This is a genomic window from Stenotrophomonas sp. ZAC14D2_NAIMI4_7 (assembly GCF_003086675.1).
Taxonomy (GTDB): domain Bacteria; phylum Pseudomonadota; class Gammaproteobacteria; order Xanthomonadales; family Xanthomonadaceae; genus Stenotrophomonas.
On sequence record NZ_CP025995.1, the window covers coordinates 2,532,609 to 2,589,835 of the forward strand.

56 protein-coding genes (2 of these 56 cut by a window edge) are annotated in these 57,227 nt (G+C 66.0%); 14 read left to right on the forward strand and 42 right to left on the reverse strand.

Annotated elements, in window-relative coordinates; all coding sequences use genetic code 11:
* From C1922_RS11655 to C1922_RS11725, 14 genes are all read right to left on the reverse strand, one after another.
* Positions 1–269 carry the 5' end (the start) of an efflux RND transporter periplasmic adaptor subunit gene (locus tag C1922_RS11655; protein ID WP_108749902.1) on the reverse strand. The gene continues 895 nt to the left of window position 1, outside the view, so the window shows 269 of its 1,164 coding nt (coding positions 1–269); the start codon lies at positions 267–269; its stop codon lies beyond the left edge, outside the window.
* Positions 262–3,480 (reverse strand): efflux RND transporter permease subunit, encoded by a 3,219-nt coding sequence (locus C1922_RS11660; protein WP_108749903.1) that lies wholly within the window; start codon positions 3,478–3,480, stop codon positions 262–264. Before C1922_RS11660 ends, C1922_RS11655 begins: the two co-directional genes overlap by 8 nt.
* Before the next feature lie 598 nt (positions 3,481–4,078).
* Positions 4,079–5,458, reverse strand: a complete 1,380-nt coding sequence (locus C1922_RS11670; RefSeq protein WP_108749905.1) for an ATP-binding protein — start codon at positions 5,456–5,458, stop codon at positions 4,079–4,081.
* Entirely contained in the window at positions 5,436–6,119 is a 684-nt protein-coding gene (locus tag C1922_RS11675; RefSeq protein ID WP_108749906.1) for a response regulator transcription factor, read from the reverse strand. Before C1922_RS11675 ends, C1922_RS11670 begins: the two co-directional genes overlap by 23 nt.
* Before the next feature lie 95 nt (positions 6,120–6,214).
* On the reverse strand, positions 6,215–8,398 hold the full coding sequence (locus C1922_RS11680) for a PAS domain S-box protein (RefSeq protein WP_108749907.1): 2,184 nt from the start codon (positions 8,396–8,398) through the stop codon (positions 6,215–6,217).
* 206 nt (positions 8,399–8,604) lie between these two features.
* Positions 8,605–10,992, reverse strand: a complete 2,388-nt coding sequence (locus C1922_RS11685; RefSeq protein WP_108749908.1) for a Tex family protein — start codon at positions 10,990–10,992, stop codon at positions 8,605–8,607.
* 201 nt (positions 10,993–11,193) lie between these two features.
* A complete protein-coding gene (locus C1922_RS11690; protein WP_006374014.1) occupies positions 11,194–11,409 on the reverse strand; it encodes a hypothetical protein in 216 nt (71 codons plus the stop codon).
* Positions 11,410–12,205: 796 nt separating this feature from the next.
* Positions 12,206–12,661 (reverse strand): hypothetical protein, encoded by a 456-nt coding sequence (locus tag C1922_RS11695; RefSeq protein ID WP_108749909.1) that lies wholly within the window; start codon positions 12,659–12,661, stop codon positions 12,206–12,208.
* Positions 12,658–12,861: a PspC domain-containing protein gene (locus C1922_RS11700; protein ID WP_108749910.1), complete on the reverse strand. Its 204-nt coding sequence runs from the start codon at positions 12,859–12,861 to the stop codon at positions 12,658–12,660. The genes C1922_RS11695 and C1922_RS11700 overlap by 4 nt, the downstream gene beginning before the upstream one ends.
* A gap of 63 nt (positions 12,862–12,924) precedes the next feature.
* On the reverse strand, positions 12,925–13,293 hold the full coding sequence (locus tag C1922_RS11705; protein ID WP_108749911.1) for a YfeK family protein: 369 nt from the start codon (positions 13,291–13,293) through the stop codon (positions 12,925–12,927).
* Between the two features lie 33 nt (positions 13,294–13,326).
* Positions 13,327–13,842, reverse strand: coding sequence for an SMI1/KNR4 family protein (locus tag C1922_RS11710; protein WP_108749912.1), 516 nt, complete (start codon positions 13,840–13,842; stop codon positions 13,327–13,329).
* Positions 13,843–13,904: 62 nt separating this feature from the next.
* Positions 13,905–14,972 (reverse strand): class III poly(R)-hydroxyalkanoic acid synthase subunit PhaC, encoded by a 1,068-nt coding sequence (gene phaC / locus C1922_RS11715; RefSeq protein WP_108749913.1) that lies wholly within the window; start codon positions 14,970–14,972, stop codon positions 13,905–13,907.
* A complete protein-coding gene (gene phaE / locus C1922_RS11720) occupies positions 14,969–16,033 on the reverse strand; it encodes a class III poly(R)-hydroxyalkanoic acid synthase subunit PhaE (protein ID WP_108749914.1) in 1,065 nt (354 codons plus the stop codon). Before phaE ends, phaC begins: the two co-directional genes overlap by 4 nt.
* Before the next feature lie 22 nt (positions 16,034–16,055).
* Complete coding sequence (locus C1922_RS11725; protein ID WP_108749915.1) at positions 16,056–16,670, reverse strand: phosphatidylcholine/phosphatidylserine synthase; 615 nt, start codon at positions 16,668–16,670, stop codon at positions 16,056–16,058.
* 346 nt (positions 16,671–17,016) lie between these two features.
* On the opposite strand from C1922_RS11725, the gene C1922_RS11730 reads away from it, so the two are divergent.
* Entirely contained in the window at positions 17,017–17,667 is a 651-nt protein-coding gene (locus C1922_RS11730; protein WP_108749916.1) for a class I SAM-dependent methyltransferase, read from the forward strand.
* A 48-nt stretch (positions 17,668–17,715) separates the two neighbouring features.
* Here the strand turns inward: C1922_RS11730 and C1922_RS11735 are convergent, their stop codons facing one another.
* The 3 genes from C1922_RS11735 to C1922_RS11745 all read right to left on the reverse strand — a co-directional run bounded on the left by C1922_RS11735 (position 17,716) and on the right by C1922_RS11745 (position 19,727).
* Positions 17,716–18,204 carry an 8-oxo-dGTP diphosphatase gene (locus tag C1922_RS11735; protein WP_108749917.1) on the reverse strand — a complete coding sequence of 163 codons (489 nt, stop codon included), beginning with the start codon at positions 18,202–18,204 and terminating at the stop codon, positions 17,716–17,718.
* Between the two features lie 41 nt (positions 18,205–18,245).
* Complete coding sequence (locus C1922_RS11740; RefSeq protein WP_108749918.1) at positions 18,246–18,758, reverse strand: DUF1249 domain-containing protein; 513 nt, start codon at positions 18,756–18,758, stop codon at positions 18,246–18,248.
* A gap of 147 nt (positions 18,759–18,905) precedes the next feature.
* Positions 18,906–19,727: a pyruvate, water dikinase regulatory protein gene (locus tag C1922_RS11745; RefSeq protein ID WP_108749919.1), complete on the reverse strand. Its 822-nt coding sequence runs from the start codon at positions 19,725–19,727 to the stop codon at positions 18,906–18,908.
* A gap of 144 nt (positions 19,728–19,871) precedes the next feature.
* Between C1922_RS11745 and ppsA the strand changes: the two genes are divergently transcribed.
* Positions 19,872–22,250: a phosphoenolpyruvate synthase gene (gene ppsA, locus C1922_RS11750; RefSeq protein WP_108749920.1), complete on the forward strand. Its 2,379-nt coding sequence runs from the start codon at positions 19,872–19,874 to the stop codon at positions 22,248–22,250.
* Positions 22,251–22,385: 135 nt separating this feature from the next.
* Entirely contained in the window at positions 22,386–23,279 is an 894-nt protein-coding gene (locus C1922_RS11755; protein ID WP_108749921.1) for a mechanosensitive ion channel domain-containing protein, read from the forward strand.
* Between the two features lie 79 nt (positions 23,280–23,358).
* Here the strand turns inward: C1922_RS11755 and C1922_RS11760 are convergent, their stop codons facing one another.
* The 4 genes from C1922_RS11760 to tadA all read right to left on the reverse strand — a co-directional run bounded on the left by C1922_RS11760 (position 23,359) and on the right by tadA (position 26,848).
* Positions 23,359–24,474 carry an alkene reductase gene (locus C1922_RS11760; protein ID WP_108749922.1) on the reverse strand — a complete coding sequence of 372 codons (1,116 nt, stop codon included), beginning with the start codon at positions 24,472–24,474 and terminating at the stop codon, positions 23,359–23,361.
* Between the two features lie 222 nt (positions 24,475–24,696).
* Entirely contained in the window at positions 24,697–25,569 is an 873-nt protein-coding gene (locus tag C1922_RS11765) for an EcsC family protein (RefSeq protein ID WP_108749923.1), read from the reverse strand.
* Between the two features lie 103 nt (positions 25,570–25,672).
* Positions 25,673–26,245, reverse strand: coding sequence for an oligoribonuclease (orn, locus tag C1922_RS11770; protein ID WP_108749924.1), 573 nt, complete (start codon positions 26,243–26,245; stop codon positions 25,673–25,675).
* A 78-nt stretch (positions 26,246–26,323) separates the two neighbouring features.
* A complete protein-coding gene (gene tadA / locus C1922_RS11775) occupies positions 26,324–26,848 on the reverse strand; it encodes a tRNA adenosine(34) deaminase TadA (protein WP_108749925.1) in 525 nt (174 codons plus the stop codon).
* 129 nt (positions 26,849–26,977) lie between these two features.
* On the opposite strand from tadA, the gene C1922_RS11780 reads away from it, so the two are divergent.
* A complete protein-coding gene (locus C1922_RS11780; RefSeq protein ID WP_108749926.1) occupies positions 26,978–27,181 on the forward strand; it encodes a hypothetical protein in 204 nt (67 codons plus the stop codon).
* 46 nt (positions 27,182–27,227) lie between these two features.
* On the opposite strand, the gene C1922_RS11785 is transcribed toward C1922_RS11780, so the two are convergent.
* Entirely contained in the window at positions 27,228–27,737 is a 510-nt protein-coding gene (locus C1922_RS11785) for an N-acetyltransferase (RefSeq protein WP_108749927.1), read from the reverse strand.
* Positions 27,738–28,140: 403 nt separating this feature from the next.
* Between C1922_RS11785 and C1922_RS11790 the strand changes: the two genes are divergently transcribed.
* The gene (locus tag C1922_RS11790) at positions 28,141–28,794 is read left to right on the forward strand and encodes a hypothetical protein (RefSeq protein ID WP_108749928.1); all 654 of its coding nucleotides are present in this window, start codon (positions 28,141–28,143) and stop codon (positions 28,792–28,794) included.
* Positions 28,791–30,101 carry an XVIPCD domain-containing protein gene (locus C1922_RS11795; RefSeq protein ID WP_108749929.1) on the forward strand — a complete coding sequence of 437 codons (1,311 nt, stop codon included), beginning with the start codon at positions 28,791–28,793 and terminating at the stop codon, positions 30,099–30,101. Before C1922_RS11790 ends, C1922_RS11795 begins: the two co-directional genes overlap by 4 nt.
* Before the next feature lie 68 nt (positions 30,102–30,169).
* On the opposite strand, the gene C1922_RS11800 is transcribed toward C1922_RS11795, so the two are convergent.
* The 20 genes from C1922_RS11800 to C1922_RS11900 form a co-directional block, all read right to left on the reverse strand.
* Positions 30,170–31,021, reverse strand: coding sequence for a hypothetical protein (locus C1922_RS11800; RefSeq protein ID WP_234413302.1), 852 nt, complete (start codon positions 31,019–31,021; stop codon positions 30,170–30,172).
* 557 nt (positions 31,022–31,578) lie between these two features.
* Complete coding sequence (locus C1922_RS11805; protein ID WP_108749930.1) at positions 31,579–32,586, reverse strand: XVIPCD domain-containing protein; 1,008 nt, start codon at positions 32,584–32,586, stop codon at positions 31,579–31,581.
* A gap of 57 nt (positions 32,587–32,643) precedes the next feature.
* Positions 32,644–33,180 carry a hypothetical protein gene (locus C1922_RS11810; protein WP_108749931.1) on the reverse strand — a complete coding sequence of 179 codons (537 nt, stop codon included), beginning with the start codon at positions 33,178–33,180 and terminating at the stop codon, positions 32,644–32,646.
* A 336-nt stretch (positions 33,181–33,516) separates the two neighbouring features.
* Positions 33,517–34,053 (reverse strand): DUF4189 domain-containing protein, encoded by a 537-nt coding sequence (locus C1922_RS11815; protein ID WP_108749932.1) that lies wholly within the window; start codon positions 34,051–34,053, stop codon positions 33,517–33,519.
* A 4-nt stretch (positions 34,054–34,057) separates the two neighbouring features.
* Positions 34,058–34,573 (reverse strand): DUF4189 domain-containing protein, encoded by a 516-nt coding sequence (locus tag C1922_RS11820; RefSeq protein WP_159091958.1) that lies wholly within the window; start codon positions 34,571–34,573, stop codon positions 34,058–34,060.
* 79 nt (positions 34,574–34,652) lie between these two features.
* Complete coding sequence (locus tag C1922_RS11825; protein WP_325051572.1) at positions 34,653–35,189, reverse strand: DUF4189 domain-containing protein; 537 nt, start codon at positions 35,187–35,189, stop codon at positions 34,653–34,655.
* 36 nt (positions 35,190–35,225) lie between these two features.
* The gene (locus C1922_RS20755; RefSeq protein ID WP_108749934.1) at positions 35,226–35,672 is read right to left on the reverse strand and encodes a DUF4189 domain-containing protein; all 447 of its coding nucleotides are present in this window, start codon (positions 35,670–35,672) and stop codon (positions 35,226–35,228) included.
* 1,098 nt (positions 35,673–36,770) lie between these two features.
* Complete coding sequence (locus tag C1922_RS11840; protein ID WP_234413304.1) at positions 36,771–37,910, reverse strand: type IV secretion system protein; 1,140 nt, start codon at positions 37,908–37,910, stop codon at positions 36,771–36,773.
* Positions 37,911–37,974: 64 nt separating this feature from the next.
* Positions 37,975–38,799 carry a hypothetical protein gene (locus C1922_RS11845; RefSeq protein ID WP_234413305.1) on the reverse strand — a complete coding sequence of 275 codons (825 nt, stop codon included), beginning with the start codon at positions 38,797–38,799 and terminating at the stop codon, positions 37,975–37,977.
* Positions 38,796–41,243 carry a VirB4 family type IV secretion/conjugal transfer ATPase gene (locus C1922_RS11850; RefSeq protein ID WP_108749936.1) on the reverse strand — a complete coding sequence of 816 codons (2,448 nt, stop codon included), beginning with the start codon at positions 41,241–41,243 and terminating at the stop codon, positions 38,796–38,798. Before C1922_RS11850 ends, C1922_RS11845 begins: the two co-directional genes overlap by 4 nt.
* A gap of 77 nt (positions 41,244–41,320) precedes the next feature.
* Complete coding sequence (locus tag C1922_RS11855) at positions 41,321–41,629, reverse strand: VirB3 family type IV secretion system protein (RefSeq protein WP_108749937.1); 309 nt, start codon at positions 41,627–41,629, stop codon at positions 41,321–41,323.
* Entirely contained in the window at positions 41,622–42,023 is a 402-nt protein-coding gene (locus tag C1922_RS11860; RefSeq protein ID WP_108749938.1) for a TrbC/VirB2 family protein, read from the reverse strand. Before C1922_RS11860 ends, C1922_RS11855 begins: the two co-directional genes overlap by 8 nt.
* A gap of 73 nt (positions 42,024–42,096) precedes the next feature.
* On the reverse strand, positions 42,097–43,062 hold the full coding sequence (locus C1922_RS11865; RefSeq protein ID WP_108749939.1) for a lytic transglycosylase domain-containing protein: 966 nt from the start codon (positions 43,060–43,062) through the stop codon (positions 42,097–42,099).
* Between the two features lie 3 nt (positions 43,063–43,065).
* Positions 43,066–44,109, reverse strand: coding sequence for a P-type DNA transfer ATPase VirB11 (gene virB11, locus C1922_RS11870; protein WP_108749940.1), 1,044 nt, complete (start codon positions 44,107–44,109; stop codon positions 43,066–43,068).
* Between the two features lie 14 nt (positions 44,110–44,123).
* Entirely contained in the window at positions 44,124–45,401 is a 1,278-nt protein-coding gene (locus C1922_RS11875; RefSeq protein WP_108749941.1) for a TrbI/VirB10 family protein, read from the reverse strand.
* Positions 45,398–46,177, reverse strand: a complete 780-nt coding sequence (locus tag C1922_RS11880; RefSeq protein ID WP_108749942.1) for a TrbG/VirB9 family P-type conjugative transfer protein — start codon at positions 46,175–46,177, stop codon at positions 45,398–45,400. The genes C1922_RS11875 and C1922_RS11880 overlap by 4 nt, the downstream gene beginning before the upstream one ends.
* Entirely contained in the window at positions 46,174–47,259 is a 1,086-nt protein-coding gene (locus C1922_RS11885) for a type IV secretion system protein (RefSeq protein ID WP_108749943.1), read from the reverse strand. The genes C1922_RS11880 and C1922_RS11885 overlap by 4 nt, the downstream gene beginning before the upstream one ends.
* An 88-nt stretch (positions 47,260–47,347) precedes the next feature.
* Positions 47,348–47,794: a hypothetical protein gene (locus C1922_RS11890; protein ID WP_108749944.1), complete on the reverse strand. Its 447-nt coding sequence runs from the start codon at positions 47,792–47,794 to the stop codon at positions 47,348–47,350.
* A gap of 416 nt (positions 47,795–48,210) precedes the next feature.
* On the reverse strand, positions 48,211–49,890 hold the full coding sequence (locus tag C1922_RS11895; RefSeq protein ID WP_108749945.1) for a type IV secretory system conjugative DNA transfer family protein: 1,680 nt from the start codon (positions 49,888–49,890) through the stop codon (positions 48,211–48,213).
* 36 nt (positions 49,891–49,926) lie between these two features.
* Positions 49,927–50,184, reverse strand: a complete 258-nt coding sequence (locus C1922_RS11900) for a hypothetical protein (RefSeq protein WP_108749946.1) — start codon at positions 50,182–50,184, stop codon at positions 49,927–49,929.
* A 123-nt stretch (positions 50,185–50,307) separates the two neighbouring features.
* On the opposite strand from C1922_RS11900, the gene C1922_RS11905 reads away from it, so the two are divergent.
* From C1922_RS11905 to C1922_RS11940, 8 genes are all read left to right on the forward strand, one after another.
* On the forward strand, positions 50,308–50,736 hold the full coding sequence (locus tag C1922_RS11905) for an HD domain-containing protein (RefSeq protein WP_108751579.1): 429 nt from the start codon (positions 50,308–50,310) through the stop codon (positions 50,734–50,736).
* A 99-nt stretch (positions 50,737–50,835) separates the two neighbouring features.
* Positions 50,836–52,032: an MFS transporter gene (locus C1922_RS11910; RefSeq protein WP_108749947.1), complete on the forward strand. Its 1,197-nt coding sequence runs from the start codon at positions 50,836–50,838 to the stop codon at positions 52,030–52,032.
* A gap of 139 nt (positions 52,033–52,171) precedes the next feature.
* Positions 52,172–52,420, forward strand: a complete 249-nt coding sequence (locus C1922_RS11915) for a hypothetical protein (RefSeq protein WP_108749948.1) — start codon at positions 52,172–52,174, stop codon at positions 52,418–52,420.
* On the forward strand, positions 52,417–52,605 hold the full coding sequence (locus tag C1922_RS11920; RefSeq protein ID WP_108749949.1) for a hypothetical protein: 189 nt from the start codon (positions 52,417–52,419) through the stop codon (positions 52,603–52,605). Before C1922_RS11915 ends, C1922_RS11920 begins: the two co-directional genes overlap by 4 nt.
* Positions 52,606–52,623: 18 nt before the next feature.
* Positions 52,624–53,367, forward strand: a complete 744-nt coding sequence (locus C1922_RS11925) for an SOS response-associated peptidase family protein (RefSeq protein ID WP_108749950.1) — start codon at positions 52,624–52,626, stop codon at positions 53,365–53,367.
* A gap of 95 nt (positions 53,368–53,462) precedes the next feature.
* Positions 53,463–53,732: a hypothetical protein gene (locus tag C1922_RS11930; RefSeq protein WP_108749951.1), complete on the forward strand. Its 270-nt coding sequence runs from the start codon at positions 53,463–53,465 to the stop codon at positions 53,730–53,732.
* Positions 53,733–53,875: 143 nt separating this feature from the next.
* Positions 53,876–56,002, forward strand: coding sequence for a methyl-accepting chemotaxis protein (locus C1922_RS11935; protein ID WP_325051573.1), 2,127 nt, complete (start codon positions 53,876–53,878; stop codon positions 56,000–56,002).
* Between the two features lie 173 nt (positions 56,003–56,175).
* Positions 56,176–57,227, forward strand: the 5' portion of a protein-coding gene (locus C1922_RS11940; RefSeq protein ID WP_108749952.1) for an EAL domain-containing protein. It continues 700 nt past the right edge of the window; 1,052 of the gene's 1,752 nt are visible here — the first part of the coding sequence; the start codon lies at positions 56,176–56,178; its stop codon lies beyond the right edge, outside the window.

Sequence of the window (57,227 nt, forward strand, 5' to 3'; positions counted from 1 at the left end):
GATTTCAGATAGCCTCCCACGCGCGCATGGATCGGCGCCTCGGTCCAGGCCCCCAGGTGCGCCGGCAACGTCAGCGTGCCCGCTTCGCCCTGCGCACCGGCGGTGACCACCTGCACGGCAGGCACGGCCTGCTGCTCGGTCCATTCGCCCACCGCATGGGCCTGCTGCGCACGCAGCGCCAGGCCAGCGGCCACGACCGCCACGGCAATGGCAGCCCCCAGGATCAGACGGCGGCGCAGCGGCGCCTGCGGCAAAGAAGCATCAGACATGCAGGGGCTCTCCGGCGGGGGCGGTTTCGGACTTGCGGGAATGGGCCAGGGCGAACACCACCGGCACGAACAACAGGGTGGCGCAGGTCGCCAGCAGCAGGCCGCCGATCACGGCACGGCCCAGCGGCGCGTTCTGTTCGGTGGACAGTGCGGTCGGCAACATGCCCAGGATCATCGCCAGCGCGGTCATGCACACCGGGCGGAACCGGGTGAAGCCTGCTTCCAGCGCGGCCTTGGCGGCATCGCCATGCTCGGCCAGGCGCTCGCGGCAGAAGCTGACCACCAGAATGGAGTTGGCCGTGGCCACGCCCATGCACAGGATGGCCCCGGTCAGCGCGGGCACCGACAACGTGGTGTGGGTCAGGAACAGCATCCACACCACGCCGGCCAGGCCGGCGGGCAGCGCTGTGATGATCACGAACGGATCGGTCCAGGACTGGAAGTTGATGACGATCAGCAGGTAGATCAGCACGATCGCAGCCAGCAGGCCGTAGCCCAGGCCGGTGAAGGCCACATGCAGCGCATCGATCTGGCCATGCAGGCCGACCTGGGTACCCCGCGGGCGCTGGCCGGCCATGCCATCGATCACGCGCTGCACATCGGCCGCCACGGCACCCAGATCGCGGCCCTGCACATTGGCGTACAGGTCCAGCGTGGGCTGCACGTTGTAGTGGCTGACCACGGCCGAACTGGAACCGCGCTGGATCTGCGCCAGGCCGCCCAGCACCTGCGGCGTACCACTGCTGCCGGTCACCGGCAGTGCCTGCAGCGCCGCCAGACTGTCCATGCGGTACTGCGGAGTGGCAGCTACCACGCTGTAGGAGATGCCGTTCTTCGGGCTGAGCCAGAACGTGGGTGCCACCTGCCCGCTACCGGCCAGCGAGGCCACCATGCTGTTGGTCACATCGCGCTCGGTGATGCCCAGCCCGTTGGCACGCAGACGATCCACGTCCACCTGCAGGGTCGGATAGCCATCGGGCTGCTGCAGGCGCAGATCCACCAGCCCCGGCACATGCCGCAGGCGGCGCTGCAGTTCCTGCGCATAGGCGCGGTTGCCGGCGGCATCGGGTCCGGCAATGCGTACATCCAGCGGCGCGGGCGAACCGAAGTTCAGGATCTGGCTGCTGGTATCAGCCGGCAGGAAGGCGAAGCTGGTACCGGGGAAGGCCGACGGCAGCACTTCGCGCAGGCGCTTTTCATACACGGCGGCATCGCCATGGCCCGGCTTCAGCGAGACCTGGATGTCACCGTCCTGTGGCCCGATGGTGCCGCTGGCGCTGTAGGCCATGTTGATGCCGGTCATCGGCAGGCCCAGGTTGTCGACGATGGCGTCGATCTCGTGCGGCGGCACCACCTGCCGGATACGTGCCTCGATGCGGTCGAAGGCCGCTGCGGTTTCCTCGATGCGCGTGCCCAGCGGCAGCCGCACGTGCAGCGACAATGCACTGGCTTCGGTGGCCGGGAAGAAGTCCTGGCCCAAGGTCGGCAGCAGCGCGAAGGACACCAGCACGCAGGCCATGAAGCCGACCAGGAAGCGTCGGCGGTTGGCCAGAACCAGCCCCAGCAGCGCGTGGTAGCGGTCGCGCACCGCTGAGAACCCGGCCTCGAAGCGTTGCTGCCAGCGCACCAGCATCGCCGCCAGACGCGCGCGGCGATGCTGCGGGTGGTCGCCCTCATGGTGGTTGAGGAAGGCATCCTCGGGATGGTGACCCATGCCCCCTTCCAGCCGGTGCGGCTTCAGCAGGTAGAGCGCCATGGTGGGCACCAGCGTGCGCGACAGCACAAACGAACTGGCCATGGCGAAGATGACCGCCAGTGCCATCGGCCGGAACAGGTAGCCGGCGATACCGTCGAGCAGGAACATCGGCACGAACACGATGCAGATGCACAACAGAGAGACGAACGCCGGACCGACGATCTGCGCAGCGCCGTCCAGGATCGCCTCGCGCACACCCTTGCCCTGCTCCAGGTGCCAGTTGACGTTCTCGATGGTCACCGTCGCATCGTCCACCAGGATGCCCACGGCCAGCGCCAGGCCGCCCAGGGTCATCACGTTCAGGGTCTGACCGGCTGCCGAAAGTAGCGCGATGGCTGACAGCACCGCCAGCGGAATGGACGCCGCGATGATGACCGTCGAGCGCCAGCTGCCCAGGAACACCAGGATCATCACGCTGGTCAGCAGCGCGGCAATGATGCCCTCGCGGGCCACGCTGCCGATCGATTCGCGCACGAAGGTGGACGCATCGCCCAGCAGTGAAATCTTCAGGGACGGCGGCAGGGTCTCGCTGATCTGCGGCAGCATGTCGCGGATGCGGCTGACCAGGGTGAGCGTGGATGCATCGCCGTTCTTCAGGGCGGCCATCAACACCGAATGACCGCCGTTCACCCGCACGATGTTGGTCTGCGGCGGTGAGCCATCGCGCACGTGCGCCACCTGGCCGATGGTCACCACTGCACCGTTCACCGTGCGGATCGGCAGATCATTCAGCGCCTGGATGTCACTGGGGCTGTTGTTGAGCAGCACGGTGAACTCATTGCTGCCCAGCTTGGCCGTACCCACCGGGGTAATCTGGTTCTGCGCTGCCAGCGCGTTGCCCACGTCCTGCGCCGACAGCCCCTTGGCGGCCAGTGCCTGCGGGTCCAGGTCCAGGGTGATCTGCCGCTGCTTGCCGCCGTAGGGCGCGGGAATGGCCAAGCCGGCGATGGAAGTGAGCGGGGGGCGCACGCTGTTCTGCGCCAGGTCGCGGATCTGCGATTCACCCAGCGTTGGGCTGGAGAACGCCATCTGCAGCACCGGCACGGTGGAGGCGCTGTAGTTGAGGATCAGCGGCGGGGTCATGCCGGCCGGCATCTGCTTGACGATGGTCTGCGAGATGGCGGTGATCTGCGCGTTGGCCGTGCGGATATCCACGCCCGGCTGGAAGAACACCTTGACCACGCCCATGCCGGCCAGCGACTGCGATTCGATGTGCTCGATATCGTTGACGGTAGTGCTGAGCGCGCGCTCGTAGGGCGAAATCACGCGCCCGGCCATCGCATCGGGCGACAGGCCGGTGTACTGCCAGACCACGGCCACCACCGGAATGCCGATATCGGGGAACACATCGGTGGGCGTACGCAGCGCGCTGAGCGGGCCGACGATGCAGATGAAAATGGCCATCACCACGAAGGTGTAAGGCTTGTTGAGCGCGGTCCTGACCAAGCCGAGCATGCAGCTCTCCAGCAGTGCCACTGCCCACCGCGGGCAGCGCAGGCCGTGAAGTATCCGTGCTGGCGCCTAAAACAAGGCTGTGCCGCGCATGAAACATATTTCATGAAAGGGGTGTTCGGCAGGGCTGCGCCCTGCACCCGCTCCGAGCAACGTCAACGTCAACAGCGGCATTCCGTGGGGTGCCGGGGCGGTGTCGGATTGCGGGGACGCCGCAAGTACGTCCTTGTAGGCTTGGCAGCCGCATCCATGCGGCTGACGCCCCGCAATCCGACACCGCCCCGCCTCTGACAGATTCCGGCGATCTGGTAGATCCACGCCATGCGTGGATGAATCTCAATCGGAATCGAAGAATTCGAATTGAATTCGAAGAACATCCACGCATGGCGTGGATCTGCTGGCCACCGGACAGCTGTCGAAGGCGGGGTGGGTCCGGTTGCGGGGGCGTGAGCGCCATGGATGGCGCGACCGAGGCTACATGGACGTACTTGCGCCGTCCCCCGCAACCGGACCCACCCCGCCATCCCACGGATACCCAGCTTTTGACGTTGCCGTTGATTCGGCGGGTGCAGGGCTGCAAGCCCTGCATAAACACCCGCCCCTACAGCACCTGCGGCCGGCACAGCAGGCTGAAGCTGGCGCCGCCCAGTGGCGATTGCCCTACCCCCAGCCGGAAACCGTGCAGGCCGGCGATGGCCGCCACGATCGACAGCCCCAGGCCGAAGCCGCCGCCCTGGCTGGCCTCGCTGCGATGGAAACGCTGGAACACCAGCTCACGCTCGGCCTCGGCAATGCCCGGCCCGGAATCCTCCACCACAATGCACGTCGCCCCGGCTTCAGCACGTGCCGCCAACTGCACCCGCCCGCCTTCGGGCGCAAACCGGATCGCGTTGTCCAGCAGGTTGCCGATGGCTTCAAACAACAGCCCGCGATCACCCACCACGCTGGGCAGGCCCGGTGCCACTTCCAGCTGCAGCCATTGCCCCTTTTCCTCGGCCAACGGCGCGTAGAAGGCATGGATTTCCTGCAGCAGCGCCTCCGGCGCCAGCTCCACGAAACCGGAGCGCCGCTGGTAGTCCTCCAGTTCGGAAATGCGCAGCAGCGCGCGGAAGCGCGCCATCAACGTATCGGTTTCATCCAGCACCTGGTCCAGTGCCACGGCCTGCGCATCGCCCTCGCCCAGCTGCTGGCGCAGCCGGTACAACTGCGCGCGCATGCGGGTCAGTGGCGTGCGCAGGTCATGCGCAATGTTGTCACAGACCCCTTTCACCTCGGTCATCAACTGCTCGATCCGGTCCAGCATGGCGTTGACGATGGCCGCCAGCATGTCCAGCTCGTCACGGCGATCGGCCACCGGCAGGCGTTGCCGCAGATCACCGGCAACGATGCGCGCGGTGGCCTGCTCGATCGCCTGGATGCGCCGCAGCGGGCGCTGCCGCAGTAGATGCCAGCCCAGCAGGCCGGGCAGCAGGGTCAACGATACCCCCCACAGCAGCGCGTCGAGGATCAGGTGGTTCACTTCGTTCAAGGGCCCGCTGTAGCGCACCAGCACCAGCACGCGCCCATCGCGGGTGGGCATGGCCAAGCCGAAGCCGCGCTTGCCCACCGCCGTTGGATTAGACAAGGGCAATCCGCTGACCCGGTGCACCTGGCCATCCAGCGGCAGCTGCGCGGGCAGCGCCTTCAGCGGCCCGGCCAACGGCGTCCCCGTTGCACTGAACACCCCATAGGCATCGATGCCGTGCACGTCGTAACGGCGGTTCTCGCGCAGCGCCTCACACAGCGCATCGCCGGTGAAGTGTTCGAACAGATGCGCACGCTGCAGCAGCGCCGACTGCGCCAGATCATCCAGGTAATGCGACACCCGCCAGTACAGGACACCCAGCAGCACGCTGCACCACGCCACGAACAGCAGGCTGTACAGGCCCAGCAAGCGGCTGCTGGACGAGCGCCAGCCGTCAGACAGCTTCGCTGAGGACATAACCCGAACCCCGCACGGTGCGGATCATGGAAGGGCCGCCGGGCAGGTCGAGCTTGCGCCGCAGCCGGCCGATGTGGACGTCGATCAGGTTGGTGCCCGGATCGAAGTGGTAGCCCCACACTTCCTCGAACAGCATCATGCGGGTCAGTACCTGGCCGGCATTGCGCATCAGGTATTCCAGCAGCTTGAACTCGGTCGGCAACAGGCTCAGGGTGCGGCCACCGCGCTGTGCGGTGCGCGCCAGCAGGTCCAGCTGCAGGTCGCCCACGCGCAGCGCGGTTTCGTTGCCGGCCGGTTGCTGGCGGCGGCGCAGCAGCACCTCCACCCGCGCGGCCATTTCATCGGAGGCAAACGGCTTGGTCAGGTAATCGTCGCCACCGGCGCGCAGGCCGCGCACGCGCTCATCCACGTCCGACAGCGCACTGAGCATCAGCACCGGGGTGTTCACGCCGATGCGGCGCAGGGTGGTCACGATCGCCAGGCCATCCAGCCCCGGCAGCATGCGGTCCAGGGTGATGGCGTCGTACTCGCCGCTGGCCGCGCGCACCAGGCCTTCGCGCCCGTCGGCCACCCAGTCCACCTGCAGGCCATGGCTGCCCAGCTCCGCCACGATTTCCTGGGCAGTGATGGCATCGTCCTCGATGGTCAGTACGCGCGACATGGGGTCCCGGGGTGCTCAGACCCGCCCATGCTCGCCAAATCGGCCGGGGCGGGCAAATGAAACATCCTTCATGCGTGGCGTTGGTACGGGCCGGTTCAGCCGCCGTCGCCGTCTTCGGGCGGCAGGTCGGCGGTCAAGCCTTGCACCTGCACGTTGTTGCGTCCCAGCGCCTTGGCCCGGTAGCACTGCGCGTCGGCGGCGGCCACCGCCTGGTCCACGCCCATGCCCGGCGCCAGCGGCGCAATGCCGATGCTTGCGCCGATGCGCAGCACCGCCTTGTCCCAGGGAATGGCCAGCGCGGCCAGCGTGTTCAGCAGTTCGCCGGCAATGCGTGCAGCGCGACGCGGGCCGCAGCCGGACAGGATCACCGCGAATTCGTCGCCGCCCAGCCGGGCCACCACGTCCGAATCGCGCACGCCATGGCGCAGCACGCTGGCCACCGCCCACAGCACCGCATCGCCGGCCAGATGGCCCCAGGTATCGTTCACCGGCTTGAAGCGGTCCAGGTCGATGTACATCAGCGAGGCGGCCTGGCCGGTGCGCTCGACATGGGTGATCGCCTGCTGCAGGTGCACCTCGAAGCCACGGCGGTTGCTCAGTTCGGTCAGCGGGTCCATCTCGGCCAGGTGCCGGGCCTCGCGCTGGCGGGCGCGCTGCTGGGTGTCATCGCGCAGCACCCAGACCGCACCGCGCACGTGCCCTTCATCGTCGCGCAGCCAGGCGCGGGTCAGGTCCACCGGCACCGTCGCCGTGCCCAGCCGCAGCAGCAGGTCGGCATGCAGGTCCACTGCATTGCTGTCCGGGTCCAGCAGCACCGCCACGTCCAGCACCGAGTTCGGCGCGTATTCGGTGGTCAGCGCCAGCACGTCCTTCACGTTGTGCCCGGCCAGGGTCAACGCGCCATCACCGGACAGCATGCGCACCGCGGCAGCGTTGGCGTATTCGATGCGCCCCTGCAGGGTCACGCTCAGCACCAGGTCGGCCACCGCATCCAGGGTGATGCGGCTGCGCTGCTCGCTTTCGAACAGGCGCTGTTCGCTGCTGCGCTGGCCGGTGATGTCCTGGATCTGCGACACGAAATGCAGCGGCTCGCCTCGCTCGTTGCGCACCAGCGAAACGGAAAGACGCGCCCAGATCGTGTTGCCGTCGCGGTCCAGGTAGCGCTTTTCCAGGTGGTAGTGGTTGCGCTGGCCGCTCAGCAGGTCCTGCACCAGCTGCAGATCGGTCTGCAGGTCGGCCGGATGGGTCAGCCGCTGGAAGTCGACCTGCAGCAGTTCTTCGCGCGGGTAGCCCAGGATGCGGCACAGCGCATCGTTTACATCCAGCCAGCGCCCTTCCAGCGACACCAGGGCCATGCCCAGCGCCGCGGAGGTGAACGCACCGGCGAACTTGTCCGCCGCCAGCCGCGCTTCGGCGCGCGCCTGCAGGATCTCGGTGATGTCGATGGCCATCCCGACGTAGCCGATGCGCTCGCCGTCGGCGCCGTCCATGCGGCTGATCGACAGGCGCACCTGACGGCGCTGGCCGTCCTTGCGCAGGAAGGTCCACTGCCGCGAAAAGGTCTGGCCCTGCGCCTGCGCGGTCAACGCCTGGAACACCGACGGTGGGTGGCCATCGGCGTCGGCCAGCGGGGCCAGGTAGGCGCGCATTTCGTCCGGCTCGTGGAACGCGCCGGGATTGAGCTTGCCGACCACCTCACTGGCGGCATAGCCCAGCAGGCGTTCGGCGCCGGTGTTGAACAGGGTGATCAGCCCCTCGGTATCGGTGGCGATCACCGCCACTTCGTCGGACGCATCGACCACCGCCTGCAGCCGGTGGCGCATGTCGGCGGCGTCCTGGCGCGCCATCTGCAGTTCGGTCACGTCGGCATGCGCGCCGGCCATCCACAGCGGGCGCCCCTGCCCGTCCCATTCGTACACGCGGCCACGGTCATGGATCCAGATCCACTGGCCGTTCTTGTGGCGCATGCGCAGCAGGCAGCGGTAATGGTCGCTGTGGCCCTGGAAGTGCGCCTCCAGTGCCGCGTCGGAATGGGCCAGGTCGTCGGGGTGTACCAGCGCGATGAAGGTTTCCTGGCAGATCGGCTCCAGCTCGTCCAGGCGGTAACCGACGATCTCGGCCCAGCGCGCATTCACCCGCATCTGCCCGGTCTGCACGTTCCATTCCCAGGTGCCGGCGGCGGTGCCTTCGATGATCATCGCCAGACGGCGGCGTTCCTCGGACAGTTCCTGCAGGCGCCGCTCCAGCAGCGCGTTGGCGTCACGGCCGTGCCCGGTCATCGGCGCCCCCGCGCGGAACGGCGGGCGCACGCATTCCGCAGCCCGGCGCTGCAGCCTGCGGTCGCGTTGGCGGGTCGTGCTGGCGTCATGGCCCTCCCCGGCACCCTGCAGGGTGGCCCGCGGCCCCCCATGGGCGCCAGTGTGCGCACGCCGGGGAGGGCCGACAAGTCCCCCCGCCACGGTACTTGTGGCCGGGGGGCGAGGGCTCAGCTGCGCTTGGCCCGGGCAAAGGCCTCGGCCAGGGCATTGTTGGCCAGCGGGGCCGAGGTGGCGGGACGCGCCGCGCCCTGCCCCTGGCCGCGGTTGGGGCCACGGTTTGCACTGCCATCCCGCCGCGCCGGCCCGCCCTGGCCACGCTCATCACGCGCACCGGGGCGGCTGGTGGCCTGGCCCGGGGTATCGTCCAGGCGCCGGGTCAGGGCGATGCGCTTGCGCGCCACGTCCACCTCCAGCACCTTCACCTTCACGATGTCGCCGGCCTTGACCACCTCGCGCGGGTCCTTCACGAAGGTGTCCGACAGCGCCGAGATATGCACCAGGCCGTCCTGGTGCACGCCGATATCGACGAACGCGCCGAAGGCGGCCACGTTGCTGACCACGCCTTCCAGCACCATGCCCTCGCGCAGGTCCTTGATGTCTTCCACGCCCTCGGCAAAGCGCGCCGCCTTGAACTCGGGGCGCGGGTCGCGGCCCGGCTTTTCCAGCTCTTTCAGGATGTCGCGCACGGTCGGCACGCCGAAGGTGGCGTCGGTGAACTGTTCGGGCTTGAGTCCACGCAGGAAGCTGCCATCACCGATCAGCGCCTTGATCGGGCGCGCAGTGCTGGCCACGATGCGCTCGACCAGCGGGTAGGCTTCCGGGTGTACGGCCGAGGCATCCAGCGGCTGGTCGCCATCGGCGATGCGCAGGAAGCCGGCGCACTGTTCGAAGGTCTTTTCACCCAAACGCGCGACCTTCAGCAGGTCCTTGCGGCGCTTGAACGGGCCGTTGTCATCGCGGTGGCGCACGATGTTCTCGGCCACCGTGGACGACAGCCCCGACACCCGCGACAGCAGCGCCGCCGAGGCGGTGTTCACGTACACGCCCACTGCGTTCACGCAGTCCTCCACGCGGGCATCCAGCGCGCGCGCCAGGCGGTACTGGTCCACGTCGTGCTGGTACTGGCCCACACCAATCGCCTTGGGCTCGATCTTCACCAGTTCGGCCAGCGGATCCTGCAGGCGGCGGGCAATGGATACCGCGCCACGCAGCGACACGTCCAAGCCCGGGAACTCCTTGGCGGCCAATTCCGAGGCCGAATACACCGAGGCACCGGCTTCGCTGACCACCACCTTCTGCAGCTTCGGATTGCCGATGGCCTTGATCGCCTCACCGGCCAGCTTGTCGGTCTCGCGGCTGGCAGTGCCGTTGCCGATCGCGATCAGTTCCACATTGTGTCGGGTGCACAGCTGCTTGATCGTCTGCAGCGACTGATCCCACTGCCGGCGCGGCTCGTGCGGGTAGATGGTTTCGGTGGCCAGCAGCTTGCCGGTGGCATCGACCACGGCGATCTTGCAGCCGGTGCGGATGCCCGGGTCCAGCCCCAGCACCGTCTTCGGCCCGGCTGGGGCGGCCAGCAGCAGATCCTTCAGGTTGTCACCGAACACCGAGATCGCTTCGGCCTCGGCCTTTTCTCGGGCCTGGTTGAACAGGTCCAGCAACAGGTGGGTATGCAGCTTGGCGCGCCAGGTCAGGCGGCAGGCGTCCAGCAGCCAACGGTCGGCGGCGCGGCCCTGGTCGGCGATGCCGGCCTTGCGTGCCACCCGCCCTTCGGCGTACTGGTGGCCGGCCTCGGCATCGCTGCCCGGGTCCAGCTCCAGGAACAGGATTTCTTCGCGGCGGGCACGAAACAGTGCCAGCAGCCGGTGCGATGGAATCTTCGCCAGCGCTTCGGCATGTTCGAAATAGTCGCGGTACTTGGCGCCCTCGTTTTCCTTGCCCTCGGCCACGCGCGCGCGGATCACCCCGGTATCGCCCAGCCAGGTGCGCAGTTCGCCCACCAGCGCGGCATCTTCGCCCCAGCGCTCCATCAGGATCGCGCGTGCGCCTTCCAGCGCGGCCTTGGCGTCGGCCACGCCCTTGTCGCTGTCGATGAAGGTGGCGGCGAAGGCCTGCGGGTCTTGGGTGGGGTCGCCCAGCAAGCCATCGGCCAGCGGTTCCAGCCCGGCTTCGCGTGCAATCTGCGCGCGGGTACGGCGCTTGGGCTTGTACGGCAGGTACAGATCTTCCAGCCGACTCTTGGTGTCGGCGGCCAGGATGTCGTTGCGCAGCGCATCGCTTAGCTTGCCCTGCTCGTCGATACTGGCCAGCACGGCGGCACGGCGGTCTTCCAGCTCTCGCAGGTAGGTCAGGCGCACTTCCAGGTTGCGCAGCTGGGTATCGTCCAGGCCACCGGTCACTTCCTTGCGGTAGCGGGCGATGAAGGGGACGCTGGCACCCTCGTCGAGCAGGCCGACGGCGGCACGCACCTGGGCGGACTGGGCGCCGATTTCGACGGCGATGGTCTGGGCGATCTGCTGGGCGAGCGCGCTCTGGGCGTTCTTGGCGTCGTGCATTGCTTCCGGTCTGTGCCGCGTTACGGGAAAGACCCATTCTGGCCATGCCCGGCGCGGGCATACAAGCGTTGACAGCGGCGGGGTTCAGGCGGCAGCACCAGGCGGGGACGCCGGCATCCTGGCAGAGTGGCCGTGCTGGCCCGGCTGGGATGCCGGCGCGGGTGCGCGCACATGGGCGCACCCTGCCGCATGTTGCGGAGGTCAGCGGTAATGGCGGGCCGCACGCTGCATGACGATCTCGTCACGCATGCTTTCCAGTGCCATCAAGCGGACCTTGCCGACACCCTGCAGTTCCATGAACCGCTCTGTGTAGAACTCCGGCCCCAGCGCGGTGTCGGCGCGGGATTTGCTGAAGCCGTAGGGCACCACGCCCTTCTCGCCGTCCTTGCTACCACCGACATAAAGAACAATCGCCATGTGATGTCTTCCTCCAAATTGCTACTGCGTACTGCACACGATGAGCGGTACTTGCGAGCTCATCGGGGTAAAGCTTACCGCGACCAAGCTGACTGGAACGTCACGAAGGCTAATGACGATCGGTTGCATGCAGATGACGGCCCGATCACAGCAGAACGCTTACGGATCTTTAACCTCCGGCTAACAAAAGGGGGTTTCAGCCAACGGCGCAGCCCCTCGTGGGTGGCGGGTGGGTGAGTCGATCAAATGCAAACCCGTCGCGCTGGGCGGTCGGGCCGGGTTCGCGGGGGACGCCGTAAACCCGTCCATGGGGGCTTGGCCGCGGCATCCATGCCGCGGACACTCCCGCGAACCCGACCCGACCGCCCTCTGAGAGATGGCTGCTGCGTCCGCCACCCACGGAAAAGAAAAAGAAGGTCAAGAGCAGAGCAGCTTGGCCGGCCGCTCTTTGCTTCCTGTAGAGCCGAAGGCAGCGGCAGGAGCCGCTGCCAACGTCGCCCGCGGCGACGGCCCGAAGGGTGCCGGTCAGGACGACCGGCATAGCCATGCACGGCTGCGAGCAAGCGCAGCGCGCGACCCGCTTCTGCTTTTCTTTTTTCCTTTCCGTGGCTGGCCGCCGCAGGAATGTGTCCGTGGCCGGGCAGGTGGGTTGCGCAGGGGCGTGAGCCGCATGGATGCGGCGACCGAGCTTACATGGACGTACTTGCAGCGTCTCCTGCGCAACCCACCTGCCCGGCCAACCCCGTGAATCAGATGCAGCGCGCCAGCCACGAGGGGCTGCGCCGTTGGCTGGAACCTACGGCCACCAGCCGTGCCCGAACCGGGCGTAATGATCGGCCGCGCGCTCGAACGGATTGCGTGCACTCACCCCACCGCACAGCAGATACACCGGCAGGTACAACGGCCCCAGCACCAGGTACTGGTACACATGCGCCCGCTCGTGGTCATCCAACCGGATCAGCGGCTCCACGCCCCACCCCGCCTGGTGCGCATAGGTACGGCAGCACATGCCCAGATCGTGGCCGGTGTGCAGGATCACATTGCCCAAGGTGATCGCCCCACCCGGGCCCCACGGCCAGCGGTCAAACACCAGTGCGCAGTCGCGGCTGCTCCAGCGCGGCCTGGCGCCCCCCAGCAGTCCCGCCAACCCGGCCAGCAGCCCGATCAACGAATTGGGAAGCGTCCACACCGCGCCCAGCACCTGCACGGCGCGCAGCCACAGCGGCACCGGTCGGGACGCGGCCGCGTTCAATCGGCCTCGTTGGGAATCAGCAGCCACAGGATCAGGTAGACCAGGATGCCGGGGAACGCGGCCGACGCCAGCGACACCAGCACATAGACCACCCGCAGCAGCGTCGGGCTCCAGCCGAAACGGTGGGCGATGCCGCCCATTACGCCGGCGATCATGCGGTCGTTCAGTGAACGCGACAGCGTTTTCGGCGTGGTGTTCATGGCGGTTCTCCCAGGCTACGGAAAAGGCAGTCGAGCATGGCTCGACTCTACACCGCCCCTTGTCTACGGCGTGCGTTGGCGCAGGGCCTGCAGGCGGGCGCCGAACCAGGCCGCGGCAGTCTGTTCCGGTTGGCCCGGGCAGCGGATCCGGTACGGCTTGCCGCTCATGCTGCTCTGGCTGGCGGCGCGCTCGATGAACTGTTCGGGGGTATCGACCAGCTTCTTCTTCAGCAGGTAGTCGTACTTGCGCTGCAGGTGCGCGCGTGCGGCGGCGGCGTCATGCCAGCTGCCGTTGCGCTGGAACTGGCAGGCCGAGCCGTCCAGGCTGCCGATCAGCTGGGCGATCTCACGTTGGGCCTGGGGATCGGGGGCGGCATGGGCCAGGGGGGCGGCGAGCACTGCCGCGAGGATCAGAAGGGTTCGTCGGGACATCAGGGGTCTCTGGGCAGTTGAGCACGCTCGAATCTACCGCTGCATGACTTGAATATTCTCGCAGAACGAAAAGAAGTCCGGCGCGACAGGAATCGCGTCGTCCGCATGGATATGCCCCCCCGCAATTGTGAACTTCACACTACCTGTCCGCGTATCAAGCCAATAGTCGTTGTCTCCGCAGTCACCTGCAAAGGGGATGTGAGATTCAAAGAACGCCAGAGCTTCAGGATGGCGGTCTGCCCTCCATCCCATCACATCATCGATTGATACGAGCCGAGGATTGGGCGGCATACCCGGCACCTCGATGCAATGAAAGGCCTCCAGCTCAAGCCGATTTGGATCTTCTGCAGCAACTTCGTAGAACGTGTGCCGATAGAACACCGCGCCGCCGTCGAAGTAGCCACCATTGTGCTTCGAATAGAATTCGATGAAGTCATCTCTGCCGGGAAATCTGCCCTGCACCATCGCCGCAATCAGATCGACCGGCACCGGTGGCGACGAATCGTTGAACGCGACGTTGTTCCGGGCGAAAACTGCTGGCTGGACCATGAGCCTATCCATCAAACGGGTGTTTGAGCTTACCCACCTTCCGCAGTCGAGCGAGCTCGACTCTACCGGTCGCGCGCCTTCAGCCAGCCGTCGATCGTCGCCGGGACTTCGCGCTGGGCGCGGCCGGAGACGTAGATACCGATGTGGCCGCCGCGGAAACTGGACTCGGTGTAGTCCAGCGTGCCCAGGCGCCCGCGCATCGCGCGCGAGGCATCGGGCGGCACAAGGTGATCCTGCTCGGCGTAGATGTTCAGTACCGGCAAGGTCACTTGCGACAGATCCACAGCCTCTTCGCCGATGCGCACGGTGCCGTTCACCAGCCCGTTGCCCTGGTAGAACTGCTTGATGAAGTCGCGGAATGCCTCACCGGCCAAGTCAGGCGAATCGAAGATCCATTTCTCCATGCGCAGGAAATCTTCCAGCGCCGCCTTGTCATCCAGGATGTCGAGCAGGCCCACGTATTTCTGCACGTTCAAGCGGAACGGCTTGAGCATCAGGTAGCTGGCGTTCATCAGGTCGGCCGGGATGTTGCCCAGCGTATCCACCAACAGGTCCACGTCCACCTGCCGGGCCCAGTGCGACAGCATGTTGTCGGCGGTATGGAAATCGACCGGGGTGACCATGGTGATCAGGCTGGCCAGCTTGTGCTGGCGCAGCGCGGCGTAGCACAGGGCGAACACGCCGCCCTGGCAGATGCCCAGCATGTCCACCGGCTCGCCGCTGCGCGCGCGCAGCGCATCCACCGCACCGTCGATATAGCGCAGCAGGTAGTCTTCCAGCGTCTGGAAACGTTCGGAACGGTCCGGGTAGCCCCAGTCCAGCACGTACACGTCCTGGCCCAGTGCCAGCAGTTTCTGCACCAGCGAGCGGTCGGCCTGCAGGTCGACCATGTAGGGCCGGTTGACCAGCGCGTAGACGATCAACAGGGGCCGGCGCCGGGTGGGCGCGTGTTCGCCCACGAAGCGGTACAGCACCACCTTGCCATCGCGCCAGACTTCCTCGCGGGCGGTGGCGCCGTAGTCCACGTCCTCCACCTGCGGCAGCAGCTTCAACCCTTCCATCAGCTTGCGCTGCATGGCCAGGGTTTCCTGCATCAGATCGTCGGCGTTGAAGCCCAGCGGCCCTTTCATCGCCCACGTACCTTCGGCGCCGCGCGCGCGGTGGTCTTCTTGGCCGGTGCCTTCTTTGCGGGCGCCTTCTTTGCCGGCGCCGCCTTCTTCGCTGCCTTGCGCAGCGGCGGCTTCACCTTGGCCGCCGCCGGCTGTGCCACCGGGTCCACGGCTGCCGCTCCGGCCAGCACCGCCACCTGTGCCTGCAGGCGGCGCAGGCTGCGCTCCAGCTCGGCAATGCGCCGGTGCGCGGTATCCATCTCGCTTCGTGTCGGCAGGCCGATGCGTTCACTCATCTGTTCCACCTCGCGTTGCAGGCCTGCGCGCAGGCGCATCTGCGCGTTGCCCAGCGAGGCGTACACCTGCTGGAACGGCTCGGACAGGGCGACCTTGGCATAGGCCTCTTCGGCCACTTCGATCCACAGGTCGAACATCGCGCGCGCACTGGTCAACTGGCTGCCGGGCTGCTCGTGCTCGGCCAGGCGTTGCTCGAACAGGGTGAAGGCTTCTTCCAGCGCCTGCTTGATCTGCTCCACGTAGGCGCGCGAGTGCTGCTGGTATTCCTCCTGCGCGCGCAGCAGCGACTGCCAGCGCGCCTGGTGCTCGCGGCCGGGGCCGAAGGCCGGGCTCTGCAGCCAGGGGCCGGCCTGCAGCTGCCATTGCTGCAGCCAGGCGGCGAACTCGGGCACCGACGCTCCGGCCTGGGTGCTGCCGCGCGCGCCCTGCAGCATCCACTGCAGCATGCCCTCGCCCTGCCCGTTCACCGCCTCGCGCCAGGCCTGGGCCACATCGGCGCTGCTGGCGTCACGTCCGGCAAAACGCGCGGCCACTTCCTGCATGGTGCCGTACCAGCTGCCCGCCTGTTCGCGGAACCGGCGCAGCGCATCCTCTGGCGCGCCCTGCCCCTGTTCGGGCAACAGCTGCCCCCACCAGTCGAACAGGCGCTGCCAGCTGGCCGGGTCATCACCGGCCGTAGCGCCCGGCGCGCCGGCGTGGCGCAGGGCATCGCCCCAGGCGCCGAAGTACTGCCGGGCCAGGGCTTCGAAATCGCTGCTGCCGGCGTCGTGGGCCGAGCTGGTCATCGTGCGCCTCCGCGGGGCTGCATCAGGGCTTGGGAATGCGCAGGGTCTTGCTGATCATCAGCGAACCGGACAGCGCGAACAACAGCACCATCGGGTGCAGCTGCCACGGGCCGATCTGCCACTGCCCGAACCAGATGTCCCGGCCGATGGCATCGGTGCCGGCGGCGATGGCCAGCACGATCACCAGCGCCAGGCTGGTGGGAATGGGCGTGCCCTCGAAGTACTTCACCTTGCCCTCGTCACCGGCCAGGGCTTCGGCAGTCACGTTGTAGCGGGCCAGGCGGCTGACCCCGCAACAGACGAAATAGCTCAGCACCAGCCAGTCCCAGCCGCCCTGCATGCCGCAGGCATAGGCCAGCGCCGCCGGCGCCACGCCGAAGGAGATGACATCGGACAGCGAATCGAGTTCGCGGCCCAGGGTGGAACTGGATTTGCGCCAGCGTGCGATGCGGCCATCCAGCGCGTCGAAGATGAAGGCCAGCGGGATCAGGGCCATGCCAAACAGCAGGTAGCCACGCTCGCCGTCCTGCAGGAAGCGCATCGCGGCAAACACCGCGCCGGTGCCGCAGAACGCATTGGCCAGGGTGAACCAATCGGCCAGCTGGAATTCGCGCAGCATCGAGAAATGACGTTTCATGGAATCTCACGGGGCATCAAGGGCCACAGGGTACCGCGACCACCGGCGCGGACAACAGCGCGGCGATGACCGATCTTCACCCGGGCATCACGCCCACTCACCTGCGGTGAATTTTTCGCCACCCATCTTGACAGCCTAGGGGGGTGGCGCCTGCCACGGCTTATCCACAAAGTTGCCCACGCGTAATCCACACCCCCTGTGGACAACCCGGTCGCAGGGGCTGCGACGCTGGCTATTTTCTCATCACCACGCTGCGGGGTTTTCCTACTTCCCAACCCGGGCGCACAGCGCTATGGTCAACGGCGGACCCGCCGCCGCCACGTCCGAGTTCCCCCCTTGACGGACGATGTTGATGCTGGATGCACGTACGCTGGCCGCGCAGTTGCGGCAGCCCCATGGCGAGGCCGCGCTGGCGGTGGGCGAATCGATGAACCGCAGCAACGCGGCACTGAACCAGGCCGCCATCGCCCTGCTGGCCGTTGCCGATCACGAGCAGGTGCTGGAAATCGGTCCCGGCAACGCGGCCTTCGTGCCGCTGCTGCTGCAGGCCCAAGGCAGCCGCTATCTGGGCATTGAACTGTCCACGGCCATGGTCGAGGCCGGCAACCAGCACCTTGCATCGGCGGGGCTGGCCGACCGCGCCGGGCTGCGCACGGGCGATGCCCACGCCCTGCCGGTCGCCGATGCCAGCATCGATGCCGCATTGGCGGTCAACACGCTGTACTTCTGGCCGGACCTGGCCCCGGTACTGACCGAGCTGGCCCGCGTGCTGCGCCGGGGTGGCCGCGTGTGCCTGGCCTTCGGCGATGCCGCCTTCATGCGCACCCTGCCCTTCACCGATGATTTCCACCTGCACGAACTGGACGCGGTGGAGCTGGCCCTGCGCGTGGCCGGGTTCAGTGTGTGCGGCTGGCGCGCGCACCGCGAGACGGCGGCCGGCAATGATGGGCAGACGCGGGACAAGTATTTCCACCTGCTGCTGGCCCAGCGTCGCTGAGCCACCCCGCCGGGCATGGCCCGGCGAGCGCTGCGGCGCCCGACCGCCTCACAGCCGGCTGAACGACCAGCTCTGCATGCGCCCGTCGCGGTACGGCATCACCCCGTGGAACGTCCGCGGGTCGGCATCGAACACCAGCGGCAGGAAGTTGCGGTCGCCCTCCCACATCGGCAGCGTGTCCAGCTTGTCCACGTCCACCCACTCCAGGGTGCCTTCGTGGTTGCCGCCGTGCGGGGTGCCCTCGAAGCTGTCGATCACGAACACGAAGCCGAACCAGTCCTCGCCGTGCTTGCCGAAACCCGGCCAGCTGATGGTGCCGCGCAGGCGCATGGCGGTGCAGTCGATGCCCGCCTCCTCCACGATCTCACGCCGCATGCCGGCGGCCACGTCCTCGCTGGGCTCGACCTTGCCGCCCAAGCCGTTGTACTTGCCCAGATGATGGTCACCGGGCCGGGTATTGCGGTGGATCATCAGCACCTGGCGGCGATCGGGCGACAGCACATAGCCCAGGGTGGCGACGATCGGGGTATACGGCATGGGGCGGATCCGGCGGCGGGTCAGCCCACGATTATGGCCGATCAGCGCACCAGCGACAGGCGTCGCTCGGCCGAAACCGCTGCCGGGCCGTCCGGGTCGCGGCGCAGGGTGGCCACACCATGGCCGCGCTCGGCCAGGTATTCCAGCCACTTGCCCAGGAAGGTGTTCATGCGCATGCGGTGGTTGATCAGCTCGGCCGGCGGCGGGTACAGGCCCATGGTGTCCTGCCAGCGGCGGCCCACGTAGCAGTGGGTAGTCTCGGCCTGGCGGGCATCCCGGTACAGGCGCACATAGGCAGAGGGGTCCGGCTCGCCGGTCACCGGGTCGGCCAAGTCGTAGGTCAGGCGCAGCTCCACCGTGTAGCGGTGGCATTCGATCACGTCCAGGCGCACGTCCAGGCCGTCGCCCACCGAGGAAACATAGCTGCCAGCGGTCAGTTCGGCCGGCGCGAACAGACGCACCAGGTGCCGGTAATTCTCGGCATACAGGCCCATCAGCCAGCTCAGCCGGCTGAGGCGGGGAATGCGTTCGGTTCGGGGCGAGGCGTGGGCCATGGGTCGATCCTACACGTTGGCCATACAACGTGGGGGCTGACACGCGCAGGCCAACCCCTGGCAGCGCCGGGCCATGCCCGGCGAGCGCGAACCGCGGCGATCAACCACCGCCGGGCATGGCCCGGCGCTACCGGGCACCTCCGTCGGTCAATACAGCTCGCGCTGCAGCCCCAGCGTGGCCAGCACCTTGCTGGAAATCTCCTCGATCGAGGTATGGGTGGTGCTCAGGGTCGGGATCCGCTCCATCTGGAACATCACCTCGGCCGCGGCCACCTCGCGCTTGCAGGTGTCCAGGTTGGCGTAGCGTGAGTTCGGCCGGCGCTCCTGGCGGATCTGCTGCAGGCGGTCCGGGTCGATGGTCAGGCCGAACAGCTTGCGCCGGTAATTGCGCAGCCGCGGCGGCAGGCGGTCGCTCTCCAGGTCCTCGTCGGTAAGCGGGTAATTGGCCGCGCGCACCCCGTAATGCAGGGCCAGGTAGATGCAGGTGGGGGTCTTGCCGGCCCGCGACACCGCCACCAGGATCACGTCGGCATCGTCGTAGTTCACCGCGATCCCGTCATCGTGGGTCAGGGCGAAGTTCATCGCATTGATGCGGCGGTGGTAGGTGTCGAAGTCGACCATGCCGTGGGCCTGGCCGACCCGGGCCAGGCGCGGGCTGGCCAGTTCCCGCTCCAGCGGCTCGATGAACGGGGCGAACACATCCAGCATCAGTGCCCCGCTTTCGGCCAGGATCAGGCTCAGGCTCTGGTCCACGCAGCTGTTCACCACGATCGGCCGAACCTGGTAGCGCTCCCCCGCCGCGTGGATCCGGGCACAGGCTTCACGCGCTTTTTCGGGGTCATCGACGAAAGACATTCGGTCGGTAATGAAGCTGAACCCGGTGAACTGAGTGAGCAGGCTATGCCCAATGGTTTCAGCGGTGATACCGGTTCCATCGGAAACGTAGAACACCGGTCGGATGGTCGACATGCGCGCTTTTACCCCCTACGAAGCTTAAAAGGGCCGCCAGCACAAGCTTGTGCCGACGGTGGTCTGCCCGGCATCATATCGACTTCTTCCTACGGACGCGGCCACTCAGCCCGCCTCGGGCGATGGCCAAACGGAGCATCGCGCTTGAACGAGAACATCCTGTGGTTGCACGAACTGCGTCTGGCCGATCTGGCCCGCGTAGGCGGCAAGAATTCCTCGCTGGGCGAGATGATCGGCAACCTGGCCGGTCTGGGCGTCTCCGTTCCCGGAGGCTATGCGACCACGTCTGAAGCCTTCAAGGACTTCATCGCACACAACGACCTGTCCAAGCGCATCTTCGACAAGCTGGCCACGCTGGACGTCGAAGACGTGACCGCGCTGACCGCCGCCGGCAAGGAGATCCGCAGCTGGGTGATCGATGCGCCGCTGCAGCCGCAGCTGGACCAGGACATCCGCAGTGCCTACGCCAAGCTGAGCGCCGACAACGGCGGCGGCGATGTGGCCGTGGCCGTGCGCTCCTCGGCCACCGCCGAAGATCTGCCCGATGCGTCCTTCGCCGGCCAGCAGGAAACCTTCCTCAACGTCACCGGTGCCGACGATGTCGTGCACAAGGTCAAGGAAGTGTTTGCCTCGCTGTACAACGACCGCGCCATCGCCTACCGCGTGCACCACGGCTTCAAGCACGAAGACGTGTTCCTGTCCGCCGGCGTGCAGCTGATGGTGCGTTCGGGCGTCGGTTCCTCCGGTGTGCTGTTCACCCTGGACACCGAATCGGGCTTCCGTGACGTGGTCTTCGTCACTTCCTCGTTCGGCCTGGGCGAAATGGTCGTGCAGGGCGCGGTCAACCCCGACGAGTTCTACGTCTACAAGCCCACCCTGCAGGCCGGCAAGCCGGCGATCCTGCGCCGCTCGCTGGGCAGCAAGGCGATCCGCATGGTGTATTCGGACGTGCCCGGTGAGCGCGTCAAGATCGAAGACACCCCGGCCGAGCTGCGCAGCACCTTCTCCATCAGCGACGAGGACGTGCAGGAACTGTCCAAGCAGGCGCTGGTGATCGAAAAGCATTACGGCCGCCCGATGGACATCGAGTGGGCCAAGGACGGTGTCAGCGGCAAGCTGTTCATCGTGCAGGCACGCCCGGAAACGGTGAAGTCGCGCAGCCACGCCACCCAGATCGAGCGCTTCGCGCTGACCGAAAAGGGTGGCAACGTGCTGGCCGAAGGTCGCGCCGTCGGTGCCAAGATCGGCTCCGGCGTGGCCCGCGTGGTCAAGACCCTGGACGACATGAACCGCGTGCAGCCCGGCGACGTGCTGATTGCTGACATGACCGACCCGGATTGGGAACCGGTGATGAAGCGCGCCTCGGCCATCGTCACCAACCGTGGCGGCCGCACCTGCCACGCGGCCATCATCGCGCGCGAACTGGGCGTGCCGGCCGTGGTTGGTTCGGGCAACGCGACCAAGGTCATCGAAGATGGCCAGCCGGTCACCGTCAGCTGCGCTGAAGGCGATACCGGCTTCATCTACGAAGGCCAGCTGAAGTTCGAGCGCACCACCACCGACCTGGGCAACATGCCGGCGGCGCCGCTGAAGATCATGATGAACGTGGCCAACCCGGAACGTGCCTTCGACTTCGGCCAGCTGCCGAACGCCGGCATCGGCCTGGCCCGCCTGGAAATGATCATTGCCAGCCACATCGGCATCCATCCGAATGCGCTGCTGGAATACGACCGCCAGGATGCGGCCACCAAGAAGAAGATCGACGAGAAGATCGCCGGCTACGGTGATCCGGTCAGCTTCTACGTGAACCGCCTGGCCGAAGGCATCGCCACCCTCACCGCCTCGGTCGCACCGAACCCGGTGATCGTGCGCCTGTCGGACTTCAAGTCCAACGAGTACGCCAACCTGGTCGGCGGCAGCAACTACGAGCCGCACGAAGAGAACCCGATGATCGGCTTCCGCGGCGCCAGCCGTTATGTCGATCCGAGCTTTGCCGCCGCCTTCGCGCTGGAATGCCAGGCCGTGCTGCGCGTGCGCAACGAAATGGGCCTGGACAACCTGTGGGTCATGATTCCGTTCGTGCGCACCCTGGAAGAAGGCCGCAAGGTGGTCGAGGTGCTGGCCCAGAACGGTCTGAAGCAGGGCGAGAACGGCCTGAAGATCATCATGATGTGCGAAGTGCCGTCCAACGCACTGCTGGCCGATGAGTTCCTGGAAATCTTCGACGGCTTCTCGATCGGTTCCAACGACCTGACCCAGCTCACTCTGGGCCTGGACCGCGATTCGTCCATCGTCGCGCACCTGTTCGACGAGCGGAACCCGGCGGTGAAGAAGCTGCTGTCGATGGCCATCAAGTCGGCGCGTGCCAAGGGCAAGTACGTCGGCATCTGCGGCCAGGGCCCGTCCGACCATCCGGATCTGGCCGAATGGCTGATGCAGGAAGGCATCGAGTCGGTGTCGCTGAACCCGGACACCGTGGTCGACACCTGGCTGCGCCTGGCCAAGCTGAAGGCCAACGGCTGATGCCGTAGTGGGATGGGCTGACGTCGTGTTCATCGGCGCCGGCCCATACTGGCACCACACGCAAACCCCGCTACTGCGGGGTTTGTTGTTTCTGGCGTGCGCGCACGCCGTTGCCGTCCCTGCCAAGGAGCCCCCATGACTGCCACTGCCCCACCCGCCCCCGCCACTGCTTCCTGGTTCCACTCGCTGGACTGGGAGCGCCTGCTGGAAACGTATGGGGTTCCGCTGCTGGCCGCCATCGTGGTGCTGTTGATCGGCATGTGGCTGGCTCGCCGCCTGTCCAACGCGCTGCCGCGCGCCACCGCGCGCATGGGCGTGGACCCGATGCTGGGCAGCTTCCTGCGCAACGTGGTCTATGCCGCCTCGCTGGTGATCGTGGTGATCCTGGCCATCGGCACATTGGGGGTTCAGATCACCCCGCTGCTGGCCGTGCTCGGCACCGCCGGCCTGGCCGTCGGCCTGGCACTGAAGGACTCGCTGTCCAACATCGCCTCCGGGGTGATGCTGGTGACCCTGCGCCCGTTCCGCGTGGGTGACGTGGTCACCGTGGCCGGGCAGACCGGTACCGTGCGCGAAGTGCGCATCTTCCAGACCGTCATCACCGGCGCCGACAACCAGCACACCACCATTCCCAACACGCTGATCACCGCCGCGCCGATCATCAACCTGACCGCCGAACCCACCCGCCGCGTGGAGCTGGTGGTGGGCATCGGCTACGAGGACAACATCCAGCAGGCCCGCGACACCGCATTGGCGCTGATGAAGGCCGACCCGCGCGTGCTGGCCACGCCCGAACCGGACGTTGTGGTGTACGAACTGGGCGCGCATGCGATCAACCTGGGCATCCGCTGTTACGTGAAGTCGGCCGACCACTTCGGCACCAAGGTCACGCTGCTGGAGCAGATCAAGCTGGGCTACGACAAGGCCGGCATCAATATTCCCTATCCGCAGCAGGACATGCACCTGTACCTGCACGGCAAGGACGGCGGCGTGCTGGAAGCCGACGCACTGGTGCGCGACAAGCCCTGATTTCCAGGTTCCCGCCGGGCATGGCCCGGCGCTACCGATGCCGGTAGGTGCCGACCGTTGGTCGGCACCTCTGTCAGCATCAGGCCTCGACGGCCTCTTCCAGCACCGGGTAATCGGTGTAGCCCGCCGCTCCGCCACCGAAGTAGGTCGCGCGGTCCGGTGCATTCAACGCCGCGCCGGTACGCAGGCGCTCGGGCAGGTCCGGGTTGGCAATGAACGGCCTGCCGAACCCGATCAGATCGGCCCAGCCCTCGGCCAGCGCCTGCTCGGCGCGCTCGGCACTGTACTTGCCGGCATAGATCAGCGTGCCCGGGTAAACCATCCGCAATGCCTGCTTGAATGCCACCGGCATCACCGGCGCGTCTTCCCAGTCGGCCTCGGCAATGTGCACATAGCCCACGCCCAGCTCGCCCAGCAGGTGCGCAGCGGCCAGATAGGTCGCCTGCGGCGTGTCATCCACCGCACCCTGCAGGGTGGTCAGCGGCGCCAGGCGCACACCTACGCGATCACTACCGGCCACCGCCACCACCGCCTGCACCACCTCGCGCAGGAAGCGCAGGCGGTTCTGCAGCGCGCCACCGTAGCCATCGGTGCGCTGGTTGGCCTGCGAATCGATGAACTGGTTGATCAGGTAGCCGTTGGCGCCGTGCAGCTCCACGCCATCGAAGCCGGCAGCCAGCGCATTGCGGGTGGCCTGCGCGTAGTCGGCGATGATGCCGGGAATCTCGTCCTCGGCCAGCGCGCGCGGCATCGAGTGCTGCACCATCTCACCCACCCCGGCGTCCGGTCCGGCGCCGGTCGGGTCCACGAACACCTTCACGCCCTCGGCCAGCAGCGCCGACGAAGACACCGGTGCGGCGCCATCGGGCTGCAGGGCCACGTGCGAAACGCGGCCCACATGCCACAGCTGCGCGTAGATGCGGCCACCGGCGGCGTGCACCGCATCGGTCACCTGCCGCCAGCCCTGCACCTGCTCGGCGCTGTGGATGCCCGGCGTCCACGCATAGCCCTGGCCCTGCGGGCTGATCTGCGTGCCCTCGCTCACGATCAGCCCGGCGCTGGCGCGCTGCGCGTAGTACTGCGCCATCTGCGCGGTGGCGACATTGCCGGCTGCCGCCCGCGAGCGGGTCATCGGCGGCATCACGATACGGTTGGGCAGGCGCAGCGGGCCCAAGCGATAGGGGGTGAACAACATGGCGGCATCTCGTGCGGGGGACTGCCCACAAGAGTGGGGGTGCCGCGCACGGTGCAACAGACGCAGTCTGGCAAAACAGTTGTGCCGCTCAGGCAAGGATGAATGCCGCACCCGCGGTAGAGTCGACCGTTGGTCGACTATCGCGCGCAGCGCGGGCTTTCATGACGGGTCGGCCTAAAAGCAGTCGACCAACGGTCGACTCTACCCATCTACGATGCGCGGTTACAGCGTCGGCTCGATCAACGCCCCGCCATGGGCAATGCGGTCGTAGCACGCGCGCACCACATCCTCGCCGTACTTCAGCTCCAGCCGGCGCACGATGAAATGGCCACGCGCCATGTCCTGGTAGTAGTCGGTGAACATCGTATTGAGCGTTGCACCCGCCGCCGCGCCGACGATCGGCACCGCCTGCGCGGCGAATTTTTCAGTCACCACCACACCGAAGCGGGCCGCCACTTTCTCCACCAGCTTGGCCAGCAGCTTGCCGGCTTCTTTCGGCGCCACGCCCAGGGTCAGGTCGCGCCCGGTCACCACGCGGCCGGCCAGCTCGGCCGACAGGTGCCGCATCACATCGGTGGTGAAGCCGCGCGCCAGGTAATAGCCGGTTTCGCTGGCATCGTCACGCGGCGAATTGCCGCCCAGTGCAAACACCTCCAGGCAGGCCTGCCGCGTGCTGAACTGCGACAGGTCGAAGCCTTCGCTGCGGGCGACATCGGCTACCGCGCGCATCATGATCGTGGTCGACACCGGCAGTTCGATGAACAGCGCGGCGAAACCGAACGCGCCGCCAACAGCGCCGGACGTGGCTGCCGCCAGCTTGTGCCAGCGGGTCGAGGCCGATTTGCCCGGCGTGTTGCCCATGCTCCACAGCGCCGCCTGCGCAGACTTCGACAGCGCCGCCTCCACCGCGCCATGAATTCGCCCGGAGATCGCCGTCGGCAGCGCCTTCACCGCAAACTCCAGCGGCGTGCCGACCAGGTTGGCCATGCGCGCAGTGATCGTAGGCGCCTCCAGCAGGGCGACCGCCCGCTGCAGGTCGCCCCAGTCCTGGGCATCGTGGGCGATATCGCGCGGCAGCAGGATCGGCTCGTTCATGGAGCCGATCATAGCGCCGGGAAGTTGAACGGATCGTCGCGGGCACGCGGCCCGGCGTTGCTGGGGTCAGAGCCCTTTCCGCTGGAAAGGGATCCGACCCCGCTCAGGCGACCGGCAGGCCCGACAGCTCGCCCATGAACTGGCGGTAATGGCGCAGTTCGGCGATGGAATCATGCACATCGCTCAGCGCGGTGTGGTTGCTGTTCTTGGTCAGGCCCGCGGCCACGCTCGGCGCCCAGCGCTTGGCCAGTTCCTTCACCGTGGACACGTCCAGGTTGCGGTAGTGGAAATACTTTTCCAGCCGCGGCATCTGGCGGTGCAGAAAGCGGCGATCCTGGCAGATCGAGTTGCCGCTCATCGGCGAGGCGCCGGCCGGAATCCACTGCGCCAGGAAGTTGATGGTCTGTGCTTCGGCCTGGCCCAGCGTGGTGGTGCTGTCCAGTACGCGCTGCCACAGCCCGGAACGACGGTGCTGGTTGCGGTTCCATTCGTCCATTGCCTCCAGCGTTTCCAGCGGGTGGTGAATGGCGAATTCCGGGCCCTCGGCCAGCACGTTCAACTGCGCGTCGGTCACGACCGTGGCGATCTCGATGATCGAATCGTTGTCGGTATCCAACCCGGTCATTTCCAGGTCGATCCAGATCAGTCGCTCGTTGCTCGCGCCGTTGTCGGCCATCGTGTCGTCTCGTTGCCGGGCAGGCACGTGGCCCGCCGCAGGAATGGGAAAGGGGCGACCATCATACCCTTTCGCTGCTCAGGCCTCGTCGGCGTGGTTTTCCAGCAGCAGCGGCGGCTTGCCACGCTTGGCGCGGAAGTAGTTGGTCAGGCGCAGGCTGGCCTCCTTGGCCAGCACGCCGCCATGGATTTCGACACGGTGGTTGTGTCGCGCATCGCCCAGCAGGTCGAAGACGCTGCCGCAGGCGCCGGTCTTCGGGTCGCTGGCGCCATAGACCAGGCGTGACACACGCGCATGCACGATGGCCATGGCGCACATCGCACACGGCTCCAGCGTCACGTACAGGGTGCTGCCCACCAGACGATGGTTGGCCAGCACGCGCCCGCCCTCGCGCATGGCGACGATTTCGGCATGCGCGCTGGGGTCGTGGCTGGCGATGTTGAGGTTCCAGCCCTCGCCCAGCACCTGGCCATCGGCGCCCACCAGCACCGCGCCCACCGGAATCTCATCGAACACGTGCTGCGCGCGCTCGGCCAGCGCCAGCGCGTGGCGCATCCAGTGTTCGTCAGCATCGTGCACGGGCACGCCCAGGGAATCGCTCATGGTGGTTCTCGCAGTGAAGACCCGGCCACGCCGGACGGCCGGCATTGTACGCCCCGGGCGCGTGCAGGCCGGGTGGCCGGCCGCTCACAGTGCTAGATTCGACGTTTTCCCAAGGAAGGAGTGCCCGCAATGGGGGGTCAGATTCTGTTCTTCATCTTCGCCACCGTCATGAGCGTGGTGTGGATCCTGGTGCCGTTCGCGATCTTCGGTGTGCGCAGCCTGATGCGTGAACTGCTGGCCGAACAACGCCGCACCAATGAACTGCTGACGCACATCGGTGGTTACCGCATTCCGCCGCCGGCGCCGGAACCGCGCCCGTGGCAGGCGCCGTGAAGCCGGGGTCAGAACCGCGCTCCGTCGGAAAACGGATCTGACCCCATCACAGCGGCGCAGTCGCCTCGAACGCTGGCGAATAGCGCACCTCGCCCTGCGCCATCGGCGGCTGCAGGCACAGGGCCTGGAAATACTGTGCAGGCACCCCCGGCAGGATCAGCCCCGGTTCGGCGCGGAAACCAAACCGACCGTAGTAGGCCGGCTCGCCCAGCAGCACGCAGCCGTGCGCCTGCTGGCTGCGCAGTGCGTCGATGGCGGCCTGCATCAGCGCCGCGCCCACGCCCTGCCCCTGCCGGGCCGGCAGCACGGAAATGGGCCCCAGGCCAAACCAGCCGGCGCTGCCATCACTGACCGCAACTGGCGACACGGCCACATGGCCGACCACCGCACCGTCCTGCTCGGCCACCAGCGACACCGTCAGTTCGCCGCGCGCCCGCAGTGCATCCACAATGAACTGCTCGGTATGGCTGCTGTGCTCGGCCTGGCGGAAGGCGGCCTCGGTCAGGGCGTGAATGGCGGCCACGTCAGCCGGTTGTTCGGGGCGGATGAAAGGCATTCCAGGAACTCCAGGGAAGCGCGCACACGATGGCGCGGCCTGCGGATTCACGCAACCGCAACGTTGGCCGACCTGCGCCCTCCATGTGAATTGTTGATCCACCTCACGAATTGAGACACCCGTCCGCAGGGGGTTCCAGCGTGCAGCCGCATGCGCAAGCCCTTGTGGGAACAGGCATTTCCACGGCGTCGTGTGGACCAGTGGCGTCAAAATCATGACGGAACCAGGCCGAAAGCGGTGGCAGCGTGTCGTCATGGCCTCCCATAATCAAAACTCCCGTCCCCAAGGAAAGGAGACCTGCCGTGCACATTGCGTTGGCGTTCGCGCGCACGGCTGTACATCTGCAGACGCTGCCTGCCGTGTTGCCGCACCGTCCCTGCCCCGCCCCACGGGCGGCCTGAGGATGCGCGGCCGCACATTTCCCTGCGTTGTTCTGTCGCTGCTGATCGCCTGCAGCCCGGAGGCTCTCATGTCACAGGAGTTTGATTCCGCCGCCGCCAACGTCGCCCAGGGAGGGCGCGGCCTGGCAAAGCTCAACCCCGCCCCCCGCAAGGCCTATGAACTGGTCCTGCGGCTGGCCAACCCACCCGGCGATTTCGCGGTGGTCGAAGGGGTGGCCCAGTACGACGTCACCAACGAAGACCAGTGCGGCTACATCGAGCCGGAAACCGGCACCCCCGCGCGCATCACCAGCCAGGAGCCGGTGACCCTGCGCAAGGTGGCCGACAACGAGTATCGCGGCACCGTGTATCTGGACCGCATGCTGGATGAGGACTACTACGGCCGCGGCGTCTGCACCTGGTCGTTCAGCGGTGCCGGCGCCATGCTCAAGGCCACCGGCGCCGACGGCGAAACCCGCTTCCTGTCCTTCCTCGGCGCCGATCCGTTCATCGGTGGGCGCACCGAAACCCGCCACTACCCGCGCGGCGACTACCCGCGCGTGGATGACATGCCCGACTACGGCGCCAGCGGCCAGCAGGACCCCAACCGCTTCCGCGCCGAACTGCGTGACGCCCTGTTCTCGGCCACCTTGAGCGCGCACGAGGTCAGCCCATGACCGTGACCAGCCAGGACTACGCCGCGCTGGCCAGCGATGCCTACCGCGACGAACGGGTGGGCCGCCATGACCCGGCACAGGAACAGCCGGTCATGCTCAATGGCCACGCCTACCGCGTGCTGGAACACGCCAACAACCGCCTCAACGGCTACCAGGGCACCATCTACCAGCGCGTGGATACCCACGAGATCGTGGTCGCGCACCGTGGCACCGAACAGATCGGCCGCGACGGCATCCTGACCGACGGCGGCATGGTGCTGGCCCGGCGCAACCTGCAGGCCAACGACGCACTGGAGCTGACCCGCCACGCCCTGGCCTATGCGCAGAAGGAAGGCCGCGACCTGGGCCAGACCCCCGAAGTAAGCGTGACCGGGCATTCGCTGGGCGGCACGCTGGCGCAGATTTCCGCCCATCACTTCGATCTGAAGGGCGAAACCTTCAACGCCTACGGCGCGGTCAGCCTGACCTACCGCATTCCCGAAGGCGGCCACAACGTGCTCAACCATGTGATGGCGGCCGACCCGGTCAGTGCCGCCTCGCAGCACTTCGGTGACGTGCGCATGTACGCCACGCAGAAGGAGATCGACACGCTGGGCAGCTGGGGGTTCAGCAACAGCCGCTTCCGCGCACTCATTCCCGACAGCGCACTGGGCGCGGCCGCCTCATCGCTGGGCTCGCACAAGCTCAGCAACTTCCTGGGCGACGATTCGGTGTTGAACACCGCCGGCACCCAGGACCTGGCCCGCGACAACAGCCGGATGATCGGTGAGTACCGCAACGAGGTGGAACGCGTGCGCCGCGGCATCACCATTGGTGCGCGTGGCATCACCGGCAACCTGTACGACATCTACGACCACAGCCGCGGCCCACTGCAGCCGGGCGAACCGGCACGGCGGGAAGCCCCGGTGGCGCCGTTGCCGGGCATTACCGAACGTGACCATGCCGGCAATCCACTGTTCAACGATGCCCTGCGCGGCGTACACGCCCTGGATGCACGCGCCGGGCGCACGCCCGATGCGATGAGTACGCAGCTGGCAGGTTCACTGGCAGCGGAAATGCATGCCGCCGGCGGCCAGCGCATCGACGAGGTGGTGATGAGCGGCGATGCCGCGCGCAGCTTTGCGGTGCAGGGCCAGAGTGGCGATCCCGGCCATCTGCGGGTATCGGTGGATACCGCAGTGGCCACCCACACGCCGCTGGAACAGAGCACCCAGCGCATCGAGCAGCAGACCGCGCAGCGCCAGGTGCAGGAACGCGAACAGCAGCAGGAACTGGTGCAGGCCCAGGCACGCGCCCTGCCCTCCTGACAGGCAGCTCCCGCGCCCACGGAAGCCGGACCGACCGGCTCCCGTGGGTGTGGCGTGCACTGACGCAGTTACGGGCTTGCGACCGTCGCAGTGCTGTCGCCGGCCGCGTTGTCGGCCGTCACGTAGACATCCGGGCCCGAATCCGGGAAGCCACCGCAGGCGCGATCGCCGGGCGCGACCGGGTCACACGGCCACTGCCTGCGCGCCACGCGCTCGCGCAGTTCGAAGTTGTGCCCGTTCCAGACCACGAAGGCCAGGTGTTCGCGATTCCAGTCGCTGAACGCGTGCGGGCCGGTCTTCTGCGCCGATTCCGGATACTGCACGTACCAGCGCAGCGCCGGACCGTACTGCAGCTTGCTGTGGTCGAGCAGCACCCGGCCTTCGCGCGCCTGCTGGCGGGCGCGGTCGGCCTCGGTGATCGACGGTGCCGACGGCATCACCTTGGCGGTGACGTCCTGGGCCACGCCATCGGCCCCCATCTGGTACACACGCTGGCTGATGTAGGCCTGCTGGCAGGCACCGGCCGGCACGCGCACCGGATCGGGACGGGCGTCGCTGGGCAGTGCGCGGTCGGCGCATTCGAACGGCGCCTGCACCAGATAGGTGGTGACCGCCGGATCGGCACCTTCGAACGAGCGCACCCAGATATCGCCCAGGCGGGCGATGAAATCCGGCCGCTGGCCGAAGCCGGCCACGGCCTTGAACCACACGCGCTGGCGCACCTCGCGTTCGCGCCAGGCGCGCGGCAGCAGGATGTCCTTTTCCGGCACGGCCACCAGCAATGCGGCCAGATGCGCGGGCAGCGTGCCCTGGCAGGCGCCGATCATCAGATCGCCCTGCGGCGCCAGGCGCCCGGCCAGATCGACCGGGCAACGCGCACCGAGCTGGCGCTCGGCAGCCTGGTCCGGCGGCAGCGGCACCACCGCCAGTGCTGGTGGTGCCGGTGGCGCGGGTGGCGCGACGGGTGCCGGCGGAGCGGCGGGAGCGGCAGGCGCCTCGGCTACCGGCGCGGCAGATGCTGCGGGTGCGACAGGCGCTGCGGGTGCTGGTGCAGCTTCGGCCGCAGGAGCGGCTGATGGTGCAGGTGCAGCTTCAACCGCCTCTGGTGCGGCCGGTGCTACCGCTACCGCAGGTTCCGCTGCCGGCTCGGCGGCCGGGGCAGGCGCCGGTGCCTGTGCCGCCTCGGTCACGGGCGCCGGAGCCGGTGCGGTCTCAGCCGCCACTGCCGGTGCGACTGCCGGTGCAACCTCTTCCGCAACAGCAGGCGCGTCCTGTGCCTGGGCCAGCGTGGCGGTCAGTGCCAGCGACAGCGCCCACAACGGCGCCAGCCGTACGCCGCAGCGCGGGCGATGCGCGGCAGCTCGCCGCGCGGGTGATTCACGATTCTGCATGTTGTGTCCCTACAAGGAAGTTCCATGAAGGCGCCCGCAGGCGCCCAACCCATGCGATCCCACGCCTGTGCCCAGGCGGACCGCGCTTACAGCGATCGCGAGCGCTGCTGTTCCTGCTCGCGGTTGATCGAAGCCGACTGTTCCTGCCGTGCTGTGGCATCGGCCGCCAGTTGCCGGCTGCTTTCTTCCAGCGGCTGCTGGGCGGCCTGCGCGCGTTCCACCGCACAGCGCTGCATGGCCGGGTCGCCCATGTTGCCCTGCACCGCAAACAGCATGCGCCCGTCCGCGCCAGCGACCACGTGGTCAATCTGCTGCAACCCGGCCTTGTGCGCGCCTGCGGCCAGGGCCGCAGCGGCGTTGTCCAGTTCCTGCGGCGTGCGCAGGCCACTGCCCGGCCCAAGCTGCTGCAAGCCGTTGCGCGCGCCCAGGAACAGGCCATGGCCTGCGTGGCTGGGATCGGTCATGTCACGCGCCACCGCGGCGCGTTCGCCCACCTCGCCACGCCCCAGGCGCTCCATCACGTCGGGGGTCAGCTTCTGCTGCCAGCCATCGAAGCGCCGCAGCCGATCCTCCATCCCGTTCATCGCACCATTGATGGCATAGGTTGCCTCGCGCACATCCTCGCGCGCCTGCTCGGGCACGTGCTGCTGCCACTGCCAGACCGCGATGCGACCGGCGTGTTCGGGCTGCGCGGCCAGCTCGGGGTGGCTCAACAGATCCAGATCCAGCGCCTGGCCGGCGCGCGCGTAGGCGTCCTTTCCGGTCAGCGGCAGATAGCCACGCCCGTGGTAGGTCAGCGCATCGCCTGGCGCATCGTTGCCCAGCCGGCCGCCGTACATCAGCTCGGCCAGCGCCTCCGGGCGTCCGCGCAGGGCCTCCTGGCGGGCCGACTCCAGCGCGTCGTTGCCGTTGCGCCACGCCGCTTCCACCGGAATCTGCGAGATGCCCCGGGTGTAGTTGAAGCTCTCGTTCAGACGCGACAGGCCGCGCGACTCGTGCCCCGCCTGGGCCATGAAATTGGCCAGTTCGCGTGGCGAATCGATGCCTGCCGCGGTCGCCTGCCGCAGCAGTTGCGACTCCCTATCCCTCGACACGGTGCCACTCCTGGGTAGTCATCAGCGCGGGTTCCGTCCCGCCGGTTGAAGCTTGGCTCATGGAAGCGTCACCTCTGCGACGCTGGCCGGATCGAAATCCTCGAATCGCACCCGGCCGATTTCGGCCGCCGAGAATTCACGGATGTTGGTCGCCTCGGTTTCGATGTCCACCACCTTGCGGCGCACGGTATCGACCCAGCAGTCCCGCTCCGCCGAGGCATAGCGGAACGTGTAGGTGCTGCTCCAGCGCTGCCGGCTGCCGCCGTTGGTGATGACGCTGAACGTGTCTTCCTCAACCATTGCATACGCAAAAGGGTCGCCGGCCAGGCCACCCCGGGTCGAACACGGCACCAGCTTGTCGTTGCGCGCGGCCAGCTGCCAGCGGCCGCCACCGTCACCGCGCAGCAACAGCAATACCCGATTGGGACCATGCTGGCCGGCCACCAGGCCTTCCGGCGCGGGCTGGTCGATCACCAGCAGCTGATACTGCACACCGTCGCCGTTGCACACGCCCCTGACGGCTTCCAGCAGGTTCGCGCCAGACGGAACGAATGCCAGGGCATTGTCCATGTGCGCGCCACTCCGGTTCTCCATCCCCTCCCACTCCTTCAATGTCATGCCGCCGGTGCCCACCCGCTCCGCGGGCACGGACGCCAGGTCCACCTGCACCGGGCTGTCCGTCGAAACGGATCATAGCCCCGGCACCGTCGCCGCGGCGATGGTGGCAAGCGTCACCCTGGGACGGGACAGACAGAGTCCTCATGGACGTGAACGCTCCTGCATGCAGTGCACCGACGCGTCATGTTTCTGACGCAAAGCGAGCTTACCGCGAGGGCATTCGTTACGTCGAAGGGGTAAGCGCCGAAAGAGCGGTTTCAGTCACAAAAAAAGTGTGACTTTCGCGAAGCGGGTGCGCTGTGGGCGACACGATCAGTACGGCCTGAAGATCTGCTCGGTGCAGTTCTCATACACAAGCGCACACGCGCCGGGCATGTCGTTCTGGCAGATCCCCTGCGCCAGTTCGGCCGCACGCTCCAGCGTCGGGCCGGTGCCGATACCAGACCTGCCATTACCCGTGCGACCACTGGGCACAACCCAGGACATGCATTGATTGAAGTAGGTGACGCTCACCTTGCAGTCGCGAGCACCGCTGTTCGCGCACTTGGCCATGGCATCGCGCTCGGCCTCCTTCTTGGTCAGCTGCCCTGTGGACACGCCTGCGTCCGATGTGGTCTCAGACACCGCCACTCCGCCCCACGTACGGATCCACTCGCCCAAGGGCCGGGGCGGTGGCGAGGCCATCTGCTGTGACGTCGAACCTGCTGCGCCGCCCATGGGCGCACAGCCCTGCACGCCCTGGCCGCCGATGGGATACATGCCCGATGGGCAGCCGCCCTCGGCATAGGCTGCGCCCACGCCTGACAAACCGACGAACACAGCGAAAACGCGCGCGGCGATGCTTTTCATTGATTCACCCTGCTACGAATTCCGCATACACAACGTGGCACTTGCCACCACCGGTGTCCTTGCAGTTTCCGATTGCGTTCTGCGCCACGGTCTCCGTGTCCGCCGCAGTATCAAGCGACCCTTGACCCTTGCCGGAAGAGGGGACAGCAAAGGCAACGCACTGGTTGTAGTAGGTCACCGTAGGCTTGCACCCCTGTGCTCCCTCCGCGGCGCACTTCCGGGTGGCAACAGCCACCGCGCGCTCCTCGCTGGATTCGTTTGCCGAAGTGCCAACGAGATTGGAGGACGGCGATTCCACCACAGCCCCCCAACGTGTCAGCCATTCCCCCAAGGGACGCGCCGGCGCAGCGCTTGCGGCCGGTCCTGCACCGCCGGACGCCCCCGGAATCGGCGCACAGCCCTGCACGCCCTGACCGCCGATGGGATACATGCCCGGTGGGCAGCCGCCCTCGGCATGGACGGCGAAGGCGGCCAGATGCAGCAACAGCAACAGCCCAATGCGCAGAACGTGGACATTCATGACCTTGTTACTCCTTTCATTTGCCGTCGCACCGCACGGCCCCGTGCCCGGGCATCGGCATGCCCTTCGCCAAACCCAATCAGAGGCGCTCGAATGTCGGTTCGGCACAGTCTGAATAGAAAGGCTTGCAGGCATCGCCAGCACCGTCCTTGCATTCCTTCTGGGCGAGCTCATTGGCCAACTCCATCGTCGCTGCCCTTGCCATACCTGATTGTGCCCCCGGCCCACCAACGTTGGGGATGACCCAGGCAAAACACTGGTTCGTGTACGCCATGACTACCGCGCAGTCTTTGGCACCCTCAACAGCGCACTTCTTGAGCGCGGTGCGCTCGGCAGAACGGCGGGAAGTCTCAGCGCTTGCAGTTCCCACTACTGACGTCGACTTGGAATGGGCAATCGCGCCCCATGCATCGTGCCATCGCCCGGTTGGCCGAGGAGGTGTCGGAATACTGGAACCGCTCTGTCCACCGCCGGCGCCCGGGATCGGAGCACATCCCTGCACGCCTTGCCCCCCGATCGGATAGGAACCCGGCGGACACCCTCCCTCGGCATGAGCAGTTGTGCCGCTGCCCCCAGTACCGATCATCAGCACGGCAACGAGAATCCGACGAATCATAGGCACCCGAGCGTTTGAACCGCAGATGGGACGAGACTAATACTTCTTGAAGAACGGTACAGCGCACGCCGAGTAAATAGACCGGCACTGCGTGCCTCCGGCCTTTCTGCAATTACGCATGGCGGCCTCTGTCGCCTCATCTTCCGTCGCGGCGCTGGCATAGTTGGTGCCGGTCGATGCCAGCTCAGACACCACCGCTGCCGCGCACTGTTGGTGATAAACAAATTCAACCTGGCATCGCCCACCAGCGCGCTTCTCGCAGTCCTCGATCGCCTTGCGCCTCGCAGCGCGCTCGGTGAGTTCACTCTCCGACGCGCCACCCTGCATCCCTTCAACGGCCCCCGCGAGCGCGCCCCAGGTCGTGATCCACTCGCCCGTCGGGCGCGGAGGAGCTGGAGCAGAGACCGAGGAGCCCGCGCCACTGCCTTGAGCACCAGGAATAGGAGCACAGCCTTGAACGCCTTGGCCGCCGATCGGATACATGCCCGGAGGACATCCCCCCTCGGCATGAGCAGTGGAGAGGGCCAAGTAAACAAGCGGCAAAAGTGCGATGCGCAGAAAGCGAACATTCACAGGACCATCACTCCTCCGACGCTTGCTCCCCACGGTTTGACCATTCTGGCACCTGCCCCGCGATTCGCGCGCGAAAAAACCTTGTCAAATCGAATGAGTATGTACTCACTGCGGCAATGTTTGGTGACCTCGCATTGCGCAACCAGCTTACTTCACCGCCTCGGCGTCTACCTGTAGGTCCACAACCTCGGAAGCGCGACTCCTGGCGGAAGCATGGGCAGCTGATGTCACTCGACACTTGGCCACGATCTCTATTCGACCAAAGACACCGGAGCGCCATCCGACGAACAGGAAGCGTACAAGTGGGACTTGCAGGTGCACGCCCGAGGCCTAAGTAGTTACGCGCCAGACAGCGCAAGCACCCTATTTCCAACTGCACTACTGCCACAGGCTCCGTTCGCTTGATCAGTAAGCCAGTGGAGTCTTTGCGAAGCAAAGCTGACCAATTCAGAAGCTAGCATTAGTACTTCTTGAAAAAAGGAACACTACACGCCGAGTAGATACTCCGGCACTGTTTACCGCCAGCCTTCTTGCAATCCTGCAGAGCGACCTCGATTGCTTCGTCCTCAGTTGCAGCGCTGACATAATTCGTCCCACTGGAAGTCAACTCTGGGGAGGAGACAGCGGAGACACACTGATTCTGGTAGACAAAATCAACCTTACAATCGCCCCCCCCGTTCTGCTCGCAGTTCTCTACTGCCTTCCTCCTGGCGGCAGGCTCGGTAAGTTCGTTGGCCACAGCGCCCCCCATCTTTCCCTTGGATGGCCTTGCCAAAGCACCCCAGGTCTTGATCCACTCGCCGAGTGGACGTGGCGGCATAGGCGTTGTTGAGGGGGCACTCACGCCCCCGCCCTGCGCTCCCGGTATCGGCGCACAGCCCTGAACGCCCTGCCCTCCTATGGGATACATACCTGGAGGACACCCCCCCTCGGCATGGGCCAGGAAAGCCGCGAAACAGAATACTGGAATGGTGGCAAAACGCAGGATGCGAATCGACATGTAAAACCTCAACCTCGTTCGTTATTTGCTGCGCCACGTTGGCCGGTGCTCTGAGCTGAGTCCGCGAACCCCCCAAGCTGGGACCCCGAGCCACCACCCTTGTACTGCGTCCCGGTGGCAACCGGCGCTTGAGGAATGAATACACCACCACCACCGCCACCACCATGCGAGCCCGGCGGCTGACCCTGCGGGCCAGGCGATGCCGCACCCGGACTTCCGCCTATCTGCGAATATGCCATGAAGGTACCCAGGGTGCCCTGGAAGAACATCGCAGCCATTGGGGGTGCAGTCAGAATCAGCGTCGTCAGGATCAGGCCCATGCCACCCTGCTGCAGCGCCATGCTGCTCATGCCTTCGGTCAGATTGGTGCTCAGCAGCGCGCCCAGTGCGGCGGCACCCCAGAACGAGGCGGCAACGCGGGCCACCATCTCCATGGCGATGCCTGTCATGGCGGCCAGCACCGCCATCGAGAACATAGTGCCGATGCCATAGAACAACCAGCGTTGGAACAAGGATTTGGTCTGCTCGAACAACAGACACAGAATGAACAGTGGACCGAAGCCGATGAACATGGCCATGGCGACCTGGTACAGCAGCAGCATGGCACCGGCGGTGACCGCAGGACCGCCCGTGCCCAGGCCGATGAACCACATCGCACGCGTCTTCGCGCTGTCCAGGGTGACGTCGCCGGCCACGTCGAGCACGCTCACCGACGTCAGCGCCAACTGCATGTAGCCCAGGTTGCGGTCGATCAGTTCTTCGGCCGTGTCATCCTTGCCGGTCACCACGTAGGTGATCTCGTCCTGGACGTCCTGGGTCAGGAAGGACTGCAGATCCTTGCCGAACATCGCCATGGACGTGGCCACGGTGACGATGAGCGCCGCGCGCGCCATGTTGGTGGCCAACGCCGCCATCGAATCGCGGCTGCGCCCGGTCACGATGCGGAAGCCCTGGATCAGCACCCACAGCGTCATCAGCACCAGCGCGATCGAGCCCACCCAGGTCATCATGCGACCGAGCACGCCTTCGCCGAAGTTCGCGATTTCCTCTCGCAGGTACTCCAGGATCAGCTTGAAGAACACGAAGTCGCCCACTGAGGCGAACAGCGTTCCGTGCAGCAGATCCCCGATCACCATGCCCTGCATCATTCCCTGACTCATCACATCACCCGCCCCGCGTTGGGGCCCTGCTGGAGTGCGTTACGCACGTGGTTCACTTGGAGAGCGCGGTTTTCAGCGCGGCAGCCTTGATAACGGTGCCAAGCGGGTTGCTCTCGCCCTTCAGTGCGCGCTCGGTCAGGTTGCGCTGGCGCCCCTGCAGGGCCGCGATCTGCTGGTCGTAGACCTTGATCTTGGTTTCCCATTCCTTGAACGCCTTGTCCATCGCAAGCTGGCTGGCAGTGTTATTGGAAATATCCTCCTGCAGCGCGCCCTCGTTACGGAACGCGTTGCGGATCTTGCGCAGCGTGCCCAGCATTTCTTCCATGGCCGGCAGCGACTTGGTCACCACGTCCACGGTTTCGTTGTACTTCTTGTTCTCAAGCACCTGGATGTAGGCGCAGATCGAGCGCTGTTGTGCGCCGATGTCGCCACCCGGGCTGACACCCAGCAACGACATCAGGCCTTCCTGACTGACCATCGAGCCACCACCGCACTTCTCGGCGACGTTCCAGCTCTCGGGAATTCGGGTAAGCACCGGCGTGACCGGCATCAGAGGGGAGGCAATGATCTGGTACCAGTTCTGCAACCTGGAAACCCAGTTCTCCACCGTCTTCATGTACTGCCCGGCCGTCTCGCTCCAGCGACCGGCTTCGGTCACGTACTCGCCGGCAGACTTGTATTCCTGCAGGAAGTTCATGATCCAGTTCGCCGGGTCATACACGGTCATGGCCTGCGCCTGCTGCGTACCGGTGCTGAAGCTCATGCCCAGGGTCAACATGGCCGCGAACAGCGGCGCCAAGCGCCGACGACGCGGCGCGCTCTTTCGGGTTTCAATGCCCATGGCAGTTTCCTTTTGCAGTTCGGTGATGGTTTTCATGCCGCCTCCTCCTGGTCCTTGTCAGCTCGCTTGCCCGAGCCCTTTCGATTCTTGTAGAACGCGTCCAGCCACTGGTCCGGTGTCAGTTCGTCCACGGTCACGCGGGCGCGCACCGCCGCGGTCTGCAGCACCCGGTGCATGACTTCGATGTTGTCGGTCGATGCCGAAATGACCGACAGGATGTCGTCCATGCCGCGCAGGTTGAGCTGGCATACGCTGGAGGCGTGGCCCTGCTTGACCAGGAAGCAGCGCGAGCGCTCGTCCAGCGCAGTCACCACCTTGAACTCGGCCTCGGTCAGCTTCAGGCCATCCATGTAGTCGCTCTTGCTGGCGTTCGGGTTCGGCAGCAGGATCAGCGTGGCGGTCTGTTCGATCAGGGCAGCGGAAATGTCGCTCTTAAGCGCGTCTTCCGGGCTCTGCGTGGCGAAGATGCCCAGACCATTCTGCTTACGGATGGTCTTCTGCTTGTTCTTGGCGAACTCCTTCAGGCCACCCTCGCCGTCCAGGATCTTCCAGAATTCGTCCATCACGTAAATCAGCGGACGACCGTCGATCAGCGATTCCAGGCGGTGCAGCAGGTAGTTGATGACCGGCACGCGCACTTCAGGATTGTCGATGATGTCGGTGTAGTCGAAGCCGATGATGTTGGCCTTGCTCAGGTCCACGGTATCAACGGGGTTGTCGAACACCCAGCCCAGCGAGTTGCCCGAGGTCCAGCGGCGCATGCGCGCGTACAGCCCGTCATCGCCCATGTTGGGCAGGCTCTTCTGGAAGTTGGTCATGCTGCGCAGGTGCATGGGCGTGTCCAGCATGCTTTCCACCGCGCGGTAGATGTCTTCTTCTTCGCGGGCACTGTATTCGCGCTTGCCGGCCAGCACCTTGATCAGGTCGGCCAGGAACTGCACGTTGGCTTCGCTGTTTTCGCACTGGAACGGATTGAAGCCGGTCGGCGCGCCGTTCTCCAGGGCCAGGTAGTTGCCGCCACAGGCACGCACGAAGATCTCGGCGCCGCGGTCCTTGTCGAAGAAGAAGATCGTCGGCGACGGCTCGTACTTCTGCACCTGGCTGAGCAGGAAATTGATCAGCGCGGTCTTACCGGTACCGGACTTACCGATCACCATGGTGTTGGCGATGGCCTTTTCACCCAGCGAATTCTCGGAGGGATGGGTGGCGTGGAAGTTGAAGTAGTACGGCTGGCCGTTGGTGGTCTGCAGCGTGGTGACGCAGTCGCCCCAGGGGTTGTTGTGCTGCTTGCCGGTGGCGAAATTGTGCAGCGGCGACAGGCCCAGGAAGTTCAGCGAGCTGACGTTGGCCAGACGCGTGCGATAGCGCCAGTTGCCCGGCAGCTGCGAGTAGAACGAGGAGGTGATGGCCAGGTCTTCCTTGGTCGACACGAAGCCGGCATTGGACAGCTCGGCGCGCGTGGTCGCCACGTTCTGCGAGAGCTTGGCCTGGCTGTCGCCGTAGACCGCCATGATGAAGTGGTATTCACCCAGCACGAAGTTGCCCGAGGACAACTGGTCCATGGCGTAGTCGAGCTCGGCAATCTGGCTGACCGCCTTGTCGCCGGAGGAGATCATCATGCCCTTGGTGCGATCAAGCACCTTCAGTGCGTCCTGGCGGCCCATCGGGCTGAAGGAATGGGTAATGACGTATTCGTAGTCCAGGTACTTCAGACCATTGAGGATGCCCGGGTACGTACCCTCGGCATACTCCTTGATGTTCAGGATGGCGCCGAAGTGATTGGCGCCATTGGGCGTGTTGATGACGTAGTCACCGGTCTTGGCCGAGAACATGTGGCGGCTGATCGGCAGATAGTCCTTCACCGGTGCGGGCAGCACCGGCACCGGTTCGTCCACGCGGTTGATCAGGTAGCCGAACAGCTCCAGCGTCTCGGAGAACACCACACCATTCTTGGCTTCATACATGCCCAGGCGGTACGGTGCGTAATCGCGGATCACCGCTTCGACGTTGCCGGCCAGCTCCAGCAGCTTTTCAACGGCCTGGTCCTGCTCGCCCTGCAGCTTTTCGATGCTGGCCGACTTTTCCACGAAGCGCTTACCGGCCACGACCGGGCGGTAGATCATGGTCAGGAACAGCTCGTTCTGCATGATGCGCTGCGAGGACAGCATGCCCATGTACTGGTCAGCCACGTCCTGGTTGAAGCGCTGCCCGTAGTGGCTCTTGCCCTTCAGCGTACGGCGCCGGCGGATGTCATGCACCCAGAAGGCGACGTTGACGAAGTCCGGCGCACGCAGGGTCTGCAGCAGGCGGTTGAAGGTGTTGTGGCGATGCTCCAGCTCCCACTCTTCGCGACCGACGAAGGGCAGCCCTTCCAGGTACCAGGTCAACAGATAGTCACCGCCCGTGGTCTTGACCACGTTCGGCGCCACATGCGACGACAGGGGAATGAATTCGCTGATGGAGGTATCTGGAGAGAACATGCGACTGCTTCCAAAAGGTAAGCCGGGGAACTACGAGGTGGCCGGGCAGGTGCTTGCACCTGCCCGGCCGTTGCCCGTCAATCCATGCGGGCGGGTTTCTTGCGGTAGTGGTTCGGGCTGAATACCCACATTCCATCGTGGTCCTGCAGGTTGCGCGCCTTGAACTTGAACAGCAGGCGGAGCCCCAGCAGGCGGAAGATCAGCTCGTCGCGCTTGGCCATCTGTCGCATGATGAAAATGGCGACAGGAATGGTGAGCAGGAACCAGAAGTTCGTGTACACGCTCAGCAGCAGCAACCCACCTGCCACCATGAAAAATGGCAGGTAGGGAACGCCCAGGAACATTGCCGGGCGCGTGCAGCCGCGGAACAGCACGTTCTTATGCACTGTAGTACTGCAGCACGTTGTTGATGATGGCGGCCGAGCTGCCCGAGCAGTTGCCGTCGCTGCCTTCACCCAGCAGCATGCGGGCGATCTGGCCGGCAGCGCCGATCAGCACGCCACCGATCAGGATCGGGGCCACATCGGCAATGCGCTTGTGGGCAAAGGCAATCTGGTAGCCGGCGAAGATGACCGCGATGGTGACCACCGCGATCGATGCAATGTTCAGCAGACCGTTGATGTTGTTGAAGAAGCCGCAGACCTTTTCATCGGTGCCGCCGAAGTCGGTGCCGCTGGCGATGGCCTGCGGGGCAAACACCAGGCCGACAAAGGCAACGGCCATCAGCATGGTCTTCAGCGTGCGCTGGGCCTGGGCCAGATCGAGATTGAATCGCTTCATGGATTGATTTCCTTGTTGATGGACTAACACAACTGAATCGGCCAGCCGGGGGTCTGGCCGTACCACGACTTCGTCAGAACACGAAGGCCGCATCCCCTGCGGGAATCTGTTGCACCGGCGCTCCCTGCGCAGGCGCGTTGTAAGCATTTTCTGGCGCGGCGACCGGCTGGTTGCGCTCGCTCCACGGGCGCAGCATGACCGGCTGGCCGTTGCCCGCCGCCACGCCGGGCAGCTGCTGTGGCATGGCCCGGTCGGCGCCAGCCTGCGGCAACTGCTGCGGCAACTGTTGGGGCTGGGCCTGGGGCTGGGCCTGGGGCTGGGCCTGTGGCTGCATCATGCGGTCCACCGAGCCCAGCACCACACGCGACAGCGCCTGGTCGGCCAGGTTCAAGGCACTGCTGCGCGCCATGGCGTCCGCCGAGGGGTAGACCGTATAGGCACGGGCCGGATCGTTGGACGGCACGTACACCGGCGCGTCGGCCTGGGCGACGATGCGCGACTGCACCGGCGACAGCGTCTGCGGGTGGTGCTCGACCTTCACCGTGCGACGCTCACCGCGGCTGACCACATCGATCGGCACTGCGCCATTGCTGGCCACCTGCTGCCCACGGCGCATCGAATCGTAGATCTTCTGCACGTAGCCATGGCGGAAGCCGGTGGTGAAATTACCGGAGTAGTAGCAGCTGAACGACTTGCCCCAGTCCTGCCCGGAACGCTTGTAGCATTCGGCAAGGATGCGCGAGCCCGCCTGCAGGTTGGCGCACTGCTGGAACGCCTTTTCGTAGGAATCCAGGCCGTACTTGGCCAGGTTGTAGCGGTTCACCTGGGCCAGGCCCACCGAGAAGTTGTAACCCTTCTCTTCCAGCATGCGCACCGTGGCCAGCGCTTCATCCAGCGCTTTGGGCTGGCGCACCAGCGCACCGCCCACCACGCCAATGGCGAACGGATTACGCGAAGATTCCACGTTGATCACGTGCTGCATGACGTCCATGGACACGGCCATTTCCGGGCACGCCATCATTTCCAGGCCTGGCAACATCGTTCAGCCCTCCTGCCCCTGGGCGCGCCCAGGATTGAAATCGATGCCGGTGATGTAACGCGAACCGGCATGCGCCTTGATATGCACCACGATGTCGATGGTCATCATCAGCAGGCGCTTGATGACCTCGAACTCCAGGCCGGAGCCTTCGTTGGAGGCCTTCACCATCAGCGCCAGCTGGTCCCAGGTCTGTTCCGGGCTGCCGGCATGGCAGCTGGTGATCGAACCGGGGTGACCGGAGGCGCAGTTACGGATGAAGTAGAACGCTTCGTCGCCTCGCAGCTCGGCCAGGATGATGCGCTCGGGCTTCATGCGCAGGCAGGCTTCCATGCAGCTCTTGGCGGTGACGTTGCTGGTGCTCTGGCCACCCTTGGAGTACAGCAGGTGCACCACGTTGGGCTGAGTCAGGAACAGCTCGCGGGCGTCCTCGATGGTGACCAGGCGCTCGTTGTCCGGAATGTGGTTGACCAGTGCCTTCATGAAGGTGGTCTTGCCGCTACCGGTGGCGCCGGACACCACGATGTTCTTGCGATACATCACCGCACGCCGGAAGAACTCGGCGTATTCGCGCGAATGCCGCAGTTCCAGCAGCTCGCGGTCCTGCTCGCTCAGGCTGCCGTCCTGTTCCAGGATCTGGTTGAAGAACCCGTCTTCGTGATACTGGGTGAGCGACTTGGTGTGCTTGGACGGCAGACGGATGGTGATGGACACCTTGCCGGCGTCGCACGCAGGCGGGATTACGAACTGCGCACGCTGCCCGGTGGGGAAGGTGAGCGAGACCACCGGATCGGCATCGGTGATGCGCTGGCCGGTGTTGCTCTCGTTCACCACTGCGGTGCAGAACTGCCGGGCCCGCTCGAAGGTCAGGCCCGGCACGTCCACGCGCTGCCACCCGGCCCGGGTTTCCAGGTACAGCTCGCCGGGACGGTTGATGCAGATTTCCGTCACGTCGGGCGAGCTCATGTACTCAGCGATGCCCAGCACTTCATACTGATAGCGCAGGAATTCGCTGGAAACAAGGGCGATGGGAGACACTTCGGCGTCCATGATCGTTCTATGAATTACCGGCGCGGGTGGAGCACGTTGGTGAAGTCGACGTCCTTTGCGACGTAGACGTTCACGATGGTGCCCTGGTTGATGGTGACCGTCGGCGGGCGACGACCTTCGCTGAGTGCTTCGTTGGCCAGGCGCTCCATGGTGCGGGCGGTCGCGCTTTCATACGGCGACTGCACGGCGAACCCGTTGCTGGCCACGGTGGTCGACTCCGGACCGTGCTCTGCCGCGGCGTATTTGAACGCATCGGCGATCAGGCTGATCATCAGCGCCGACGCAATGCGGCTGCCCCAGTGCGCGCTGTACTGGCCCGGATGGCCCGCACCGCCCAGCCCATCGATACCCGGGCTGGACATGGCCACGTCGATACCGTTCGGCGTGGTGACGCGATCCCAGATGACTTCCACGCGCTTGCCGTTGGGGCCGCCACCGTAGGAGCCATAGATCTTCGAACCCTTGGGCAGCAACAGGTTGCGGCCGTTGATCGAGTAGACCGGTTCGGTCAGCAGGCACGAAGTGTAGCCGGCAATGTCGGTGATGATGCGGGTTTCCAGCACGCAGCGCAGGTAGGTACCGCGCACCAGCAGGGCATCCGGGCTCTGGATGAAGCTGGCGTTGGACACGTCCTCCACATCCGGGCCACGGCGCACCTTCTGCTGCTGCTGGGCTTGCGGATTGGCGGCCTGCATGGCCGCAATCATCGCCTGGCTGTAGTCGGTGCCCTGCCCTTGCGGCTTGGCGTTGCCATCGCCGGCGCCGAAGCCGCTGCTGCTGCCAATACGGCGGTCCAGCAGCGACGGACCCTGCGGCTCGGGCGACTGGCGCAGGCGCGCACGATCGGCGTCCTGCAGGCTGACCATCGGAATGTCCTGCTGCGGCGGCGGCGGCAGCATCGGGATCGGATCGGCCGGCGCGACGGGCGCCGCTGCGCTCGGCGCAGGCGCAACGGTCGGCAGGTCCGGCGTGGACACCCGGGCCTCCTGTCGGTTGGACGGCGCTGCGTTCTTGTCGTCCTGGCCCTTGCGGAAGAGCAGGAAGCCCATGGCCACCAGCAGCACCACGATGCCGCCGAGGAACATCAGCGCCTTGCGGTTCAGCCGCTGCTCTTCGGCCGAGCGCAGCTGCGGTGCCGCGGCATCCAGATTCGGTGCGGATTCGGACTGCTGCGTGCCGAAGTACGGATTGGCGTTCGACTCGGCCGGCCCTTGGCCCTGGCCGCCGTAGGGCGACTGCCCATCGTCGCGAGCGTTGTTCGGATCGTTGCCGGGGGTGTTCTGCTGGCTCATTTCTTCACGTTCCTTCGCAGGCCAACGACGTATTCGCCGTGGCGGATGACCAGGTACGGGTAGGTGCCGTGGACGATCAGGGTATTGCCCTCGACCGTGGTGTTGACCACGAAGTCCTCGCCGTACTCTTTCTCACGACCGAACACGGCCGGGAAAATGCCGGTCTTGTATTCGGGCGAGTTGGGCAGTTTCAGGTACGTGAAACGGCCATCGTCATAGGCATTGACGGGGATCAGCCACCCCATCTTCTTCGCCTTGCTGGTCGAATAGGAGTAGTTGAAGTTGTACTGGCGATCCTTGGCCAGTTCGCTGCTCAGCAGCGGCTGCGCTTCTTCTTCCACCGCCTGCTGTGCCACGCCGAACACGGTGTCGTTCGGGTAGGAGAAGGCGATCTTGTACTGCACGCCGGCGCGGCGGGCCTGTTCCAGCTGGCGCCAGTCGGTGGCCACCACCTTCAGTTCGAAGATGTAGGAATGGGTTTCGGTGCGCACCATCATGTTGGTGTCCACGTCCACATTCTTCGGCTTGATGTAGAACACGTTCTCGCGACGGGTCAGCTCCCAGCCGTTGCTGAAACCGGTGCTGTAGTCGAGGATCTTCTCGTTTGGGCTCAACTCGATCTGGGTGGTAAGGCCCAGGCCGGTGCGAACCGGATAGATGCGATCCTTTTCATACTCGTAATGGTCCACTGCCTGTGCCATGGCGCCGGTGGAGAACACCAGCGACAGCAACGACAGCAGCGCCAATGCGCTCCCCCTGACTTTTCGACTACTCATCGGTTGCTTGCTCCATCAGCATTTCCGGTGGATTGGTTCTGCGCCGGCCTCATGGCCGGCTGGCCGGGCAGGGTCTGCCCGGGCATGGGTTGGCCCTGCATCGGTTGGCCTTGCTGCATCGGCTGCGCCTGCTGCACGGGCTGGCCGGGCATCGGCTGCCCCGGCATGGGTTGCTGCCCCGGCATGGGCGGGGTGACCTGCACATCGCCCGGCACCGCCAACGGCTGGCCGGTGGCCGGATCGATCATCGTGGCCGCAGCAGGATTGTTCGGGTCGTAGACCCCCTGCTGTGCCTGCAGCGCCTGCTGTTCTGCCTGCTGCTGCAACTGCGCCTCGTCTGGACCCGGTACGCCGCGCGAGTAGTCGTTGTCGCGACGGTACTCGAACACCTGCATGCCCAGCGGGTTGAGGATGCGCTGCTGCTCGTTCAAGGCAAGGTTGCTGTCGTAGCGGAACCGCAGCGTGATGAGCTGGTTGTCCAGGTACGAGGTGGTGGCCTTGTTCTTGTCGTACACGCTGCGCTGGATGCGCACCGAGGCACCGCGGAAGCCACCATTCACCTGTGCTTCCAGCGGGGTGATGCTGAGGATCTTCACCCGGATCGCCCGGTCCTTGCCGTACAGCACGACAGGGCTCTGCGGATTGTTCTGCGAGTAGAAGGCACGGATGGCCGAGCTGGTGCGCGTGTCGGACATCACATGCACCAGGGCCCAGTCGCGCAGGCCCATGACCGCGAAGTCGTAGGATTCGCGCGCCATCACATACTGGGCGACATTGCTGCGGTTGATCGCATCACTGGCGGTGATCGACTGGCCTTCGAAGTTGCCCGTCAGCCGCGCCACCGTGGCCGTACCGGTATAGGCATCGGCCATCACCAGGAACGGCACTTTCTCTTTCAGCGGCAGCATGTAGTAGTAGCCGCCCGCCAGCGCCAGCGACATCAGCAACGAACCGGTGGCCACCCACCAGGCGCGGCGCTCGCTGCGTCGTGCCATGTCGGCCACGGTGATCTCGTAGCTGACCGCCTTGGCGACCGACTGCTCGACCTTCTGGCTGTTGCCTGCATCCTTCTTGCGGAACATGGATTCTTCCGTACTGCTGAAACATCAATGGGCGTGTCGCCCCTGCGGCGGGCGCGGGGTGCGGCACGTTCGATGATTTCGATGGGGCTCAGCTGCCGCTGTTGGCGTCAGCCGCCGGGACCGCCGCCGTGGGCGTCGATCCGGCGTTCTGCACGACAATCTGGTTGCCCACGATGGAGACGGAAACACCTTGTGCCGCGTACGCTGCCGTGAGGTCGATCACGGCCTGCTGTGCGTTGGTGGTGTCGATGTCCGACACCGCGCCATACAGGGTGAAATCCGAGCTGAGGCGATAATCCAGGGTGCGGCCGGAATCCTTGGCCCAACGCTCAAGCATCGCCTTCAGCGTGCCGTCCATCGGCGACGCCTGGTACACGTAGCTGGTATAGAGCGGGATTTCGGTCGGGGCCGTGGCAAACCGGTTCACCGGCTTCCAGCGTCCGCCGAAATCGGGTGCGGGCTTGGTGGCGCAACCGGCCACCATCAACGCCGCGGCTGCGGCGATGGACATTTTCACGATAAACGCCTGATTCATACGGGCTTCACTTTGACGTACGAAAAAGCAGTCCCGATGTTGGTCCCCTGGTCGTCCGGCGCTGCATGGCGCACGCCAGAAACGTCACAGTAAGCGCACTTAACAGGGCACAACTGTCACGGTTCCCCTGCAGCCCGAAAGCTGCCAACCAGGTCGCAGACCACGGCTTTTCCAAGCCGCGCTCATGCGCCCTCACCAACGTCGGAACCATCCCTGTTCCAATGGCTGAAACTCCTGGCCACTCTGAAAGCAAGCTGAATCACGAGGATTCCCAAGCCGTGCATAGAGTCGCACAACCGCACGTCAATTCCATGTCAGACAAGTCTGAATTCCATCAACGTATGGTGTTTTTTTGACGCACCTCACGAATTCACATCCATGAATTCGTGCATGCGTCACATTCAGCACTCGACAACTCAAATATCGAGCACCGGAGCGTCAACTTTCGGAAGTAGACGCGACGTGAAATAGCGATCCTTGTAATAGCGGATCTTGTCGCACTTCACCGGATGCGGGATGCCTTCGTACAGGAATACCTCCTGGTCCGGACCCATCGCCTTCAGCTCCTGCGGCAGCATCAGCGCGCGCCGCTCTTCGCTGTAGCTGTGGGTCTTCTCCCGGGCATGGGTCACGTTCTTCTTGCGGATGGTCGTGTAGCCCAGCATGTCCGAGTAGTCGTTCGCGTCCTGCTGCTCACGCGGCGCGTACAGGATCTGCAGCGCGTGGTTGGTGATGATGGTGCGCGAGGTTTCCCGGCCATAGGTGGCATCGAGCTGCGACATGCTCTGGATGATGGGCAGCAGGCGCACGTTGTAGCCGGCCATGTAGGATACGGCCGAGGCGATGATGTCCACCTTGCCGATCGATGTGAATTCGTCCATCAGCAGCAGGCACTGGTACTTCAGGTCCGGATTGGACTTGGGCAGTTCCTTGGTGTTGAGGTTGATCAGCTGGCTGAAGAACAGGTTGATGATCAGGCGGCTCTCGGCCAGCTTGTTGGGCTGGATGCCGATATAGATGGTCATCTTCTTCTTGCGCACGTCGGTGAGCAGGAAGTCGTTGGTGCTGGTGGCCTTGTCCAGCACCGGATTGATCCAGGCGTTCAGCGGTTCCTTGAAGGTACCCAGGATCGAGGCGAAGGTCTCATCGGCCTGGGACAGCATGTTGGCGAACGCCGAGCGCGCGTTGCTGCTCAGGAACGGCCGCTCGGACAGGCTCTTCAGGAACTTCTTCAGATCGGTGCCGTCACCGGAGGACAGGCGGTAGACCGAACCCAGCGTGGGCGTGCCCATGCCGCCGGGGAAGCCGCTGGCGCGCTCGTCGTCCCAGTTCTCGAACAGGTACAGGGTGAAGGCAATGAAGGCATTGCGGGCCTGGCTGACCCAGAACTTCTGGTCCTCGGCGCCATCGGGGTACAGCATGGCGGCGATGCTCATCAGGTCCGAGACGCGGAAGGCCGGATCGTCGGACACATAGCTGAGCGGGTTCCACCGGTGCGTGCGGCGGTCTTCGGCGAAGGGATTGAACAGGTAGATTTCCTGACCCTGGCTGGCGCGCCAGCCACTGGTCAGGTCGAAGTTTTCCTGCTTGATGTCCAGCACCACCAGCGATTCGCCGTATTCCAGCAGGTTCGGAATGACCACGCCCACGCCCTTGCCCGACCGGGTGGGCGCGGCCAGGATCACGAACTGCTGGCCGTCCAGGCGCACCAGCTTGCCGCCATGGCTGCCTACCACGATGCTCTGCCCGGACTTCTTGAACATGCCGTGCTTGGCCAGGTCGGCACTGGTGGCAAAGCGGGCATCGCCGTGCAGCGAGCGCTTGTCCTTCTTCAGCAGCGCCACCAGTGCGATCACCGCCAGCACCAGCAGCGGCACGCCGAAGCCCAGGTAGCCGGCCCACTTGATCTTGCCCACGAACGGGGCGACCTGCGGCTGGTCCAGGGCATTGAAATACTGGTAGTAGGTGTTCCAGGTGAAGAGCTTGGTATCCAGGCCGAGCAACAGCAGGGTCAGATAACCGGACAGCGCAAACCCGAGCACCAGGGTCGCCAGCGTGGCGATGGCGATGAGCAGATACTTCTTACTGGGCAACACCCGAATCCTCCATGATGCGCCCAAGGGCGCGACGAACTAGCGGCGGCGCCAGCGTGACGCCTTCTTCCGCAGGTGGTTTTCATCCTCCAGCCCGGGCTCGATGCCCTCTTCCCGCAGCAGCCCTTCCAGGTAGTGCCGCGCCTCGGCCAGCGACATCAGATCGGACAGACGTTCCCCGTCATCGGCGATGACCGCATGCCCGATCACATCGCCGGGAGCGTACACCGGCGCGTGGGTCACCGCTACCAATCGGTAGCGCCCACGTAGTTCAAGTTGGTGCGTGTACTCCTGCATCGCTTCACTCCGTGACGGCGTTCACATGTCGTTCCCACGACGGGCCGGTGCGTCGCCCCGATCAGGGCTGGCAACGCGCCGGTGCCACCCCTGACAATACACGCCTGCGCTTTGGAGACCACCATGGATTGGATTGCACGCGCCCGCACACTGGCTGCCGAGGCCCACGCCGGGCAGATCGACAAGGCCGGCGCGCCCTACATCGGACATGTGGCCCGCGTCGCGGCACGGGTACGCGGCGATGACGACGCCGAAGTGGTGGCCTGGCTGCACGACGTGCTGGAGGACTGCCCCGGGTTCGCCGCCCAGGTGCAGGACTTCCCGCCCACGATCCAACACGCCGTGCAACTGCTGAGCCGCAACCACACTGCCGACACCGCTCATTACTACGCAGGCATCGCAGCCAACCCGCTGGCACTGAAAGTGAAGCTGGCCGATATCGCCGACAATGCCGATGAAACCCGGCTGTCGGCCCTTGATGTGGCCACCGCCGAGCGCCTGCGCGGAAAGTACCGCGCCGCACGGGCGCAGCTGGGGCCGACGGCCGTTTAGGCGCGCCACCGGCCGAACACTGATTTTCCTGAACGCCGCTGCCGCCTGCTGCAGTGCAGCAGTACAATGGCCCGTTCCCCTGCCCCATTGCGCCCCCGCATGAGCCCCAATTCCTCCCTGGCCGCACGGCTCACGCCCCGCCAGCGCACCCTGATCATCATCGCCCTGTCGCTGGGTGGCTTTGCCATCGGTACCAGTGAATTCGCCAGCATGGGCCTGATGCTGGAAATCAGCCGCGGCCTGTCCATCAGCGAAACCCAGGTGGGCCACCTGATCAGTGCCTACGCCATCGGCGTGGTGGTCGGCGCCCCGATCCTGGCCTTCGTCGGCGCCAGCTTCCCGCGGCGCAAGCTGCTGCTGGCGCTGATGGGCTTCTACGCCGTGGGCAATCTGGCCAGCGCCCTGGCGCCCAACTACGCCACCATGCTGGTCGCCCGCTTCGTCGCCGGCCTGCCGCACGGCGCCTACTTCGGCGTGGCCATGCTGGTGGCCGCGGCAATCAGCCCGGCCGGCCAGCGCGGCCAAGCGATGTCGCGGGTGCTGTTGGGCCTGTCGATTGCGATCCTGATCGGCAACCCGCTGACCACCTGGCTGGGCCAGCAGGTCAGCTGGCGCACCGCCTTCGCCCTGGTCAGCCTGCTGGCCATCGCCACCGTGGTGATGATCGCCCGCTTCCTGCTGCCCGACCCGGACGAGGTGCGCACCTCGCCGATGCGCGAGCTGCGCGCGTTCAACACCACCCAGGTATGGCTGGCGCTGGCGATTGGTGCGGTCGGCTTTGCCGGCATGTTCTGTGTGTTCACTTATCTGGCCCCCACGCTGGTGCAGGTGACCGGCGTGGCCGAGTCGTGGATGCCGCTGGCGGTAGGCGTGTTCGGCGTCGGCGCGATCATCGGCAACATTGCCGGCGGCTGGCTGGTGGACAAGTTCCACTTCAAGGCCGCCGCAGTGGTGCTGGCCTGGTCGATCGTGATGCTGCTGCTGTACCCGGTTGCAGCGCAGTCGGTGTGGTCCATCGGCCCGATGATCGTGACGGTGGGCACCATGGGCGCACTGGCGGCCGTGCTGCAGACCCGCTTGATGGACGTGGCTGGCGAAGCGCAGACCCTGGCCGCCGCCTCCAACCACGCTGCGTTCAATACAGCCAATGCACTGGGCCCATGGCTGGGCGGCATGGCCATCAGCGCCGGCTTCAGCCCGGCCACCACCGGCTATGTGGGCGCGGCGACTGCCATCGGCGGCCTGCTGCTGTGGTGCGTATCGGTGATGGTGGACCGCCGCCGCAAGGCCGCCTGAGGCCCTGGGCGCAGCCCTTGCCGCCGGCAGGGGCTGCGACCATGCGGGTGGATTTGACCTCGCCACCGCATCGGACTGACGGGGTCATCACAGGTGAAAGTGTGACGATGAATGCACCTTCCCCCTGGCCCCTTCCCTCATGTCGGACACCGGTCATTTCGCCATTCGCGCCTTCGAGGCCGTCTTCAACATGGCCGGGGGGGTCGAGCGCATCACGTCGCTGACGGTGACCTGCAACCACTGCGAGGCCACGACATCGTCCACCGAAGGCAATCTGCTGCACCTGCCGGGCGGCACCCTGTTCCGCTGTGAAGACTGCGGATGCCACCAGGCAGTGAGCAATGCGCGCGTGACCGACTGGCAGCTGCCGCCGGTGCTGGGCGTATGAGCATGGACGCGTCGCTGACCGATGCACGGCGCCGGATCCTGCAGGCCATAGCCGATGCGGAACGCGTGGACAGTGACGCCGCCACCTGGGCGGTCGCGGCAGGGCTTGCCGTGCAGGCGGAAGACGGCGACATCGACCTGACCCCGCGAGGGCGCAACGTGCTGCAGGCACATCCGCCGCGCTGAGGCGGCGACGGAGCGGGCATGCGACGTTTCGTGCAGGCCTTCGTGGACGTGGACAGCTTCCCTGCTGCCCTGCCCGGTAACGTGGCGGCAGCACTGGCAACGGCAGATGCGCGCTACAACATCGGCAAGGACGGCCACGCCTGGGTCTGGGCGGCAGGGGCCACCGATGCGCACACCACCACGGTCGTTGCGGAGATGCAGTGGGGCCTGGTGCCGCGCTGGTCGAAACAACCCTCCACGCCCTACACCACGGTGACCGCCCGGCTGGAACGCGCACCCCGCAGCCGCATCTTTGCCGATGCCTGGAGCAAGCGGCGCTGCATCGTGCCGATGACGGGCTATTTCAAATGGGACCGGCGGCGGAGACCGCCCTGGCCGATGTTCGTGCAGCGGCAGGATGGCCTGGCCTTGCTGGCAGCAGGGCTGTGGGAGCACTGGCAGGACGAGGCCGGCGACATGCGCGACACGTTTTCGATCCTGACCGATGGCAATCCGGCGATCCCGGCCCCGCTGTCTGCTGATGGGCCGGTGTTTGTGGAGCCCGTGGCGGCGGCGGCCTGGCTGAGGGGCGAGCTTGCCACCCCGGCGCAGCTGCGACGGCACGCGCATACCGCCATGCTGGAAGCTGCCCATGTCGGCCTGGGTATCCGCGACCCTCGACGCAATGACTACACGCTGCTGGAGCCGGTGGACCCGGATGCGCTGCGTCCCGACAGCGCGCTGCCCGATTGGGATGGCGATGCACTGGATGACGATGCATGAGCGACGGGCTTGGGGTCAGAGCCCTTTCCGCTGCAAAGGGATCCGACCCCTTGAAAAACACATGGCGTGGATGTGGCTTGCGGCACAGTGCAGCCATGCATCGCCGCCCCGCCCCTGCCCGCCATGATGCCGTCGCCCTGCAGGCAGGGATGCTGGGCAGCGTGCTGGGCGTGGGCCTGTTCAAGGCGCTGGCGCTGTCGGGCGTAGTGTCCGGCTCGCTGATGGGGATGGGACTGTGGCTGCTGGTCTGCATCCTGCTCGGTGCATGGGCATTGGCCGCAGGCCTGGCCTGCCTGGCCCTGAGCCGACGCGTGTTCGTGCTGATGGTCGCACTGTCGGCGGTGTTCGTGCTCTGCATTGCCTGATCCGCAGGCGCTAAAAAAAAATCCGAACCGCGGCGCTAAAGCTTCAGCCTGCGCCGCCGCTATCGTTGTACTGCCTGCCGGGACTCTCTCCTGTGCAGACACGCCCGGCAGTCGGGCTTACGACGACTACCGGACTTCACAAATTGAACACATTGCGCCGCTTCAAGGTAGGCACCCGCCTTACCGCTGGTTTTTCCATCCTGTTGTTGATGATCGCCACCATTCTCGCGATCGCCCTGCACAGCAACTACAAACAGCGGCAACAGTTCGACAACGCCGTGAACGTACGCGTGACCCGCATGGGCGAGCTGTACGACATGCTGATCATCAACAAGGAATTGTTGCTGCTGCGCCGCGATATGCTGCTGCGCCGCGGCCAGGCACTGGAGCGTGACCTGGCCACCGTGCAGGCGCAGACCGCGCGCTACGATCAGATCTGGCAGCACTTCACCGCACGGCCGGCCACCAGCCCGCTGGCACAGACCATGCGTGACAAGGTGGCCGCGCACCAGCAGGCCACACAGGCCGCACTGGCCGAGCTGGATGGGCGCATGCGTGCCGGCGATTTCGAGGCCGCCGACGCCCTGCTGCTGGACAAGGTGGCGCCGGCCGCGGCGCAATGGAACACGGCATTGAGCGAGTTCGCCGATCTGCAGCAGAAGCTTGTAGCCGAAGCAGCAGCGGAGATGCAGTCGCTGGCGGCGCGCACCACCGGCCTGCTGACCCTTTTCGGCGTCGCCAGCCTGGCGCTGGGCATCCTGGCCGCGTGGCTGATCTCGCGCAGCCTGACCGTGCCGCTGGCACGCGTGCAGGCCTCGATCAATGCGGTGACCCGTGGCGACCTGAGCGTGCGCGCCCAGGATGACAGCCAGGACGAGGTGGGCCAGATGCTGCGTGCCACCGATGGCATGGTGCAGCTGCTGCAGCGCTTTTCCCAGCAGACCCGGCAGATGATCGACAAACATGCCGCCGAGGACATCACCCACCGCATGCCGACCGACTTCCCGGGCGTGTATGGCGAGCTGGCCGAGGGCATGAACACCATGGTGTTCGAGCATCTGGACGCGATCGTCGATGCGATCGAGGTGCTGAACGAGTATGCCCAGGGCGATCTGCGCCGCGACGCCCGGCGCCTGCCCGGCAGCCGCGCGATGCTGCATGAATCGATGGATGCGGCCAAGGCCAGCCTGCACGCGATCAACCAGGACATCCAGCGCCTGGCCCGCGCGGCAGCGGCCGGCGACTTCAGCGCGCGCGGCGATGCCGGTGCTTATCGCCACGACTTCCAGCGCATGATCGTGGATCTGAACCAGTTGATGGAAACCGCCGATGGCAGCCTGAAGGCCTTGTCGGTGGTGCTGGGCGCGATGGCCGAGGGTGACCTGAGCCGACGCCTGCAGGGCAACTACCAGGGTGTGTTCGCGGCCATGCAGCGCGACACCAACCGCACCGCTGAAAACCTGTCGGGCATCGTGCAACGCATCCAGACGGCGGCAGCGTCCATTGCCAGCGGGTCGGACGAAATCGCCGCCGGCAATGCCGATCTTTCGCGCCGCACCGAGAGCCAGGCGGCCAACCTGGAGGAAACCGCCGCGTCGATGGAAGAACTGACTTCGACCGTGCGCCAGAACGCCGAGCATGCCCAGCATGCCAACGCCGCCTCGCGCAGCGCCGGCGACGCCGTGCAGCGCACCGCCCGCGCGGTGCAGGATGTGGTGGAGGTGATGCAGCAGATCGACGCCTCGTCCCAGCGGATCGGCGAGATGGTGGGCCTGATCGATGGCATCGCCTTCCAGACCAACATCCTGGCCCTGAATGCCGCCGTGGAAGCGGCACGCGCCGGGGAACAGGGGCGCGGCTTCGCCGTGGTGGCCAGCGAGGTGCGTACCCTGGCCCAGCGCGCGGCAGCGTCGGCCAAGGACATCAAGGCGCTGATCGAAACCTCCGGCGAGAACGTGCAGGCCGGCATCGGCATCGCCCGCCAATCGGAACAGGCCATCGAGCAGCTGCGCGCCGCCGCCGCCCAGACCGATACGCTGATCCAGCAGATCGCCCAGGCCAGCAGCGAACAGGCGTCCGGCATCGAGCAGGTGAACCAGACCATCGCGCAGATGGACGAGGCCACCCAGCAGAATGCCGCACTGGTGGAAGAAGCCAGTGCATCGGCGCGTGCCATGGCCGAGCAGGCCAGCGCGCTGGACCAGGCCGCAGCGACGTTCAAGATCGCCGCCGCCGGCGCTCCACGCGCGACGTTGCAGCGCGCAGCGTAAGCGCACGCCCTGCCCTGCCCAGCTGAAGGATTCAGTGGGCAGGATCGCAGGGCCGCGCCGTGCAAGCCGACGCCACACCGCCTTCGCGCCGCCTGCGGCATGCTGGGGGTGTATCGCGCCCCCACTGCCGTAACGATTTCCCGTACATGCCCGCCAGCCGTGATGAAGAACGAATGTCCACCCTCGCCGGCCTCAATGCGCTGGGCGAGATCAGTGGCGCCTCGCTGGACAGCCTGACCGAGCTGGCCACGCACACCTTCAACGTGCCGGTGGCGTTTGTTTCGCTGCTGCAGATCGACCGCCAGCGGCTGGTCTCTCGCCGTGGCCTTGCGGTGTCGCAGACCCATATCCGCGATTCCATATGCGCCAGCACGATTGGTTCAGCCGAAACGCTGGTGATCGACGATCTGCTGCAGCACCCGCATCATGCCAGCAATCCGCTGGTGGCCGGCGAGCCGCACCTGCGCTTCTACGCCGGGGCGCCCCTGGTGGCACGCAACGGCGTGGCCATCGGCGCGTTCTGTGTGATGGACGATGCGCCGCGCACGCTGTCCGAGGCCGAGCGGCGGCAGCTGGAAACGCTGGCGCGGGCAGCCATGAACGAGCTGGAGCTGCGCGCGATGAGCGGGCGCAGCGACCCGGTGAGCGGACTGCCTGATCGCCAGCAGTTCATGCTGGACCACGATGCGCTGGCCGAACGCGAGCCGGGAACCTTCATGCATGCGGTGCTGGTGGATGTGTTTGATACCGCCGTTTCCACCGAGGCGGGACAGGTGCTGGGCATGGCGCCGCTGGAAACGCTGATACGGCGCACCGGCGTGCGCCTGAAGGTGGCACTGGACGGGCTGGCCCAGGTCTACCACGTGGGCGTGGCCCGCTTTGCCTTCGTGCTGGAACTGCAGCAGGCCAGCGCGGTGGAAGCCCTGCTGGCCGAACTGCAGGCGCGGGTGACCCGGCCGATGATGGCCGCCGAAGTGCCGATGTCACCGGGCTTCCACGCCGGTGTGTGCGAGCTGACCCTGGGCCAGCACAGCGCCGGGGAAGTGATCCGCCGCCTGCTGGTGGGGCTGAGCGCGGCGGTGTCCGCCCGCGCCCCTTTCCGCTGGTACTCGCAGGGCCACGATGCCAGTACCCGCCGCGGCTACCGGCTGGCCACCGACGGGCGCACGGCGCTGCAGCAGGATGAGTTCCATCTGGTCTACCAGCCCCGCTTCCGCGCCCGTGA

Coding starts and splice junctions, on each gene's coding strand:
- C1922_RS11915 (WP_108749948.1), top strand. CDS start 52,172: ATGTCGGACACCGGTCATTTCGCCATTCGCGCCTTCGAGGCCGTCTTC.
- C1922_RS11760 (WP_108749922.1), bottom strand. CDS start 24,474: ATGTTGTTCACCCCCTATCGCTTGGGCCCGCTGCGCCTGCCCAACCGT.
- C1922_RS11885 (WP_108749943.1), bottom strand. CDS start 47,259: ATGTTCCGCAAGAAGGATGCAGGCAACAGCCAGAAGGTCGAGCAGTCG.
- C1922_RS11920 (WP_108749949.1), top strand. CDS start 52,417: ATGAGCATGGACGCGTCGCTGACCGATGCACGGCGCCGGATCCTGCAG.
- C1922_RS11675 (WP_108749906.1), bottom strand. CDS start 6,119: ATGTCGCGCGTACTGACCATCGAGGACGATGCCATCACTGCCCAGGAA.
- orn (WP_108749924.1), bottom strand. CDS start 26,245: ATGGCCGACAACGGCGCGAGCAACGAGCGACTGATCTGGATCGACCTG.
- C1922_RS11820 (WP_159091958.1), bottom strand. CDS start 34,573: ATGAATGTCCACGTTCTGCGCATTGGGCTGTTGCTGTTGCTGCATCTG.
- C1922_RS11740 (WP_108749918.1), bottom strand. CDS start 18,758: ATGGCCCACGCCTCGCCCCGAACCGAACGCATTCCCCGCCTCAGCCGG.
- C1922_RS11780 (WP_108749926.1), top strand. CDS start 26,978: ATGGGGGGTCAGATTCTGTTCTTCATCTTCGCCACCGTCATGAGCGTG.
- C1922_RS11685 (WP_108749908.1), bottom strand. CDS start 10,992: ATGCACGACGCCAAGAACGCCCAGAGCGCGCTCGCCCAGCAGATCGCC.
- C1922_RS11690 (WP_006374014.1), bottom strand. CDS start 11,409: ATGGCGATTGTTCTTTATGTCGGTGGTAGCAAGGACGGCGAGAAGGGC.
- C1922_RS11725 (WP_108749915.1), bottom strand. CDS start 16,670: ATGAAACGTCATTTCTCGATGCTGCGCGAATTCCAGCTGGCCGATTGG.
- C1922_RS11710 (WP_108749912.1), bottom strand. CDS start 13,842: ATGGTCCAGCCAGCAGTTTTCGCCCGGAACAACGTCGCGTTCAACGAT.
- C1922_RS11785 (WP_108749927.1), bottom strand. CDS start 27,737: ATGCCTTTCATCCGCCCCGAACAACCGGCTGACGTGGCCGCCATTCAC.
- C1922_RS11850 (WP_108749936.1), bottom strand. CDS start 41,243: ATGTTCTCTCCAGATACCTCCATCAGCGAATTCATTCCCCTGTCGTCG.
- C1922_RS11930 (WP_108749951.1), top strand. CDS start 53,463: ATGCATCGCCGCCCCGCCCCTGCCCGCCATGATGCCGTCGCCCTGCAG.
- C1922_RS11730 (WP_108749916.1), top strand. CDS start 17,017: ATGTTGATGCTGGATGCACGTACGCTGGCCGCGCAGTTGCGGCAGCCC.
- C1922_RS11810 (WP_108749931.1), bottom strand. CDS start 33,180: ATGGAGAACCGGAGTGGCGCGCACATGGACAATGCCCTGGCATTCGTT.
- C1922_RS11790 (WP_108749928.1), top strand. CDS start 28,141: ATGCGCGGCCGCACATTTCCCTGCGTTGTTCTGTCGCTGCTGATCGCC.
- C1922_RS11925 (WP_108749950.1), top strand. CDS start 52,624: ATGCGACGTTTCGTGCAGGCCTTCGTGGACGTGGACAGCTTCCCTGCT.
- C1922_RS11845 (WP_234413305.1), bottom strand. CDS start 38,799: ATGAAAACCATCACCGAACTGCAAAAGGAAACTGCCATGGGCATTGAA.
- C1922_RS11670 (WP_108749905.1), bottom strand. CDS start 5,458: ATGTCCTCAGCGAAGCTGTCTGACGGCTGGCGCTCGTCCAGCAGCCGC.
- C1922_RS11660 (WP_108749903.1), bottom strand. CDS start 3,480: ATGCTCGGCTTGGTCAGGACCGCGCTCAACAAGCCTTACACCTTCGTG.
- C1922_RS11815 (WP_108749932.1), bottom strand. CDS start 34,053: ATGAAAAGCATCGCCGCGCGCGTTTTCGCTGTGTTCGTCGGTTTGTCA.
- C1922_RS11865 (WP_108749939.1), bottom strand. CDS start 43,062: ATGTTGCCAGGCCTGGAAATGATGGCGTGCCCGGAAATGGCCGTGTCC.
- C1922_RS20755 (WP_108749934.1), bottom strand. CDS start 35,672: ATGTATCCGATCGGCGGCCAAGGCGTTCAAGGCTGTGCTCCTATTCCT.
- C1922_RS11765 (WP_108749923.1), bottom strand. CDS start 25,569: ATGAACGAGCCGATCCTGCTGCCGCGCGATATCGCCCACGATGCCCAG.
- C1922_RS11890 (WP_108749944.1), bottom strand. CDS start 47,794: ATGAATCAGGCGTTTATCGTGAAAATGTCCATCGCCGCAGCCGCGGCG.
- C1922_RS11860 (WP_108749938.1), bottom strand. CDS start 42,023: ATGAAGCGATTCAATCTCGATCTGGCCCAGGCCCAGCGCACGCTGAAG.
- C1922_RS11905 (WP_108751579.1), top strand. CDS start 50,308: ATGGATTGGATTGCACGCGCCCGCACACTGGCTGCCGAGGCCCACGCC.
- C1922_RS11840 (WP_234413304.1), bottom strand. CDS start 37,910: ATGATGCAGGGCATGGTGATCGGGGATCTGCTGCACGGAACGCTGTTC.
- phaE (WP_108749914.1), bottom strand. CDS start 16,033: ATGACCAGCTCGGCCCACGACGCCGGCAGCAGCGATTTCGAAGCCCTG.
- virB11 (WP_108749940.1), bottom strand. CDS start 44,109: ATGGACGCCGAAGTGTCTCCCATCGCCCTTGTTTCCAGCGAATTCCTG.
- tadA (WP_108749925.1), bottom strand. CDS start 26,848: ATGAGCGATTCCCTGGGCGTGCCCGTGCACGATGCTGACGAACACTGG.
- C1922_RS11825 (WP_325051572.1), bottom strand. CDS start 35,189: ATGATTCGTCGGATTCTCGTTGCCGTGCTGATGATCGGTACTGGGGGC.
- C1922_RS11755 (WP_108749921.1), top strand. CDS start 22,386: ATGACTGCCACTGCCCCACCCGCCCCCGCCACTGCTTCCTGGTTCCAC.
- C1922_RS11880 (WP_108749942.1), bottom strand. CDS start 46,177: ATGAGTAGTCGAAAAGTCAGGGGGAGCGCATTGGCGCTGCTGTCGTTG.
- C1922_RS11910 (WP_108749947.1), top strand. CDS start 50,836: ATGAGCCCCAATTCCTCCCTGGCCGCACGGCTCACGCCCCGCCAGCGC.
- C1922_RS11795 (WP_108749929.1), top strand. CDS start 28,791: ATGACCGTGACCAGCCAGGACTACGCCGCGCTGGCCAGCGATGCCTAC.
- C1922_RS11705 (WP_108749911.1), bottom strand. CDS start 13,293: ATGTCCCGACGAACCCTTCTGATCCTCGCGGCAGTGCTCGCCGCCCCC.
- C1922_RS11745 (WP_108749919.1), bottom strand. CDS start 19,727: ATGTCGACCATCCGACCGGTGTTCTACGTTTCCGATGGAACCGGTATC.
- C1922_RS11735 (WP_108749917.1), bottom strand. CDS start 18,204: ATGCCGTATACCCCGATCGTCGCCACCCTGGGCTATGTGCTGTCGCCC.
- C1922_RS11680 (WP_108749907.1), bottom strand. CDS start 8,398: ATGACCGGGCACGGCCGTGACGCCAACGCGCTGCTGGAGCGGCGCCTG.
- C1922_RS11900 (WP_108749946.1), bottom strand. CDS start 50,184: ATGCAGGAGTACACGCACCAACTTGAACTACGTGGGCGCTACCGATTG.
- phaC (WP_108749913.1), bottom strand. CDS start 14,972: ATGAAAGGGCCGCTGGGCTTCAACGCCGACGATCTGATGCAGGAAACC.
- C1922_RS11875 (WP_108749941.1), bottom strand. CDS start 45,401: ATGAGCCAGCAGAACACCCCCGGCAACGATCCGAACAACGCTCGCGAC.
- C1922_RS11700 (WP_108749910.1), bottom strand. CDS start 12,861: ATGAACACCACGCCGAAAACGCTGTCGCGTTCACTGAACGACCGCATG.